Annotated in this window: 36 protein-coding genes and 2 riboswitches; of the genes, 15 read left to right on the top strand and 21 right to left on the bottom strand. The window is 61.4% G+C overall.

Annotated elements, in window-relative coordinates; genetic code table 11:
• The 3 genes from polA to JNL55_RS26430 all read left to right on the top strand — a co-directional run.
• Positions 1-2429, top strand: a 2429-nt coding sequence (polA, locus tag JNL55_RS26440; RefSeq protein WP_293861543.1) for a DNA polymerase I, incomplete at its 5' end; no start/stop codon positions are given.
• 141 nt (positions 2430-2570) lie between these two features.
• Positions 2571-3092 (top strand): outer membrane beta-barrel protein, encoded by a 522-nt coding sequence (locus JNL55_RS26435; protein ID WP_293861540.1) that lies wholly within the window; start codon positions 2571-2573, stop codon positions 3090-3092.
• 23 nt (positions 3093-3115) lie between these two features.
• Complete coding sequence (locus JNL55_RS26430) at positions 3116-3697, top strand: outer membrane beta-barrel protein (protein ID WP_293861537.1); 582 nt, start codon at positions 3116-3118, stop codon at positions 3695-3697.
• On the opposite strand, the gene JNL55_RS26425 is transcribed toward JNL55_RS26430, so the two are convergent.
• Positions 3685-3858: a hypothetical protein gene (locus JNL55_RS26425; protein WP_293861534.1), complete on the bottom strand. Its 174-nt coding sequence runs from the start codon at positions 3856-3858 to the stop codon at positions 3685-3687. The two genes, JNL55_RS26430 and JNL55_RS26425, sit on opposite strands and share 13 nt — an antisense overlap.
• Positions 3859-4176: 318 nt before the next feature.
• Entirely contained in the window at positions 4177-4788 is a 612-nt protein-coding gene (yihA, locus tag JNL55_RS26420) for a ribosome biogenesis GTP-binding protein YihA/YsxC (RefSeq protein ID WP_293861531.1), read from the bottom strand.
• Between the two features lie 83 nt (positions 4789-4871).
• Here yihA and JNL55_RS26415 point away from each other — a divergent pair, with 83 nt between their 5' ends.
• Genes JNL55_RS26415 through JNL55_RS26400 form a run of 4 tightly spaced genes read left to right on the top strand, consistent with a single transcriptional unit; the run spans position 4872 to position 8290 of the window.
• Positions 4872-5498: a c-type cytochrome gene (locus JNL55_RS26415; RefSeq protein ID WP_293861528.1), complete on the top strand. Its 627-nt coding sequence runs from the start codon at positions 4872-4874 to the stop codon at positions 5496-5498.
• Positions 5499-5556: 58 nt separating this feature from the next.
• Positions 5557-6429 (top strand): thiol:disulfide interchange protein DsbA/DsbL, encoded by an 873-nt coding sequence (locus JNL55_RS26410; RefSeq protein WP_293861525.1) that lies wholly within the window; start codon positions 5557-5559, stop codon positions 6427-6429.
• Between the two features lie 20 nt (positions 6430-6449).
• Positions 6450-7433, top strand: a complete 984-nt coding sequence (locus tag JNL55_RS26405; RefSeq protein ID WP_293861522.1) for a magnesium transporter CorA family protein — start codon at positions 6450-6452, stop codon at positions 7431-7433.
• 20 nt (positions 7434-7453) lie between these two features.
• Positions 7454-8290, top strand: coding sequence for an NYN domain-containing protein (locus tag JNL55_RS26400; protein ID WP_415923170.1), 837 nt, complete (start codon positions 7454-7456; stop codon positions 8288-8290).
• Between the two features lies 1 nt (position 8291).
• On the opposite strand, the gene JNL55_RS26395 is transcribed toward JNL55_RS26400, so the two are convergent.
• Both JNL55_RS26395 and JNL55_RS26390 read right to left on the bottom strand, forming a co-directional pair.
• Positions 8292-9248: an endonuclease/exonuclease/phosphatase family protein gene (locus JNL55_RS26395; RefSeq protein WP_293861516.1), complete on the bottom strand. Its 957-nt coding sequence runs from the start codon at positions 9246-9248 to the stop codon at positions 8292-8294.
• A gap of 61 nt (positions 9249-9309) precedes the next feature.
• Positions 9310-9786: a hypothetical protein gene (locus JNL55_RS26390; protein ID WP_293861513.1), complete on the bottom strand. Its 477-nt coding sequence runs from the start codon at positions 9784-9786 to the stop codon at positions 9310-9312.
• Positions 9787-10323: 537 nt separating this feature from the next.
• On the opposite strand from JNL55_RS26390, the gene JNL55_RS26385 reads away from it, so the two are divergent.
• The 4 genes from JNL55_RS26385 to JNL55_RS26370 all read left to right on the top strand — a co-directional run bounded on the left by JNL55_RS26385 (position 10324) and on the right by JNL55_RS26370 (position 15490).
• On the top strand, positions 10324-12639 hold the full coding sequence (locus JNL55_RS26385; protein WP_293861510.1) for an ATP-binding protein: 2316 nt from the start codon (positions 10324-10326) through the stop codon (positions 12637-12639).
• 62 nt (positions 12640-12701) lie between these two features.
• The gene (locus JNL55_RS26380) at positions 12702-13121 is read left to right on the top strand and encodes a response regulator transcription factor (RefSeq protein WP_206606077.1); all 420 of its coding nucleotides are present in this window, start codon (positions 12702-12704) and stop codon (positions 13119-13121) included.
• Positions 13111-13560 (top strand): chemotaxis protein CheX, encoded by a 450-nt coding sequence (locus JNL55_RS26375; RefSeq protein ID WP_129641671.1) that lies wholly within the window; start codon positions 13111-13113, stop codon positions 13558-13560. The genes JNL55_RS26380 and JNL55_RS26375 overlap by 11 nt, the downstream gene beginning before the upstream one ends.
• Positions 13561-13618: 58 nt before the next feature.
• Entirely contained in the window at positions 13619-15490 is a 1872-nt protein-coding gene (locus JNL55_RS26370) for a TonB family protein (protein WP_293861499.1), read from the top strand.
• A gap of 12 nt (positions 15491-15502) precedes the next feature.
• On the opposite strand, the gene JNL55_RS26365 is transcribed toward JNL55_RS26370, so the two are convergent.
• The 9 genes from JNL55_RS26365 to JNL55_RS26325 all read right to left on the bottom strand — a co-directional run bounded on the left by JNL55_RS26365 (position 15503) and on the right by JNL55_RS26325 (position 30280).
• Positions 15503-16654, bottom strand: coding sequence for a hypothetical protein (locus JNL55_RS26365; RefSeq protein ID WP_293861496.1), 1152 nt, complete (start codon positions 16652-16654; stop codon positions 15503-15505).
• A 90-nt stretch (positions 16655-16744) separates the two neighbouring features.
• Positions 16745-18067, bottom strand: coding sequence for an NTP/NDP exchange transporter (locus JNL55_RS26360; RefSeq protein WP_293861493.1), 1323 nt, complete (start codon positions 18065-18067; stop codon positions 16745-16747).
• Between the two features lie 36 nt (positions 18068-18103).
• Positions 18104-19564, bottom strand: coding sequence for a M16 family metallopeptidase (locus tag JNL55_RS26355; RefSeq protein WP_293861490.1), 1461 nt, complete (start codon positions 19562-19564; stop codon positions 18104-18106).
• A gap of 15 nt (positions 19565-19579) precedes the next feature.
• On the bottom strand, positions 19580-20938 hold the full coding sequence (locus JNL55_RS26350) for a M16 family metallopeptidase (protein WP_293861487.1): 1359 nt from the start codon (positions 20936-20938) through the stop codon (positions 19580-19582).
• 117 nt (positions 20939-21055) lie between these two features.
• Positions 21056-22909, bottom strand: coding sequence for a putative Ig domain-containing protein (locus JNL55_RS26345; protein WP_293861484.1), 1854 nt, complete (start codon positions 22907-22909; stop codon positions 21056-21058).
• Between the two features lie 170 nt (positions 22910-23079).
• Positions 23080-23166: riboswitch (cyclic di-GMP riboswitch) on the bottom strand.
• Positions 23167-23418: 252 nt separating this feature from the next.
• Entirely contained in the window at positions 23419-24588 is a 1170-nt protein-coding gene (locus tag JNL55_RS26340) for a fibronectin type III domain-containing protein (RefSeq protein WP_293861481.1), read from the bottom strand.
• 168 nt (positions 24589-24756) lie between these two features.
• A riboswitch (cyclic di-GMP riboswitch) is annotated at positions 24757-24855 on the bottom strand.
• A gap of 180 nt (positions 24856-25035) precedes the next feature.
• The gene (locus tag JNL55_RS26335) at positions 25036-27678 is read right to left on the bottom strand and encodes an HD domain-containing phosphohydrolase (protein WP_293861478.1); all 2643 of its coding nucleotides are present in this window, start codon (positions 27676-27678) and stop codon (positions 25036-25038) included.
• Between the two features lie 113 nt (positions 27679-27791).
• Positions 27792-28226 (bottom strand): response regulator, encoded by a 435-nt coding sequence (locus JNL55_RS26330; protein WP_293861475.1) that lies wholly within the window; start codon positions 28224-28226, stop codon positions 27792-27794.
• Entirely contained in the window at positions 28223-30280 is a 2058-nt protein-coding gene (locus JNL55_RS26325) for a S9 family peptidase (RefSeq protein WP_293861472.1), read from the bottom strand. The genes JNL55_RS26330 and JNL55_RS26325 overlap by 4 nt, the downstream gene beginning before the upstream one ends.
• A gap of 384 nt (positions 30281-30664) precedes the next feature.
• Here JNL55_RS26325 and JNL55_RS26320 point away from each other — a divergent pair, with 384 nt between their 5' ends.
• The 3 genes from JNL55_RS26320 (at position 30665) to JNL55_RS26310 (ending at position 35012) form a co-directional block, all read left to right on the top strand.
• On the top strand, positions 30665-32716 hold the full coding sequence (locus JNL55_RS26320; RefSeq protein ID WP_293861469.1) for a TonB family protein: 2052 nt from the start codon (positions 30665-30667) through the stop codon (positions 32714-32716).
• 117 nt (positions 32717-32833) lie between these two features.
• A complete protein-coding gene (locus tag JNL55_RS26315; RefSeq protein WP_293861466.1) occupies positions 32834-34273 on the top strand; it encodes an MATE family efflux transporter in 1440 nt (479 codons plus the stop codon).
• A gap of 79 nt (positions 34274-34352) precedes the next feature.
• Positions 34353-35012, top strand: coding sequence for a cytochrome b/b6 domain-containing protein (locus tag JNL55_RS26310; RefSeq protein ID WP_293861463.1), 660 nt, complete (start codon positions 34353-34355; stop codon positions 35010-35012).
• 66 nt (positions 35013-35078) lie between these two features.
• On the opposite strand, the gene JNL55_RS26305 is transcribed toward JNL55_RS26310, so the two are convergent.
• The 8 genes from JNL55_RS26305 to JNL55_RS26270 form a co-directional block, all read right to left on the bottom strand.
• Positions 35079-35258 carry a hypothetical protein gene (locus tag JNL55_RS26305; RefSeq protein ID WP_293861460.1) on the bottom strand — a complete coding sequence of 60 codons (180 nt, stop codon included), beginning with the start codon at positions 35256-35258 and terminating at the stop codon, positions 35079-35081.
• Between the two features lie 111 nt (positions 35259-35369).
• Positions 35370-35750: a VOC family protein gene (locus JNL55_RS26300; protein WP_293861457.1), complete on the bottom strand. Its 381-nt coding sequence runs from the start codon at positions 35748-35750 to the stop codon at positions 35370-35372.
• A gap of 46 nt (positions 35751-35796) precedes the next feature.
• Positions 35797-37989, bottom strand: a complete 2193-nt coding sequence (malQ, locus tag JNL55_RS26295; protein WP_293861454.1) for a 4-alpha-glucanotransferase — start codon at positions 37987-37989, stop codon at positions 35797-35799.
• Positions 37990-38001: 12 nt separating this feature from the next.
• On the bottom strand, positions 38002-40164 hold the full coding sequence (gene glgX, locus JNL55_RS26290) for a glycogen debranching protein GlgX (protein WP_293861450.1): 2163 nt from the start codon (positions 40162-40164) through the stop codon (positions 38002-38004).
• Between the two features lie 63 nt (positions 40165-40227).
• Positions 40228-42126 carry a 1,4-alpha-glucan branching protein GlgB gene (gene glgB / locus JNL55_RS26285; RefSeq protein ID WP_293861447.1) on the bottom strand — a complete coding sequence of 633 codons (1899 nt, stop codon included), beginning with the start codon at positions 42124-42126 and terminating at the stop codon, positions 40228-40230.
• Positions 42127-42226: 100 nt separating this feature from the next.
• Positions 42227-44695 carry a glycogen/starch/alpha-glucan phosphorylase gene (locus JNL55_RS26280; RefSeq protein ID WP_293861444.1) on the bottom strand — a complete coding sequence of 823 codons (2469 nt, stop codon included), beginning with the start codon at positions 44693-44695 and terminating at the stop codon, positions 42227-42229.
• A gap of 11 nt (positions 44696-44706) precedes the next feature.
• Positions 44707-45297, bottom strand: coding sequence for a hypothetical protein (locus JNL55_RS26275; protein ID WP_293861441.1), 591 nt, complete (start codon positions 45295-45297; stop codon positions 44707-44709).
• 66 nt (positions 45298-45363) lie between these two features.
• Positions 45364-45825, bottom strand: a complete 462-nt coding sequence (locus JNL55_RS26270) for an OsmC family protein (protein ID WP_293861438.1) — start codon at positions 45823-45825, stop codon at positions 45364-45366.
• A gap of 172 nt (positions 45826-45997) precedes the next feature.
• On the opposite strand from JNL55_RS26270, the gene JNL55_RS26265 reads away from it, so the two are divergent.
• Positions 45998-50424 (top strand): alpha-2-macroglobulin (locus JNL55_RS26265; protein WP_293861435.1); only part of this gene is annotated, 4427 nt, incomplete at its 3' end.

Below are 50424 nucleotides of genomic sequence, written 5' to 3'. Positions count from 1 at the left end.
AAGCCGACGACGTCATCGGCACGCTGGCGCTACAAGCAGCGGCACAAGGTTTCGATGTGCTCATCTCCACCGGCGACAAAGACATGTCGCAGCTGGTGAACGAGCGCATCACGCTGGTCAACACCATGACCGGCTCACGCTACGACCGCGCGGGCGTGAAGACGAAGTTCGATGTGTATCCCGAACAAATCGTCGACTATCTCGCGCTGGTCGGCGACACCTCGGACAACATTCCCGGCATCCCCAAGGTCGGCCCGAAGACGGCCGCGAAATGGCTGGGCGAATACGGCACGCTCGACAAGCTGGTCGAAAACGCCGCGGCCATCACCGGCAAGGTCGGTGAGAATCTGCGCGCCGGCATGAAAGAGCTGGAGCTATCGCGCAAGCTCGCGACGCTAGAAACCAACGTCAAGCTGGATCAGCCGTTCGAATCGCTGCGAGTCGGCGAGCCGGATCGCGAGAAGCTGAAAGAGATCTTCACCCGATTCGAGTTTCGCGCACTGTTGAAACAGTTCGTCGGAGCTGATGCCGCCGACGCGGCTCAAACGGCAGCGACACCGAGCGCTGCTCCGTCCGATTCACCTGCTTCAGAAGCTGTAACGCCGGTTGTCGCACCGGTGCCTCGCACCTACGAAACCGTGCTGACCACTGAGGCACTCGATGCGTGGGTCGCGAAGCTGAAAACAGCGGATGTGATTTCGCTGAACCTCTCGACTACGTCCGGCAGCTATATGCAGGCCGACATCGTCGGCATCGCCGTCAGCGTCGAGCCGGGCAAGGTCGCTTACATCCCGGTGAGTCACGACTTTCCTGGCGCGCCGACTCAACTGTCGCGCGACACGGTACTGCAAGCGCTGCGACCGGTGCTGGAAGCGGAACGGCCGCTCAAGGTCGGCCACGACCTGAAATTCAAAGCTCACGTGCTGAAGCGTGCGGGCATCGAGCTGCGCGGCGAGCAATTCGACATCATGCTCGAGTCGTATGTGTTGAACAGCACGGCGACCAAACACGAGCTGCCGGCGATTGCGCGCAAGTATCTCGGTATCGATCCCATTGCTTACGAGAGTGTCGCCGGCAAAGGCGCGAAGCAAATCGAGTTCAGTCAGGTCTCGCTGGACATCGCAACCAATTTCGCCGCGGAAGAAACCGACCTGGCCTTGCAGCTACACGACTTGCTGTGGCCGCGGCTCGAAAGCCTGCCGCAAGTGCAAGAGCTGTACAACACCATCGAACAACCGTTGGTGCCGGTGCTGACGCGGATGGAACAAACCGGCGTGCTGCTCGATGGCGACTTGCTACGCAAACAAAGTAATGAACTCGCCACGCGCATGCGTGAGATCGAGACGCAGGCATACGCTGCGGCCGGCGGGCCCTTCTCGCTGGAATCGCCCAAACAATTGCAGGAAGTGTTGTTCAACAAGTTGGGCTTGCCGGTGATTCGCAAGACGCCGACTGGGCAACCCTCGACGGCCGAAGACGTGCTCGAAGAACTCGCGGTGAGTTACGAGTTGCCGAAGTTGATCATGGATTACCGCGGCTTCGCCAAGTTGAAGTCCACGTACACCGACAAGCTGCCGCTGCAGATCAATCGGTCGACGCAACGCGTACACACTTGTTATCAGCAAGCCATCGCCGCCACCGGGCGCTTGTCCTCTGCCGATCCCAATTTACAAAACATTCCGATCCGCACCCCGGAAGGCCGACGCATTCGCCAGGCGTTCATAGCGCCGCCGGGCTGGTGCATCGTGGCCGCCGACTATTCGCAGATCGAGTTGCGCATCATGGCGCACCTGTCGGGCGACGAAGGCTTGCTCAAGGCTTTCAGCGAAGACCGCGACATCCATCTGGCCACTGCGGCCGAAGTGTTCGGCATGACGCTCGACACGGTCACCGCCGACCAGCGACGCACCGCTAAGATGATCAACTTCGGTTTGATCTATGGCATGTCGGCATTCGGGTTGGCGTCGCGGCTGGGCATCGAGCGCAGCGTCGCCGCACGTTACGTCGATTTGTATTTTCAACGTTATCCCGGCGTGCGCCGTTACATGGACGAAACACGGCAACTGGCGCACGAGCGCGGTTATGTGGAAACAGTGTTCGGTCGCCGTTTGTATCTAAACGATATCAACTCACGCAACGCCGGCCTGCGCCAGGGCGCGGAGCGAGCGGCCATCAACGCGCCAATGCAAGGCACGGCCGCTGACATCATCAAGCGCGCGATGATCGAGGTCGATCGCTGGTTGTATGAGTCCAAACTGCAGGCCCGTCTGTTGCTGCAGGTGCATGACGAACTTGTCTTCGAAGTGCGACGCGAGCACGCCGAAGACCTGATTGCACACGTTCGTGAGCTGATGAGCGGCGCGGCCAAGCTGCGCGTGCCCCTCAAAGTCGACGCCGGCATCGGCGAAAACTGGGATCAAGCGCACTGAACCACGCGGCGCCGGGCTCCCGGCGCCGACATTTCATTTGCGATTCAGGTTGCGCATGCATCCTGATGCCACCTCATGCAACCAATTGACGGCTCCGACGATTCATCCGTCGTCACTTTCCATTCCTTCCAAGGACTACTCATGCGAAAAGCAATTCTGGCCACGCTGTTGTTAGTGGCGAGCGGCGCCACGATGGCGGCCGACAACGGCATCTATCTGGGCGCGAGCATCGGCGACGCCAACATCGACATCAAGCAAGGGCTGGCGCAAGTAGACAGCGACGACACCGGCTACAAATTCATTGCCGGCATCCGGCCGCTCGACTGGTTCGGCATCGAAGCCAGCTATGTGAATTTCGGCAAGCCCAAAGATGGCTCGCTGGCCGCGGACGCCGACGGCATCAGCGGCTTCGGTGTGTTCTTCCTGCCGGCCGGGCCGGTCGACGTGTTCGTCAAAGGCGGCCTGATCAGCTTCGACAGCAGTATCTCGGTCGACGGCGTCGGCGACATTTATCGCAAGGACGGCACGGACTTCGCGTACGGCGTCGGCGTGCAGTTTCGCTTGCTGAGCCTGGGCATTCGCGCCGAGTACGAGAAGTTCGAGATCGACAACGTCAAAGACGCCAACATGCTGTCCATCGGCGTGACCTACACGTTCCTGTAACTCTCACCCACAGGATGAAACCCATGCGTCGCTTCTTATTGCCTCTGGTACTGCTCGCGGCGAGCCCCGCCGCGATGGCCATGGATCCCTCGCTGCGCGGCTGGTACATCGGTGGCGGCATCGGCCAGGCCACGGTGGAGCTGGAGGACAACGACTCCCTCGCCGACTTCGACGGCGACGACACCGGCTACAAGTTCATCTTCGGCTACCGGATCATCGACTGGGTGGCGGTGGAATTGAACTACGCCCAATACGGCGAGGCCCAGGACGAGATCTTCGGCTTCACGGTGGAGAACGAGTTCACCGCGCTGTCGTTGAGCGCGCTGGGCATGCTGCCGCTGGGCAACTTCGACCTGTTCGGCCGGCTGGGCGTGGCCAACGTCGAAGGCGACTTCCGCATCGTCAACCTGCCGGGCGGCGCGGACAGCGACGACAACATCGAGCCCATGTTCGGCGTCGGGGTGCAGTACCGGCCCACGCCCCACCTCGGCATCCGGGTCGAGTACGAGCTGATCCAGCTCGGTTTCGACGACGACGATGACGACGAACGGGACGGCGATGACTGGGTCGACATGGTCTCTTTGGGCGTCACCTATAAATTTTGAAAATATTTTTTGGGGCGGTCTGGGCAGTAATTGGTCAGGCCACTTTGTTGCGCATGTGCCACAAAAACCACGGAAACGGCGCCGGACAACGCTTCCGGCTGTGGTGGGTGCGTCGCAATTAAGTTGTGGTTAACCGCATGAAAAAATAAAGATTTTTTCACGCCGAACCAATGAAAAACTCCCGGAACTTTCGTGGCCCACGGGCGTCATAATTCCCGAGCGTCGGCCAGGACGCTCCCGTTCGCTGACCTCCCTGAGTGAACGGTAACCCGGTCCATCCCCATGCCGGGTAATACTGCCCCGGAGGCTCTCGAAGCCCCCGGGGTTCTTTTTTTATGGGGCCCGATCGGGCAATCCCTGCCACGACGGGGCCCGTTGCTACGGAAAAAAACGTGGTTTTTTCCGTGCAGCCGCCGCTAAAGCGGCGGGGTACGTCCTGTACCCGCACAGAGTGGGTGTGACTACCCTCAGATTTTTATTTAGCCGTCGCTCTGTGTCGCGGCTCTTCGGCCGGCGAGCATGCCGAGCACCTCTTTGCGCGCTTCGTCGACGCCGGTCTTCTTTACGGCGGAGAACAGCTGGGCGGTAGCGGCTTCTCCGACGGTCTGGAGCACCTTCTTGATGGTGGCCATGGATTCGCCGCGGCCGAGTTTGTCGGCCTTGGTCAGCAATATATGGACAGGCAGGTTCTGCGCGCTGGTCCACTCGAGCATCTGTTGGTCGAAGTCGGTGAGCGGGTGGCGTGAGTCCATGACCAGGACCACTCCGGCCAGCGATTCGCGCGTCTCGACGTAGTTCTCCATCAACTTGCGCCAGTGATCGCGCATTTTCTCGGGCACTTTGGCGTAGCCGTAGCCGGGCAGGTCGGCCAGGCGCTGCTGCGGATTCAAGGTAAAAAAGTTGATCAGCTGGGTGCGCCCGGGCGTCTTACTGGTGCGCGCCAGGTCCTTGCGCCCGGTGATGGCGTTCAAGGCGCTGGACTTGCCGGCATTGGAGCGCCCGGCAAACGCCACTTCCGCGCCCTGATCGGCGGGAAACTGGTGCGGTTGCCAGGAGCTGGTGAGGAACTCGACGGAAGGAAACTGTGGCATTGGATAGGGGCTGCAGGCGGGGTGTATCGCTAGTGTACAATTCCGCGCCTTTTGGCCAGCCGCCGCTACCGGAGTTGCGAATAATGAAGTTTCAGTCGATGGTCCTGCTCACCGTTCTGTGCGGCCTGCAGGCGGGTGTTGGATTCGCAGCCGAACCGTCTGTCGCCGGCTCCGCCGAAAAGGGCCAGGCCAAGGCCGGCACCTGCGTCGCTTGCCATGGTGTCACAGGCACCAGCGTGAACCCGGAATGGCCCAACCTGGCCGGCCAGCACGAAACCTACATCAAGCGCCAGCTGACTGCGTTCAAGAATGACCAGCGCAGCAACGTGCTGATGACCCCGATGGCCAAGCCGCTGTCCGATGAGGACGTGGCCGATCTCGCCGCGTTCTACGCCAGCCAGAAGCCCACCGGCACGCTGGAAGCCGAACCCTCGAAGGTGGCGCTGGGCCAGAAGCTGTTCCGCGGCGGCGATGTGGCCAAGGGTGTCGCAGCCTGTGCCTCTTGCCACGGCCCGAACGGCTCCGGCAATCCGGCCGCCGGCTACGCCAACATCAAGGGTCAGCACGCCGTTTACACCGTCGCGCAGCTGAAAGCGTATCGCTCGGGAACACGGCAGACCGACCCGAATCAAATGATGCGCAATGTCGCCGCTTCGCTCAGCGATGAACAAATCGACGCGGTGGCTGCTTACATCCAGGGCCTGCGCTGATCGCACTCACATTGGGTCGATAGCGCGCGCCATTCGCGAACCTATTGCTCGGAACGCCATGAACAAACTCGCTGCCCTGCTATCGACCCTGGTGCTGCTGACTGCTTGCGGCAAACAAGAGTCCGCTTCGACAACTCCGGCACCAGCTGCCACTCCGGCGGCTGAGCAAGCCGCGGCCCCGGCGACAGAAGGCGCTGCTGCGGCTCCGGCCGAACAGGCGGCGACCGATCAGGCCGCGATCGCGGCTCCGGCCGAAACGGTCAGCGAGCTCGATGACGCGCCGGCTCCAGCCGAACAACAGCAGGCCTCGACCACGCAGCCAGCGCTGAAGCTGGGTGGCGCAGCCAGCGGCCCGGCGACTTCGGCGAAGTACAAGGAAGGCGCCAACTATCAGAAGATCGTGCCGGCCCAGCCGACCAATGCCGGCCCCGGCAAGGTCGAAGTGGCCGAAGTGTTCTGGTACGGCTGCGGCCATTGCTTCGCGCTCGACCCGGCCATCGAATCCTGGCGCGGCAAGAACAAGCCAGCCTACGTCGAGTTCGTGCGCGTGCCGGCGATGTGGAACGAAGGCACCCGGCTGCATGCTCGCGTCTTCTACACCGCCGAACTGCTCGGCAAGCTCGACGAGCTGCACTCGCTGATCTTTCGCGAGATCCACGTCACCGGCAATCAGCTGAACAGCGTCGACAAGATCGCCGCGTTCTTCCAGCAGCACGGCGTCAACAAGGATGAGTTCACCAAAGCATTCTCGTCGTTCGCGGTGGAGTCCAAGCTGCAGCGGGCGGACTTCCTGAACAAGCGCTATCGCATCCAGTCCGTGCCGACGGTGGTCGTCAACGGCAAGTACAGCACCGATGTGAGCACCGCCGGCGGCGAGTCTCAGCTGTTTGGCCTGATCGACGAGCTGGCGGCTCACGAGCACGGCGGCTGACGCCGGGCGGAACTCCCGCCATGCTGAACATCTTCGTCCCAACCGCTCAGGGCCTGGCCAAGGCCCCGCTGGGTGACGGCGACGACGGGCCGCCGATTCCAACACCGGCGGTCTGGATCGACTTGCTCGAGCCCACCGTCGAGGAAGAAAAGCTGGTCGAAGCCTCGTTCGGCATCGAAGTGCCGACGCGCGAGGAAATGAAGGAGATCGAGACCTCGAACCGGCTGTACGAGGACAACGGCGCGCTCTACATGACCACGACGGTCGCCGCGCAACTCGATACCGATCGACCGATCAGCACGGCGGTGACCTTCATCCTCGCCGGCAATCGACTCATCACCAATCGCTACCTCGACACCAAGCCGTTTCAGCAATTCATCAGCTACGCCGGCAAACATCCGGCTTCGTGCCAGAACGCAGTGACCATTCTGGCGGGGTTGATGGAAGCTTTCATCGAACGCATCGCCGATGTGCTCGAACGCGTCGGCTCCGATCTGGACAACGTGTCCGGCAACATCTTCGCGCGTAACGGCAGCGGTCAACCGACCAGCCGCGATCTGCGCGCCATGATCGAGCGCATCGGCTTCAACGGCGAACTCAACTCCAAAGGCCGAGAAAGCTTGGTCAGCTTGGGCCGCTTGTTGATGTTCGTGCAGCAGTCGGTCTCGGGCATCACCGGCGAGCAGCGCGATCGGTTTCATTCCATCAGTCGCGACGTGTTGTCGCTGTCCGATCACGCGTCGTTCCTCGGCTCCAAAGTGTCGTTCCTGTTGGAAGCCACGCTCGGCCTGATCAACGTCGAACAGAACAACATCATCAAGATCTTTTCGGTGGCCGCGGTGTTGTTCCTGCCGCCGACCTTGATCGCCAGCATCTACGGCATGAACTATCACCTGCTGCCGGACCTGCCGGGCAAGTACAGTAATTTCTTCTTTTCCATCGGACTGATGATCGCTTCGATGGTGGTCACTTACGCGCTGTTCAAACGCAAGGGTTGGTTATAGTGGCTCATAGCATCACCAGCATGGCGCTGTTCTGCGATTTCGAGAACATCGCGCTCGGTGTGCGAGATGCTCAATACGCCAAGTTCGATATCGATCGCGTGCTCGAACGCTTGCTGCTCAAAGGCAGCATCGTGGTCAAGAAGGCGTACTGCGACTGGGATCGCTACAAGGATTTCAAGAAGCCGATGCATGAAGCATCGTTCGAGCTGATCGAAATCCCGCATGTGAAGATTTCGGGCAAGAACTCCGCCGACATTCGCTTGGTGGTGGACGCGCTGGATCTTTGTTACACCAAGGCGCACGTCGATACCTTCGTCATCATCAGCGGCGACTCGGACTTCTCGCCGTTGGTCAGCAAGCTGCGCGAAAACAATAAGACCGTGATCGGCGTCGGCGTGAAAAGCTCCACGTCCGATTTGCTGATCGCCAACTGCGACGAGTTCATCTTTTACGATGACTTGGTGCGCCAGGAAGAAAAGAAGAACAAGCAGCGCGCGCGTCGTAAGCAACCGGCGGCTGCTGCTGCGAAACCCGCCGCCGCAGGCGCGCAGGGCACTGAGGCTCCCAAAGCAGCCAAGCCCGAGACCACGGAGGAAGATCGTAAACAACAAGCCTTCGATTTGGTGGTGGACACCATCGATGCGCTCGCCGAAGAACGCGATCAGGACGAGAAAATCTGGGGCTCCATGGTCAAACAGACCTTGAAGCGCCGTAATCCCGGCTTCAACGAAAGTTACTTCGGTTTCCGCACCTTCAGCGATCTGCTCGAAGAGGCGCAGACTCGCAAGCTGCTGACCTTGGAGCCCGATCAGAAATCCGGCGGCTATATCATTCGTCGCGCGCCGCGCCCCGAGTAAGCTACGGCTGCAAAGACAGATCCGCGACCAGCGGCAGATGATCCGAACCTAACGACGGCCCGATCGCGGCGGAGAGGCTGCGCCATTGCGGCGACAGCCAACAATGATCGATGCGCATACCGACTGGCGCGAACTGCGCCGGCCAACTGCGCGCTAAGCCGAAGCCGACCGCGGCATCGTGCAATCCCGAGCGTTCCAGCGCAGCGGCGAAATATTCCGACCAGGGTGTGAGATTGAAATCGCCCGCCACGATCAACGGCCCTTGCTGGGCTTTGCTGAACTCCACCAACTCGCTCAGTTCTTGATTACGAAATTCCGAGTTGCGCGGCCCGAGCGGCCAATTCAGATGCACGCCCAATACATTCACCGGCGTACCTCGCCAATCGACGGTCATTCTCGCGGCAATGGCACCACTGTGGGACAGCGGCACAGACTCGGCTGACAGCATGGGCCATTTGGTGAACACGGCCGCGCCCATCCGGCTCGGCTCGATGTGATAGTGCGGATAACTCGGCAGCAGCGGTAGCAACGTTTCGGCTTGCGGCGGCGTCAATTCCAACAGCACCACGGCATCCGCTTGTGACTGTTCGATGTACTCCGCGACGCGCGCCATGTCGGGATTGCGAAACCAAACATTGAACGACAGCAATCGAAACGTCGCACCGTTTGGCGTGGCCGCTGCTGTAGCGACCGGCTCCGTCGACACATAGGGAAACAATGCGACTGAGCTGATGACGAAACCGAACGCGGCCGCCAGCGCGAGCCCATACCGACGCAACATCGCGGCCACGGCGGCCAGCAAAACAAACGACACCGCGTACTGCACACGGAAGTGAGCAAACAAATCGAACGGCCACGCCAGCCGGCCGAGCAGCCCGGCCAATAACGATAGCCAAACGACCGCCGTGCCCAGCAAGACGAACTTGTTGGTGATGCGAATGAACGCTGCTTGGAACAATTCAGCAAACCTGCCGCCGCGGAGCAGGCATTAGAAGGAAGGAACGCGACGATATCAACCGTTACATCAGCGCCTTGGCAGGTGCTCGCCAACGCGGAGTCGCGGTGCGCGCGGTGCCGGTGGCGTAATACAAATCCATACTGCGCACGCCTTTGACGCGACGAGTGGAACGACGCACTTCACGCAACAGCTTCAGCAACAGCTGCTCGTTGGCGCGATAACCGCCGCTGGCGAACTCCGATGTGATGCCGATGTGCACGACGGTTACATGCTCGATGTCCTGGCGCGCATAAACGGCGACGCCGACCGGCCGACCGGTCGCACTGTCGATGGCGAACAGCGATTGCACCTCCGGCAGGCCCTTCATATGAATACGCAGCCGATCGCGATCGGCAACGATCTCCGGCGCACCAAACTTCTCGATGGCATCGGCAATACAGGCGCTGACGCGCTCCTGGCAAGCATTGAAAAACAACAACGCTTCCAGCGCCGTCTTCTGGGCAACGGGCACATGTGATTTGAATTCTATTTTGCTCATGACCCACGCGTCGGTAAGAGGCGGCCCAAAGGGTGTAAACCTATCGCGAGGAGCGCACTATGAGCGGCGACCGCGGCCTTGTCGAGCATCCCAAGTGACCTCTTACGGTGCGTAAGTGCTTGCAACGGCGTCGAAAACGCCTGCTTGTCGCATAAACGCGCCATTGACTTGCCCCCGGGGTTGCAGGCAAAACTGTCTGCCGCAGCGCCTCCGGCAAAGTATCGGCGGCGCGCTGTTGCAACGATGTCACATACAGCGGCGCGATCGGCTCGATCGCAATTAAGCCTTTCCGGAAGTTAGACGACGGCAATTCACGCAGCCCACTGCGCGAAACTTTGAACTGGTGCAAGTTTTCGTCATTTAAAAACGGGAACTGAGTCGAGCGACAGTCAAAGTGCTTATTGTCAGATTACATACTTGTTCAACAGGGAGCGGAAGGCTGCAGTCTGGGAAGACGCGGGGCCAGCTTTTCGCGCATTCCGGCTTGAGGGTAGGTCCGTTCGCGGCCTTCGTGGCGCGCGGCCAAGGGGAAGGTACATGGGAATTCTCGATCTGGGTCGATACAAGGGAATCGTCTTCGCGATCACCGGATTTCTGGTGTTCATCGCCATCATCCTGGCGTTGAACCACGGCAAGGCCGGACAGTTCTCGGATAACGTCGCCGGCGTCCGCTTCCTGGAAAACCAGGCTCAACAGCCCCGCGCGGTGTACGACGCCAGCGTGCAGCTGGCACAACGCCTGCAAAACGGCGAAAAGATCGAGGACGCGCTGGAAAGCCTGCGCAAAGCCGCCACCGCCTTCGATCGTTCCCTGAACGGTCTAGCCAACGGCGGCATGATCACTGACAGCGCCGGTGAAATCCTGGTGCTGCCATCCATGACCGCGCCCACCGCGGTCGAACAGCTGAAAAACGGCAGCAAGCTGTGGGACGGCTACAAGGCCAAGCTCGATCCCATCCTGCGTTTCTCCGGCTCGCCCTATGTGACTGCCCAGCCGGCGCCCGCCCCGGCTCCTGCACCGGCCGCCAATGGCAAGAATGCAGCGCCTGCGGTGGCCGCGCCGCCGCCTGCCGCTCCGACGATTCAGCTCAGCCCGCGCGGCCGTCGCTTGCAGGCGGCTTTGAGCGATCTCACTGAATACGGCAACGCCGCCCACGGCCAGCTGGCCAAGCTGCTGAACGACTTGTCAGTTCAGGTCGAAGCTCACAGCCGCAAAGAGACCGACACGCTGCGTTACATCCAGATCGGCGGCATGGTCGCGGCCTTGTTGCTGCTCGGCGCGATCTTCCTGTTCTTCGCCCGCAACTTGCGTAAGGAAGAAGCGTCCTCGAACCGGCAGCGCAAGGAAACGCAGGACATTCTGCGCACCGTGAACGAAGGCCTGTTCCTGCTGGACAAGGACTTGAAGCTCGGTAGCGAGCGCTCGATGGCCTTGAACAACATCTTCCGTCGCGAAGACTTTCTGGATCTGACCTTCGACAAATTGTTGAAGGACATCGTGCCGGAAAAGACCCTGCGCACCGCCATGGACTACGTGGCACTGTTGTGGGGCGAACGAGTCAACGAGAAGTTGGTGAAGACCATCAATCCGTTGAACGAAGTGGAAGTGCATTTCGACAATCCGGCCGGCGGCTTCGACACTCACTTCCTGGAATTCGACTTCAACCGCGTCAAATCCGAAGGCACGCTGTCACATTTGCTGGTCACCGTGAACGACGTGACCAAGCGCGTGATGCTGTCGCGCGAACTGCTGGATTCGCAGGAAAAAGCCCAGGCCCAGCTCGACCTGTTGTTACGTATCCTGCACGTGGAGCCGGACAGCCTGACCAGCTTCCTCACCGACGCCGACGTGTCGTTGAAGATGGTCAACTCGATTCTCAAAGAGCCGGCGCGCGAAGAATCCGCGTTCCGCGCCAAGATCGACGGCATCTACCGTCAGGTGCATGCGGTCAAGGGCGAAGCGGCGGCGCTGGGCCTCAAGACCGTCGAACAGCGCGCCCACGCGTTCGAAGAATCGCTCAACGATTTGAAGGGCCGCCAGTCATTGTCGGGCAGCGACTTCCTGCCTCTGGTGGTGAAGCTGGACGACCTGTTCAACCACCTCGCCCAGGTGCGCGAGATGTTGAGCCGACTGGTCGATCTGCATCACGCCATCGCCACCAAACGCAACGCCGGCACCGAAGTCGGCGCCGAGAAGGTGGATCAGTGGTTGGCCGGTCAGGACCAGACGCAAATCACTCGCGCGCTCAACGCCCCGGCCGACCTGGGCGAAACCACCGGCGCGGTAGCCGGCCTGGAACGTACGCTCGAAGATCTGGCCGCCCGTGTGGCGAGCAGCCAGTCCAAGCAAGTGAATCTGCGTTGTAACGGCCTGGAAGCCGTGCCCGAGACCTATCGCCGAGCGGTCAAGGACATCACCATTCAATTGGTTCGTAATGCCGTGGTTCATGGCATCGAAGAACCGAGCGAGCGCGCCAAGGCCAACAAGGCCGAGACCGGTGCGCTGGCGGTCGAGTTCTCGCCACGCGGCACCGACGGTTACGAGCTGATCGTCCAAGACGATGGCCGTGGCCTGCAGCTGGATCGGATCAAGGAAGTGGCGGTGGAACGCGGCCTGATCACCCCGGCGCAAGCCGCGATGCTCGACCCGCGCCAGACCATGGCACTGATTTTCCGCCCCGGATTCTCGACGGCGGATCGGGTCACTACCGACGCGGGCCGCGGCGCCGGCATGGACCTGGTACGCATCCTGGTCGCCGAACTGGGCGGCCGGGTCGGACTGGCCTCGGCCGGCGGGAAATTCTCCAAGTTCAAGATCTGGCTGCCGGCGACGGAACGCGCAGTGGCCGCCTGATGCCTCTTTGAGTGACGGACCAACAGCTTCTACTGGAATACTGAAGACTAAGAGGGACTGCAATGGCGAGCGCCAATGCCAAGGCTGCACCGTTGACGAACGGCAAGCTCAAGCTCATGATTTGTGACGATTCGAACATAATTCGCCGCAAGATCGAGCGAGAACTGCAGATTGAACGTCTGCAAGTGATCGCCACCGCGGCGAATGGCAAACAGGCCGTCGAGGCCTTCCGCAAAGAGCCGGCGGACGTCGTCACCATGGACATTACGATGCCTGAGATGGATGGCATCGAATGCGTCGAGAATCTGGTGAAGATCAAACCGGACGTTCTCATCCTGGTGATTTCGGCGCTCTCCGACAAAGCCACCGCCATCGAAGCTTTGAAGAAAGGCGCCAATGGCTTTCTGTGCAAGCCATTCACAGATCGCCAGCTGACAGAAGCGCTCGAAGAGCTGCTGAGGGGCGCCGGCAATGATGACTAAAGTCGAGTTGGAAACATTCGTCGAAGGCACGACGCACTATTTCGCGACCGCGGCCAATCAACCCGCGTCGGTCGGCTCGCCCTACATCGTGCAGGAAGGCAAGCCCACCATTCAGGAATTCACCGGTCTGATTTCGATCGCCGGTAAGCGTCGTGGCATCGTTTATTTCACTGCTTCGCGGCCCATGCTCACAGTCATGCTGATGCGCATGGGCGAAACGGAATTGACCCAGGAAAACATGTGCGACCTGGTGGGCGAAGTCGCCAACACGATCTCCGGCAACGCGCGCCGGGATTTCGGCAAGGACTTCATGATCTCGGTGCCGACGGTGGTAGCCGGCGAACCCGAGAAAATCGTTACCCCAGACAACATCCGTTCCTTCGTCATTCCGATCAACTGGCGCAGTCATTCGGCGCAACTGGTCGTGTGTCTCGAATGATGCGGACTTGTCTCATGGTCGAAAGCGGCCGAGGCCCTTTCGACAAGATGAGAATGCTGTGCAGAGTACGAAGTCTGAAGATTTCCTATCCACGGTGCGCACCACTGCGGCGCGCCCTGGACAGGTCGTTGATGTCGTCGTACTGACGTCGGATACGAGTTTGCTCGAGGCCCTGCGCTCATCCGCAGGGTCCGAGCACGCCCTTTGGGAAGCCCCCTCCGCAGACGCTGCCGTCGACTATCTGGTCGGCGGTCGTTGTGACGTCCTGATCGCCGATCTCGCTGCTTTGCACGGCGACGTGGCGGCGTTGCTGGAACGCTTGCAGGCGCAGTTTCCCGAGTTGATTTTCATGGCCATCGGCCGGCGCGAAGACGAAGGCGCGGTCGCGTCGTTGCTCAGCACCGGTCGTATCTATCGATTCCTGCACAAGCCCATCTCGCCAGGCCGTGCCTCGCAGTTTCTCAACGCCGCGACTCGTCGTCACAACGAACAGCGTGACGGTCAGCCCATCGCTTTGCAGACGGTGCGAACGATGGCTCGCAAGCGGCCGTATCTCGGCAAGGTCGCTGCAGCTTCGGCCGGTGTTGTGGCCGCGGTCATCGCATTTGCTCTATGGCAATCGCGCGATCAAGGTTTGCCGGCGACGTTGCAGACCACGCACGTCGGCGATGCGCCCGTTGAGGACACTATCAAGTCGAAGCTCGGCAGCGCTCAAATCGCTTATCTCAGCGGCCGGTTGCTCGATCCTCGCGGTGACAACGCGCTCGAATATTACAAAGCTGTCTTGGCCATGCAGCCTGCCAACGCTGACGCTAAGGCCGGCGTGCAGAAGGTGATCGATACGCTGGAGCAGCGTGTCGTCAAAGCGTTGGAAGAACGTAACGCTGCACGCGTTGTAACGGCCTGGACGGCTCTGCAACGTGCCGCCCCGAATCATCCGCAGCTCGATGCTTTGCGAGCGCAGTTGTTGGCGCTGTCTCGGACCAAGCCGGTGCAGACGGTTGCTGATAATGCGAGGCCGCAAGCGGGGACTGCTTCGCCGTCCGCGACTGCGAATATTCCCTCTGCCGCGCCCAGGAACTCAGCGTCCGTTACTAACGCACCGGTAAGTGCCCCCTCTCGGGACACGGCCGGCAACGCGTTGATCGCCGCCGAAGTCGCCGAGCGGGAGCTCGCAGACGCGATTGCTCGTGAACTCGCTGATCAAGAAGCCGCGTCCGCTGCAGCGGCATCCAAGGCGGCTGCGCCCGCCGAACAGGTCGCTCAAGTGTCGGATCAACCAAGTCCTTCACCGACCGAGCAAGCCGAGCAACGACCGGCTCAACCAGGCCCAGCACTGGCTGAGCAAGTCGCTGCGGTCGCCAGCCTTCGCGAGCGCGGCTCGCTGATCTCCCCTGTGGGCAGCAATGCGTTCGAAAGCGTGCTGGCCTTGCGTGCCAGCTATCCGGACGCCGAGGAAGTTCGTAGCGAACAACAACGGCTCGCCTTCGTACTGCTGGATCGCTCACGAACCGCACTGGCCGGCAACAACGTCGACGAAGCCGCGACACTCATCGAGCACGCCGACAAACTGATTCCTGGCATGCAAGCCGTCCGCACGCTGCAAGAACAACTGTCAGCCGCGCAAGCGGAACGTGACTTCACCAAGAACGTCGCTCAAGCAGGCTCGCTGAAACGAGTTCGCGAAGTACCGCCGGTCTACCCCAGAGACGCACAACGCGCCGGTACGGAAGGTTGGGTGCAAGTCGAATTCACGATTCTGCCCGACGGCAGCACTCGCGATCTGCAGGTTCGTAACTCCGAACCCGCTGAGGTATTCGACAAAGCCGCGCTCGACTCAGTCAGCAAGTGGCGTTTCGAGCCGGTTCGCAAAAACGGCACGCCGGTGGCCCAGCGTGCCGTACTGCAAGTCCGCTTCGTACTGAACTAATCGATTCAGCGCTCAGGGCGCGACGTCGGCCTCACGTAGCGCCGGCAAGTTCACCACCGCCGGAATCGTGCCGGTGCGACCCTGCTCCAATTCGGTCGCAGCCACATCAATCATCGCCGTATCCCCTGACAAGAAAATGCTCGGCGTCGCTCGCTGTACGCCGTTCTTGGTCGCGAGCGCGCCGCGCGCTACCCAATCTGGATTAGTCAAACCTCGTTCGAACAAATAAGTGTACGGCCCGGTGGTCGCCATCTGCGGCGCGTCGCCACTGATGATCAGACGCCGGCCCTTCATGGTCATGGCGGTACCGAAGATTTTGTTAGTGCTGGCACCCGCCGGCTCTGTGATCTCCTGACGCACGTGCCAGTTGTCTCCAGCGCCGGCATAAACAAACACTTTGCCGGTGCGGCCCGGTCCCGCGTACGCCACCGGCGCGCTGATGGCGACTTCGAAATCGCCCACAGCAACCGTCCAGCCGAACATCGTGCCGAACAACAACGGCTCGGCCTGGATGGTCTTGGCTAAGGACCACTCATCGTCGCGTCGCTGGAAGATATGAACTTTGCCAAGCTCGGTACCGTCGACCGGCTGACCGACGGCAACCGTCCAGCCATGGAAAGCCACTGACATGGCAGAGAAGTCGAACGGCACCAAAGTGGACGGGGCGAAACGGCTCTCTTCCACATACACGCCGTCGGCCCGACGCACGACGAAGGTCCAATCACCGCCTTCGTTGGCGAACAACAGACGGTTGTAGTCCCTCACCACCTGCGTGCCGCACACCGGGATGGTTTGTTTGATGGTCCATTTGGAATCGACCAACGCCAACACGTCGGTGGAGCAGCCGGCACCGCCGACCAGGATTTCATCGGACAACACAGCTTTCAGCGTGCGATTGCGGATCGTGGCGTGCCGTCCCCAATAACCCGCGGGAATGCGTCGATAAACGTACAACGAATTCGGCACGGTGTAGCCGACGGCAACCAAGGTTCTGTTGTCGTAAGCAGCACGTTCGAAACAAGTCGTTTGAAAGCACGGACTCGGCTGACCCGTATCACGAGGCACGAAGGTCGTGCGAATCGATGGCAACGCCTGCGACCACGCCGCGCCCGCGCCAAACGTGCATGCAGTAAACAACGCCAGCCACAGTGCTATACGTTTCATATCCCCCACCCCAATCCGTGTGTTCAATTCGTTTGCAACGCAAACGGGAGCGCAAGTGAAGCGCTCGTCACCAGCGTTTGCCATCGTGGTTTATCGCTGCGCCGCCGGCGCGCGGGGACTTTGTAATTTCTCGTGATCTTCGAAGCGGCGGCCCAGCCACCAGCCCAACATCGCCCACAGTGCAGCGACCCCAGCGCCGAGCCAGGCGACGGCACCGATGCCAAAGCCGATCCCAGCGACGAAATTATTCAATTGCGCGGACAATGCATCGGCGCCGCGATACACCGGCACGTCCACGGTGGTCTTGGCTTTGTACTTGGTTTCCTTGTCCAGCGGACTCCACAACATCTCGCGTCCCGGTCGCACGAACGCATACTCCATCGCACGGCGAGCGATCACCACCGCCGTCAGCACCGCGAACGTACCCGACAGCGCCAGCGCACCGAACGCGAAGATCATGATGACGGGCACGAAAGTGACCAGCACCTTGACGCCGAACTTGTCGGCGATGCGCCCGGTCAGAAACACCTGCGACAGCACCGTCAACGCCTGCACGATCCAATCGAAGCGTGCAAAAATTTGAGTGCGATCCGCCAAAGCCGGGAAGTGCTCCTCGACCAAACGCAGCTGCTCGAAGTACAGCAATGTGTTCACGCAGGAAATGAACACTACGAACAGCGCGATGCCGAGCACATAAGGTGACTTCAATATCAGTGTCACGCCAGCAAATGGGTTGCCTCCGATGGGGCGGTCGTCTGCCTGGTTGCTCACCTCGGTGCGGCCGGAGCGCACACCCAGCAGCACGCGTTGACAAAAGATCGCAGCGACGAACAAGCCGGCGCCGAAGAACAACACGCCGCTGTTACCGATGAACGGCACCGCCAGATCCGAAATGAACGGCCCCACCAACGCGCCGGCACTGCCGCCCGCAGCGATTACGCCGAACAAACGTTTGGTCTGACCGCGATCAAACAGCTCCAGCAGAAAGCTCCAGAACACCGACAACAAGAACAAGTTGACCACGCTGATGAACACGTAGAAAAACTTGCCGGCACCCAAGGTGATGGCTTCGCCCTGAAACAACACGCCGGTGATGACGAGCACGACGGCCACGATGCCGTAGGCCCATGGCAGAAACACGCTGCGCCGAACGTGCGCCACGACCCAACCGTAGATCGGAATGATCAACACCGACACGATGGAGGTGACGATCCAAATGTCGGCCAGCTTGTCGCGACCGATGAGGGTGCCGATGGTCTCGCGCACCGGGCGGACGGCGAAGTAGCCGCTCCACATGAAGAAAAACAAAAAGAATGCGGCAGTGACCGCCGCCATCTCCGCCGGCTGGATGGGTGCCAGCCGCGACAGGAGCCGAGCGAACGGCGAAGTATGCGCAGACGCGGGGCTGTTCATGCGATCTTGTCTACATGAGCGTCCATGTCAGCGCGCTTACATCGGGCTGACGGGCTCCACTGTGCCGTACTTCTTCAGCACCTCACCGACCTGTTTGGCATCGCCCACCGCGACGATCTGTAAGCGGTCGCGATCGTAGTATTTTTTCGCGACTCGCTGGATGTCGCTGGGCGACACCGACTCGACTCTTTGCGGATAGGTGTCCCAGTAATCCGCCGGCAGCCGATAGATCTTCTGGGTCGCCAGGTTGGCCATCAACGATTGCGGCGAATCGAGCGACAGCGCGAAGCGGCCCACCAGTGCGCGTCGTGCATTGGTCAGCTCCTGCGCCGACACCGGCTCGCTGGCGATACGCTGCAACTCCTGGTTCAGCTCATGCATGGCGCCTTCCGTGACCGCGGTTCGCACATCGGTGCTCGCCACTACGACGCCAGGGAAAGTCGTGCCCGTGAACGAACTATAGACGCCGTAGGTGTAGCCCTTGTCCTCTCGCAGATTCATGAACAAGCGCGAGGCCGGCCCACCGCCGAGAATGTGGTTCATGACCAGCACGGCGAAATAATCGTCGCTGTTGCGCTCGATGCCGAGTGCGCCGATCCACAACGAGGTTTGCACTGAGCCCGGTCGATCGACCAACAGCACGCGAGACTTCGCCGGACCTTTGGGCTGCGCCAAAGACACTTTATTGAGATCGGCTTTGGACCAATCGCCGAAGGCGCGCTCCAGTTTGGCGACCAGCTCTTTCAAGCCGATGTCGCCGTGAGCGATCACGAAACCATTGTTGGGGCGATAGCGGGCGGCGTGAAAAGCGGCCAGATCGGCGCTGGTCAATTGTTTGATGACCTCTTCGCTCGGCACCACCAAGCCACCGGGGTGCTCGCCGTAGATGGCTCGCATGAACTGTTCTTGCGCCTGAAAGCCCGGATTGGCTCGCTGAATCTGTAACTGCGCCAGGAAGCGCGCGCGATATTTATCCAGCTCAGCCGCGGGGAAGGTTGGATTGCGCACTACATCGGCGGCCAGCGCCAGCGTCGCATCGATATTATCGCTCAAGCCCGTCAACGCCACCGAACTCTCGCCCGAGGACGGCGCGGAGCTGGAGGACAAACTGGCTCCGAGGGTCGCGAGCTGTTCGGCGATTTCACGACTGGAACGCTGCTTCGTTCCTTCGCGTAGCAAGCTCGCCGTCACCATTGCCACGCCGCGTTTCTCCGGTGGATCGGCCAGGCCGCCGCCGTTGAACCACAACTGCATGGAGAACGTCGGCAGCTTGTGATCTTCCAACAACGCCACACGCAAGCCATTGGACAGTACCGCTTCCTGCGGCTTAGGCAATTGCACCCGTAACGTCTGCGGATTGACCGGCGCTTTGCCTTTCAACTCCACGCCTTTGGTGGACGCCCCTGCCGGCGATTGCGACGGCGGCGTCTGCGCCGAGGCTGGCACGAACGCCAGTGCCGACACCAATGCGAACACAGTTTTATTCAGTGTGAACATGTTTACGGTGCTCGCTTACGGTGCCGGTGTAGTCGGAGCGGCCGGCGCAGGTAGCGTCGTCAGCACGGTGCGACGGGCGGGCAACAAATATTTTTTCGCGACTCGCTGCACGTCGGCGCGAGTCACCGCGTCGATCCGTTGCAAGCGGGTGTTGATCAAGTTCGGATCGCGGAACATCACCGTGTAGCTGCCGAGAATGTTGGCTCGATTCTGAGCGCTGCGAATGCCTTGCAAATAACCCAAGCGCGTGGCGTTGCGCGCCTTCTGTAGTTCCCAATCGGCGATGGGCTCTTCGCTGATGCGTGCGATCTCTTCATAGATCGCGGCCTCCACCACTTCGGGCTTGCGATCCGGACGCACGGTGGCGGTGATATAGAAACCGCCGGTGCCGATACGTTCTTCGGCATAACCGCCGATGCCGGTGACCAGTTCTTTTTCCTTGCTCAAGCTTTGATACAAGCGCGAGCTGTCGCCGCCTTGCAGGACCGACGACAACACTTGCAACGCCGCCTGGTCGGGGCCGTTGCCCACATCGGTCTTGTAGCCGATCAGAATTTGCGGAGCGCGCGCCAACGCGTCGGTCAGATTCTCCCGGCGCTCGGCGGTTTGCGGCGGCTCGATCAGATCGACCGCCGGCGGCGCCGGCTGCCGCGGAATGTCTTCGAAGTACTTGGTGATCAGCTTGAGCGTGTCGTCGCGTTTGAAGTCACCGACCACCGTGAGCACCGCGTTGTTGGGCGCGTAGTAGATGCGGAAGAACTCGGCAACGTCCTGCACGCTGGCGGCGTTCAAATCTTCCATCGAGCCGATGGTGGAATGTTTGTAGCCGAACTTGTCGTAGAACACTTCGTCGAAGCGCTCGTACGAGGCTCCATACGGTTGGTTGTCGACCCGCATGCGCCGCTCTTCCTGCACGGCCTGGCGCTGGTTGTCGAGCTTGGCCTGAGTGATTTCGAGCGACCGCATGCGATCGGCTTCGAGAAACAACGCCAGCTCCAGCTGATTGGCCGGCAGCGCTTCGTAATACACCGTGATGTCGGAGTTGGTGGTGCCGTTCATGGCGCCGCCGTTGGTGAACACTTGATAGAAGTGCTCGCCGTCGCCGACGTTTTTCGAGCCCTTGAACATCATGTGCTCGAACAGGTGCGCGAACCCGGTGAGCCCGACACGCTCGTTGCGCGAGCCGACGTCATAGGTGACGTTTACGGCGATGACCGGTGTGGTGTGATCTTCGACCAGCTGTATCCGCAGGCCGTTCTTCAACGTGTGTTCAGAAAAATCTACACGGACAGCCGCGGGAGTCGCAGCGGTTGCTGCAGCGACCGGTAGCCCGGCGAATGCAAGAGAAAGGCAGACGCCGAAGGCGCGATGCATGGCGATCACTCCGATTGCGCGTATCCGGTCGAGAATACACTGGCACGCCGGAGCGGCGGTAGAAAGAAAAAGGCCCGCGCATGGCGGGCCTTGGAAGACTTTCGAGAGGCGCCTCGGTTACGGGATGGTCTTCGATCCCGTGTTCGACACGTTGCTCTCGGCGCCGGCGCTGGTGTACGCCTTGACCGCGAAGTACCACGTGCCCGAGGCCAGGCCTGTCACTGTGTAAGTGGACAAACCCGCGTTGGCGATCTGAATGGTCTGATCGAGGCTCGAGCTGCTACGGCCGTACACCACGCGATAACCAGCTAGGTTGGTCAGCGAACTGCCATCGGTGTTCTGGGTCGGCGGCGTCCACGACAGCGTCGCGCTGCCGTTGCTCGACTGCGTGACCGTGATGGCGAACGATGCCAGCGAAGCACTCGCCGAACCGTCGCTCACCGAGATCACGATGTTCGAATACGTGCCCGCATTCGCAGTCGTCGGCGTGCCCGACAGACGACCGGTGGTGGTGCTGAAGCTGGCCCACGACGGCGCGTTCTGAATGCTGAAGGTGAGCGAGTTGCCGTCAGCATCGGCCGCGGTCGGCGTGAACGAATAAGCCGAGCCCGCGACCACCGAGGTGGACGGCGCACCGCTGATGGTCGGAGCAGAATTGCTCGCGGCCGCCGCGTTGACCCGAATCGAGAACGCCGTCAGTGCGGCCGACAGACGACCGTCGCTGACCGTGATGATGATGTTCGAGAACGTGCCAGCTGCGGTCGGCGTGCCGCTCAAGCGACCGGTCGCAGTGTCGAACGCCGCCCAGGCCGGACGGTTTTGGATGGTGAAGCCCAACGTGTCGCGATCCGCATCGGCGGCCGTCGGCGTGAACGAATACGCCGTGCCCACCGTCGCCGTCGTGCTCGCCGCACCGGTGATGGTCGGCGCGCGATTGGTTGGCGCACTCACCGTGACAGTGAACGCTGCCAGCGCGGTCGAGACGCGACCGTCGCTGACGCTGATGATCAAATTCGAATAGGTGCCGACATCGGTGGTGGCTGGCGTGCCGCTCAAGCGGCCGCTCGCGGTGCTGAAGGTCGCCCAGCGCGGCAGATTGTTGATGCGATAGACCAGCGTGTCGCCGTCCGGATCGCTGGCGGTCGGCACGAACGTATAGGTCTGCGTCGCCACCACGCTGGTGGCCGGCGTGCCGCTGATCACTGGCGCGCGGTTATCCGGGCCGCGCACTTGGATGGCGAATGCCGGCAACGCGGTGGTCACCGTGCCGTCGTTGACGCTGATGACGATGTTGGAGAACGTCGCGATGTTGGCCGTGCCCGGCGTGCCGCTCAAACGGCCAGTGGTGGTGCTGAAAGTGGCCCACGACGGTCGATTGGAAATCGAGAAGCGCAGCCGGTCGCCTTCCGGATCGGTGGCCACCGGCAAGAAGCTATAGGCCGAGCCCACCAGCACCGAGGTGGCCGGCGTGCCGGAAATGGTCGGCGCCAGGTTGCCCGGCAGCGGCGCTGCCTGAGCGCGGCTGTTCACAGTGATCTTGAAGGGACCGATGGAGCGCGTGTCGCGACCGTCAGTCACCGTGATGGTGATGTCTTCGGACTCACCGACGTTCGTATCCTGCGGCGTGCCGCTCAGCAGACCGGTCTCGGTGTCGAAGCTCGACCACGACGGTTGATTGGTGACGCTGTACTCGAGGAAGTCGCCGTCGGCGTCGGTAGCTTCGGGCTTGAACGAATACACCTGGCCCGCGGTCACCGTCGCAGCCGGTGTGCCACTCACTTCGGGCGGCTGATTGGCCGGCGTCGGCAGCGCTTCGTCGCCGCTGGAGTCGTCGCCCGCCGGCGCGACTACCGAGGTTTCCATGGGATTGGTTTCGGTGCCCGAGCCGTCGAAGCAACCGCTCAACGATGCGGCCACCAGCGCGAGCAAGGCTCGCTGCAGCAACGTAGTGCCGAAATTTTTTGCATTCATTGTTAGTACCGGCGAACACGCACGCAAGGGGCCTTGCTGATGTGCATGTCGCTATCGACCCATCCAATCGAATTAGCGAATCGACCAGGGGACCGCTGGGCCGCGGTTATGACAAAACAAAGAAACGAGGAAAGCGAAGTGGATGACGGCCGCTCGTACCAGAAGCTGTGGCCGGCAACCCCGCTATCCTGAGCTTTGCTGTGTCAGGACCGGAGGCTTTGCGTCGCCGTCTTTCGACGGTTATGCCCTTGGTGAGATCGAGTTAAACGCAGCTAATTATGTTTTTGCAAATGTCGGTAGTGACCGACAAAAGCCTGCGAAAACAGCACCCGAATGTCACTGCGAATTCACATAAGCAGGCCAGAATCCGGGCGCGAGCGATGCGGCAAGAAAATATCTGCGCAAACACTAGCTCGACAATGCGAGCTCACAAACGCAAACGGCGATCGGAGTTCCGATCGCCGTTGCGCCGCCACTTGCCGTGGCGCTACCGAGTCCGAGCCAGCGAGTTACTGCACCGACTTCGAAGAGACGTTCGAGTTCGAGCTCTCAGTGCCGTTGGCAGTGTAGGCACGCACTGAGAAGTAGTAGGTGCCCGGCGACAAGTTGCTGAGCGAGTAGCGAGTCACGCTCGGGTTGGCGACCTGCACCGTCTGGGTCAACGCGTTGGCGTTGGTGCCGTAGGAGATGCGATAGCCGGCCAGATTGGCGAGCGAGCTGCCGTCGGTGTTCTCAGTCGGCGCCGTCCAGCTCAGCGTTGCACCGCCGCTGGAAACATCGACCACCGCGATCGCGAAGGCCGCCAGCGAAGTGCTCGCCGTGCCGTCGCTGACGCTGATCGTGATGTTGCCGTACGAACCCACCTGCGAGGCGCTCGGCGTGCCGGACAACAAACCGCTGCTGGTGTTGAACGTGGCCCAGCTCGGACGATTCGCGATCGAGTAGGTCAGCGTGTTGCCATCGGCATCGCTGGCAGTCGGGCGGAAGCTGTACGCGCTGCCCGCGTTGATGCTGGTAGCAGGCGTGCCGCTGATGACCGGCGCGCGGTTCGCGGAGCCAGTGACGCTGATCGAGAACGCCGGCAGCGCAGTCGTGACAGTGCCGTCGCTGACGCCGATCACGATGTTGCTGAAGGTACCGCTGGCCGTCGGCGTGCCGCTCAAGCGGCCGGTCGACGTGCTGAAAGTGGCCCAGCTCGGACGATTCGCGATGGTGTAACCGAGCGTGTTGCCGTCGGCGTCGGCGCCGGCAGGCTGGAAGCTATAAGCAGTGCCGACCGTTGCAGTGGTGGCAGGCGCGCCGCTGATCGTCGGCGCGCGATTCGCGACCGTGCCGGTAGCAGTGGCAGTGATGCTGAAGGCCGGCAAGGTGACGACGTTCACGCCGTCAGTCACGCGCAGCTGGATGTTGCTCCAGGTACCAGCCGACTTCGGATAACCCATGAGGCGGCCGCTGTTCGGGCCCACCGCCATCCAACCTGGCTTGTTGACCACGCTGAACCGCAACGAACGACCTTCCGGATCACGGGCGGTCGGCAGGAAGTTATAGGTGGTGTTGGTCTTGACCAGGGTCGGCGGCGAACCGCTGATGGTCGGCGGCTGATTGACAGTTTGAGCGGCAACGACACCAGCGAACGATGCGAGCGCCGCGACGGCGGCGAAAGAGGCAGACAAGCGCATGAGCAACTCCAGCAACACAGATTTCCGATGCCAGCTCGGGTCCCATCACGCGGCATTGCGTACGGGTCGAGCACCTGTGTCTGGCAAGGGAAGCTGGCGTTGCGGAGCCGGCGCTGGCGCGCGGGTCGCTGGCCTAAGGACTTCACGGTACGACCCGCGACAGGTCGTATCGGCAACCCCGCTATCCGTGGCGCGGCTTGTTAAAGCGGCGCCCGAGGACCGGAGGCTTTGCGTCATCGTCTCTCGACGACTTTGCCCTTACAGACGATGCATATTGTGTCTGAAACGAGGCTGCACACATATCGGGCGAGCCCCCAACAGCGTTCAGGAAAACCTGCAAAGAGACACCGGGAAGTTACAGCGACGCTTAATGGCGACGCTTAGCGAGGCGCCATCCAGCGCCTCAGACTCATGACGGAAATAATGGCTTTTTCCCGAGAAAAACGCTTATTCGGGCAGCGTGAAGCCGTGCTGACGGACCAGTCGGGTGCAGGCCGCCACTAAGTGTTCATCGTAGCGTTTACCGGCCCCGCGGCTGAGCTCTTCGAGGGCCGCGTCCATGCCGGCAGCCGGTCGATAGGGCCGCGGCGAGCACATGGCTTCCACGGTATCGGCAATGGCCAGAATGCGCGCTTCCAACATTATGTCTTCACCCTTCAAACCGCGCGGATAGCCGCTGCCGTCGAAGCGCTCGTGGGACTGGTACACGATGTCGGCGATAGGCGCGCCGAAGTCGATATCGGCGAGCAACTGGCAACCTTCTTCGACGTGAGTGCGCATCAACGCCAACTCCGTTTCGGTCAGCGGTGCAGGCTTGCTCAGAATGGATGCGGGCACAGCGATGTTGCCCACGTCATGTAACAGCGCGGCGACTCGCAGACCATGCTGACGCTCGCCGTCGAGCCCGGCTTCACGGCCGATCGCCACTGCGAGTGCAGCCAGTCGGCGCGACGAACCAGCGGTGTATGGATCGTGTCGCTCGCTCATGCGCACGAACGAATCAATCATTCCCTGCAATGCCACGTCGGTACGTTGGAGCGCGCTCAACGTCACCGCATGCGCACGCTTTGAATGCAGCACTCGCCACACGCCATCGGCCAACGCAGCCAGCACGCGCAGATCGTCATCGTTGTAGCTGACGTCACGATTGCCAACGCCGAGCACGGCGACGACTTCGTCACCCGACAGCACCGGCACCGCTAAATAGCGCGTGAGATCAGGCAAGCCATCGGTGTTCGGCTTGGGCGTCAAATCGTTGTTCAACACGGCGTGCTTACCGCGCACGCAGTCGGTCAATGTCACGCGCCCGATGGGCTGCGCCTCGGAGTTGGCCATCACGACTTGCGGACGGCTGCCGTCGCGCCAGGCGGCGAGCGTAATGGTCTTGTGCGTCGGATCGACGAAATACAAATAACCGAGCGGGCTGCGCGTGACTTCCAACGCCTGCTCGATCACTCGGCGCACGATGGCCGACTCATCGAACGTATCGGCATGCTTGAACAGCTCGACCAGGAAGTCGGCCTGACGGTGCAGGACTCGCTGTGCAATCAGGTCGCGACGCCGTTGGCCGTTGTCGCGAATCAGCACGATGCTGTCGCCGCGCGTGTTTTCCAGCAGACCGACGCTGACTTCGACGTCGAACAGCGTGCCGTCCTTGCGACGATGTTTGGTTTCGTAGCGACCGCCACCGCGCACGCGAGCGAGCTGCAAGCGCTGAGTGGTCTCGCCCGAGGAGGGATCCTCGATATCGGCGGCATTCAAGCGCAACAGCTCTTCCTTGCTGTAGCCGGACATGCGGCAGTAAGTCGTGTTCACATCCAGGAGCTGACCGTCGCCGCCCAACAACCAGGAACCATCGGCCGCCGCGTCCAGAATGGCGCGACCGGCGTTCGCCTGCTCGTGCAGCTGGCGTTCGTTCTCCAGGCGTTGGGTCAGATCGTAGGCACTCACCAGGTCGGCGTCGCGACCGTCGAACTCGATTCGCTGAGTGAAGATCGACAGGCCCAACACGTTGCCGTCTTTGCGTTGATGCACGCTGACCGGCGAGTTGCTCGAATCGGTGCCGGGCAGTTGTAGCGACGACGCTTTCAAGCCCAGGAATTCGGCGCGCGAATAGCCGTACAGCGCCAACGCTGCATCGTTGACCGCGATGAAGCCGCCGGTGGCGTGATCGGCCATCCACATCGGCAGCGGATTGCTTTCGAACACGCGACGGAAGCGCGCTTCGCCGTCAGCCAAGCGTTGATTGGTGGCTTCGAGCTCGCTGACCTGCGAACGCAACCGCGAATGTGCCTGCGCCGCGCGTTCCATCGCCTCGGCTTGAGCTTGTGCCTGCTGAGCTTTCTCGTGAGCTTCGACTTGCAGTCGCTCGGCCCGCTCGATGGCCTCCGCCTGTGCTCGCTGCGCTTTATCTAGAGCTTCGGCTTGAGAGGTTTGCGCCCGTTGTGCGCGCTCCAGAGCGTCGGCCTGGGCGGCTTGCGCGCGTTGTGCCTTTTCCAGCGCTTCGGCGTGAGCGGCTTGCTGGCGTTGCGCGAACTGCGCCTTTTCATGCGCCTCGGCTTGGGACTTTTCGAGCACGGCGACGCGCTGCATGGCTGCCGTGTCGAGCATGTTCATCGGCCGCGTGGCGCCGCTCTGGCCATTGCCGTGCGCGGCGGCTGGCCCATTGGCCTGGCCGTTAGCCTGACCATTGGCTTGTCCATTGGCGGGCGTGCTGGCGCTGCCCGGCGGCAGCAGCTCATCGAGGGCACTCAGCAGCTTTTCCGGCGGCGTGGAGCGCGCCAGGAAACGTTCGGCGCCCAACTCCAGCGCGAAGCGTTCGTACTTCGGGTCGTCGTGACGACGGGTGTAGAACAGGAAAGGAATGTTTTGCAGGCGCTCGTCCTGCTTCCATTTGCGGCACAGGGCGAAGCCGTCCATGCGCGGCAGGACGATATCGGACACGATCGCCTGCGGCGCCTCGCGGCGCGCGACGTCCAGGGCCGCGAGTCCGTTGGCGGACTTCAAAACCCGATGCCCGCGACCCGATAGCAATGTCTCGAGCGCGCTTTGCTCGGATTCGCGCTCGAATGCGATCAGGATGACACCCATGCCTCGTCTCCAGCGGATCTCTCAGAGCCCGCGAAGTATGCCGGGGGCCCGGAGGATTGGCACGGTTAGGGAGATCTGTTAGCCATAAAGGGAGACGCAGTGCACAGTTGCCCCTAGGGCCCGGGCCGATTGATCCGGGTCCAGTACTGTCCCAGCATCGACACCTGGTCGGTGAATTGCTTGAAATCCACCGGTTTCACGATGTAGCTGTTGGCATGCGCCTCGTAGCTGCGCGCCATGTCCGACTCTTGGTCCGAAGAAGACATGATCACCACCGGGGTCGAGCGCGTCTTCGGATCGGCTTTGATTTGTGCCAGCACATCCAGTCCGTCGATCTTGGGCATGTGTAGGTCGAGCAGCATCAGCTTGGGATTGCCCGACATGCGCTGCGCATACACGCCCTGACGAAACACGTAATGTAGAGCGGCCTCGCCGTCCTGCACCCACACCACCTGCTGCGACACGCCGCCGATCTCCAGCGCGCGAATGGTCAGCTCCGCATCCGTGGGATTGTCATCAGCCAGCAGAATGTATCCGGTGTGGCTCACGGCGCACCCCCGGGGGCTGCCGATGCAGCGATGTCGGTCCCGGCCGCCAGCGCGATCACGAATCCGTACTCCCGCGCCACTTCGCGCATGTGCTCGTATCTCCCCGATTTGCCGCCGTGGCCCGCTTCCAGATTGACATGCAGTAACAACGGCCGGCTGCCGGTATTGTGCCGGCGTAATTTCGCGACCCACTTGGCCGGTTCGTAGTACTGCACCTGACTATCCCATAGTCCGGTGGTGACCAGCATGGCCGGATAAGACTGGCGGCGAATATTGTCGTAAGGCGAATAAGAAAGCATATAGGCGTAGGCAGCGGCTTCGTTCGGATTGCCCCACTCGTCATACTCGAGGGTGGTCAGGGGAATGCTGGTATCGAGCATGGTGGTGACGATGTCGACGAACGGCACGTGCGCCACCAGCGCGGCATAACGATCGGGGGCGACGTTGGCGATCACCCCCATCAATAAACCGCCGGCACTTCCGCCGGCGGCGAAAACTTTATCGCGAGCCCCATAACGGCGCGCCACCAAATGATCGGTGACGTCGACGAAATCGTTGAAGGTGTTCCATTTGAATTCGAGCCGGCCGGCGTCGTACCAGCGCCGGCCCAACTCCTGGCCGCCGCGCACGTGCGCCATCGCATAGACGAAGCCGCGATCGAGCAGCGACAGTCGCGATGAGCTGAAGCCCGGCTCCATGCTCAGCCCGTACGAGCCGTAGCCGTACTGATACAGCGGCGCGGTGCCGTCCAGCGGCGTGCCTTTGCGATACACGATGGACACTGGAATACGTTCGCCGTCGCGCGCCGATGCCCAGACGAACTCACTGACGTAATCGGCTGGATCGAACGGGCCGAGCACCGGCTCGCGTTTCAACAACACGCGCGAACCATCGGCGAGATCGTAATCGTACGTCGTGCCCGGCGTGGTCAGCGACGTATATATGTAGCGCAGTTTGGTGGTATCCAGCTCGGGATTGGAGCCGAGCGCCATGGTGTACGTGGGATCGTCCGCGGTCAGATGAAACGGCGCTTCGCCCCAGCGTTGCACTCGAATGTTCATCAAGCCACGCGAGCGTTCGCTGACTGCGATGAAGCTGCGAAAGATCTCGAAGTCCTGCACGAACACTTCCAGATCGTGTGCCACTACGTCGCGCCAACGCGCACGCTCGGCGACATGCTCTACCGGCACTTCGACGATGCGGAAATTCAGCGCCTGCCAGTTACTACGAATCAAGAAGCGGTCGTCGAGATGATCGACCTGGTACTCGTGATCTTCCTCGCGCGGCACGACCACTTGGAAAGCGAACGACAGATCGTCGGTGCGTGTGTAACGCCACTCGGATGACGTGGTGCTTTCCGAGGCGATCAATAAATAGCGCTCGCTCTTACTGCGCTCGACGGTCAGATCGAAACTCTCGTCCGGCTCTTCGTAAACCAGCGGATCTGCGCCGGTGGCGCCGAGCGTATGACTGCGGATGCGCCGGCCCAGCAAGGTCACCGGATCCTTTTCCACATACAACAGCGTGCGATTGTCGTCGGCCCAGGCGATGCCGCCGTCGACGTTGTCGATCGTGTCCGGCAGCAGTGTGCCAGTCACGAGGTCCTTGATTCTGAGCCGGTACTGACGCCGTCCGACAGTGTCTTCGGTGTAGGCGAGCAGCCGGTTGTCGGGACTGACCTCGTAACCGCCGAGCTGAAAGAACGGTTGGCCGGAGGCCAGCGCATTGCCATCGAGCAGTATGTCTTCGGCGGCGTCGGGCGCGTCCGCGCGCCTGACCACAATGGGATATTCCTGGCCGGTCGCATATCGAACCGCGTACCAGTACCCGCGATAGCGCACCGGGACGGTGGCGTCGTCCTGCTTCAGCCGCGCGACGATTTCAGTGTAGAGCCCGTCGATCTGCGGCTGCACCGGGGCCAGCATGGCCTGGGTATAGGCATTCTCGGCCTTCAGGTAATCCAGCACTTCGGGGTCGCTGCGCGTGTCGTCGCGCAGCCAGTAATAGGCGTCGTCTCGTGCCCCATTGGGCGAGGCGACGCGATGTGATCGCATCGATGCTAGCGGTGGTTTGGACACAGTGACGAATGACGGCGACGAATAGGAAATGTCTGAACGAAACATGCGGTAACTGAACGAATCCTGCAGCGCTGCGGATGGGCTTGCAACTGTGGTCCTCATCCAAACCCTCAATTGCGCGCTTAAATGCCTTGCGTAGCCGGTTGCCAACAACTTTGGCGCTGGCGCACGCCGAACAAAGGGGTAGGATCTGGCCCGCTGGCCGACAGGGATCTTACTGGGACATTCTCTGCACGGCGCGTGGCAATTTTGCGCGGCAGTTCACGCGAATCGCCCAGAAAAGACAGATACAGTTCTCAGCTGATCCATCTTGCATAAGTAGTATTACGCGACAAGCATGAAAACCCCCAGGAGGGGTCTATGGCCAACGCGCAACACAGCCGTTCTTCAGGACAGGGAAATACTCAGGACGAGGTCAACTTGGAGATCGACGACTCACAAAGCCTGCGGCAGCTCGACGAAGGCGCGGCGCCGCCCATCCTGGTCCTGAGCCGTGACGCCAACTTGGTGGAAACGGTCAAAAAGGCCGCTCCCCGAGGCGTGCCGGTGGCGTTCGCACCCGATCTGGATCATGTCGCCGAGAAGCTTTCCAACTTGAAGCCGGGCGTGCTGGTCGCGGATACCGCGAGCACCGCCGACGTCGGCTCCATGGTGGCGCAGCTCACTCAGCATTTCCCTGAATTGGTGGTGGTGGTCGCCGGCAAGCGCGAAGAAAACGCGCAGCTGATGCAGTTGACCGCCACTGGCCGAATCTTCCGTTTCCTGCTCACGCCGTTGTCGCACGGACAGACGCGGCTGTCGCTGGAAGCAGCCGTCAAACAACATTTGGATCTATCGGCTGCCGGCCAGCGCCTCAGCACCGGTGGCGCCAGCAGCGAAGGCGGCAGCAAGAACTATGTGATGACGTACGGCGCGCTGACTGCCGGCCTGCTGATCGTCATCGGCGGCATCTGGTTCGGCGTCAGCCGCTTCACCGGTGAGCCCGAAGTCCCGCCGGCCGTGAATGCACCGGCCGCACCCGGAGCTGCGCAGCCCGGTGGTGTGCCGGAACGTCCGGACCCGGTCAAAGCCGAATTGGCGTTGGCCAAGGACGCTTTCAACCAAGGCAAATTCATCGAGCCCCAAGGCGAAAGCGCGCTGGATCTGTATCGAAGCGCGTTGGCGTTGGATCCGAACAGTCAGGATGCGAAAGACGGTATTCGCTCCGTGGTCGACAAGATCCTGGAGCGCGCCGAAGCGGCGCTGCTCGCGGAACGTTTGGAAGAAGCCATTCGCACCATCGAAACCGCGCGCGACATCGATTCGGCTCATCCGCGTCTGGCGTTCCTGGACACGCAGGTCGGCCGCGAGCGTGAACGTTTGAAACTGTCGCAGGCTCAGGAAGTCGGCAATCGCGTGCGCTCGCTGATCAACTCCGCGAACGATCGCATGGCCAACGGCCGCCTGGTCACGCCGAACAACGCCAGCGCCAAGGACGCGCTGTTGGAAGCTCGCCGTCTGGATCCGACCGATCCAACGGTGCTCGCCACGATTCGTGAACTCAGCGCGCAGCTGACTGAAGAGGCGCGCAAGTCGCTGGCCGCCGGCAACGTCGAAGCAGCCACTGCGTTCGTTCAAGGCGCACGTCAGATGGGTTCCGCGGGTAGCACTCTCGCAGCGGTCGAGCGTTCGCTCGCTGAAGCGACGCGCACCGCTGGTCCGGGCGCTGGCCCTGCAGCCGCGCCGGGCACTGTGCAATCAGCTGGTGCACGTCGTCCGGGCACCAATGCGCCGGCCGGTTCGCAAGCCGGTGCCGGTCCGAACGTCGATACGATGATCGCCGACGTGCGTACGCGCCTGACCGAAGGCAAGCTGATCGATCCGCCGGGCGACAGCGCTCGCGACTTGCTCACCAGCCTGCGCACGACTGCGCCGAATCGTCCTGAAGTGGACGAACTGTCGCGCACCTTGTCGACGCGCTTGCTCGACTCGGGCCGTCAGGCGATGAATGCCAAAGCGTTCGAACGTTCCTCGCAGCTGATCGCTGCTGCCAAGGATGTGGGCCAGCGCTTCAATGGCGCGGCTATCTCGCAGGCAGAAGCCGATCTGACCGCGGCTCGCGACGCTAGCTCACAACAGAACAACATCGTTTCCGCCGCTTCGTTGAAGCGCGTGCGCATGGTGTCGCCGGTGTATCCGGACGCCGCCCGCAAACGCGGTGTCGAAGGTTGGGTGGAATTGGCCTTCACGGTGCAGACCAACGGCTCGGTGGACAAGGTGGAAGTGCGTAACGCCAGCCCCGCTGATGTATTCGACGACGCGGCCATGCGCGCCGTGCGCCAGTGGCGCTTCGAGCCAGTCGAACGCAACGGTGAGCGAATCGAACAGCGCGCCATGGTGCGCCTGAAGTTCTCGCAGCAGGCTGCGCAGTAAGCTTCGCTCAGGAGTAAGACCTGACCAAGGCGGCCCTGACGGGCCGCCTTTTTCTTTGTTGTGTGGCAGCCCGTTCGGGCCGCTTTTTTATTGGGCCTGACCCATAATGGCCGGCCCATGGACACCGTCCTGCCCACCGCCAGCTCCCCTGCTTCGTCCTTGCCGGCGCATCGGCTGGACGCGTCGGGGCGTGCTCGGGTGGACGTGCGGGCCATCGTCGCGCTGGCGGTGCCGTTCGCGGCCAACAGCGCCATTCAAGCGATCCTGAATCTCACTGACACCTGGTTCATCGGTCGCATCTCCACCAGCGCGCTGGCGGCCATCGCGTCGATTCACTGGCCGGTGATCGCCTGTATCGCGCTATTCGGTGGCGTCGGCCTCGCGGGCCAAACATTGGTGGCACAGGCGTTCGGCGGCCGCCGACTCAAACGTGCCTCTCAGGCCGGCTGGATTTCGATCTGGGCCGCGCTACTAGTCACACCACTGTTCTGGTTCATCGCTTTCAACGGCAACGCCGTGCTCAATCCTTTCGGCCTCGCGCCGGACGTGCAAGCACTGGCAGTGCAGTTCTGGGAACCTCGCATGCTGGGCGCGCCATTGGGCGTGGCCCTGTGGGGCATGCTGGGATTTTTCAACGGCATCGGCAAACCCAAAATCTCTTTCATGGTCGACGCGCTGGTCTGTATCAGCAACGCCATCTTCGCGCAGTGGTTTATTTTCGATTTGGGCTGGGGCATCGCCGGCGGCGCGTGGGCCACCAACTGCGCACAAGCACTCGGCTTGATCGTCGGCCTGATCATCTTCATGAGCCCGCGCATGGATCGACTGTTTGGTTCGCGGCTGATGTGGCGACCTCGCGCCAGCAAGATCGCCGCTCAATGGAAACTCGGCTTGCCCATGGGCATGTTGATCGCCGCCGACGTGCTTGGCTTCGCGATGTTTCAACTCATGCAAGTACATATGAGCACGGTGGACGGCGCCGCCACGCAGATCGTCATGATGCTGACCTCGATCTCTTTCATGCCGGCCATCGGCATCGCCATGGCCGGCACCACGCTGGTGGGTCAATCCATCGGCATGGGCGATCGCGACTGGGCGCGACGCATCGGTAACAGCATCATCGTGATGTGCATGACCTATATGGGCGCGGTCGGCCTGTTGCTCGGCCTGATCGCACCGTGGCTGATCCCGACGTTCGTCGCCGACAACGATCCACAAGCGCTCGCAGTGATCCAGCTGGGCACAACGCTCATGTGGGTGGCTGCTGCATATCAATTGTTCGACGGTTTGAACTTCGCCTGTTCTTTCAGCCTGCGCGGTGCCGGTGACGCGACCGTGCCGGCGATCTGCGTGTTGTTGCTGTCGTGGCTCGTATTCGTCCCGCTCGCTCACATGCTGTCGTTCGAGCCCGGCGGCGGTTGGGTGGACAGCCTGCCGCAGTTCGGCCTGGGCGCGCTCGGCGGCTGGCTCGCGGCGCTGAGCTACATCATCTTGATCTCGATGGTGCTGCTGTTGCGTTGGCGCTCCGGCGCCTGGCAGAAGATCCGGCTGCGCTGACTGTCTCGTAACCCTCGGCGAGCAGGCGCGATGCTATCGTTGCCGTTCGCCAAAGACGCAATTGCAGAGGGGTAATCGGGTGAACGAGGCGTCCAATTCTGCGCAGGCCATCCGCATTTGGGACTGGCCGGTGCGGCTGACTCACTGGCTGTTCGTAGCCTGCATCGTGGCGTCCTGGTGGACCGCCGAACAGAACGTCATGGATTGGCATCGTTACAGCGGCTATGCGTTGCTCGGCCTGCTGATCTTCCGCGTCTACTGGGGCTTCTTCGGCAGCTCGAGCGCGCGCTTCTCACAGTTCCTGCGTGGCCCAAGCGGCTTGATGGCTTATCTGCGTGAGTCGCGCGATGCGCATCGCGAGGCGGGACACAATCCACTCGGCGGCTGGAGCGTGGCAGTGATGCTCACGTTGATGCTGGCGCAAGTGGTGATTGGTTTGTTCGTGAGCGACGTGGACGGCATCGAGTCCGGGCCGTTGTCACATCTGGTGAGCTTCGACACCAGCCGCACGCTGGCCGACATTCACGAAGTGGTGTTCAACGCCATCCTCACCTTTATCGGCCTGCACATCGCGGCCATTTTGTTTTATGTGCTGGTGAAGCGAGATAACGTGCTGGTCGCCATGTTCACCGGCCACCGTCGCAACGTGCGCTTGCATGCCATGCGGCCGGTGCCGGCGTGGCGCATCGTGCCGGGCATCGTGCTCGCGAGCGGTGTGGTTTGGTGGGTGGCGACTTGAATAACAGACTTAAATAAAAAGGGGCGATCGTCAGATCGCCCCTTCCCCTGAGCCATCGATGGTCGGCTACTTGACCAATCGCAGTACCGGTCGCTCGGCCTTGTCCTGTAGTCGATCGCGGTGAAAACCTGTTTCGGGTTTGTATTGAAGCGCGTCGATGCGACGTTGCAACTCGGCTGCACGCTCCGGATCCGGAGTCACGCGCGGACGCACGGGCAAAGATTCGGACTGTCTCATTCTAAACATCACAACCTCCCAGGCGGCGTTCCCATCGCACTTGCTCGCGGCACAACGCACCACGACACGCGATGGATCCACCGACACACTAGAATTCTGCTATCCCCTGACTGCGCCTGACTATTTCCACTCATTGGCGGTGGCGGCGAAGTTTTTGTTTTGTGGCCGGACTATACAGAAGCGTTGACCTGTAGGTGCTTCCATCACAATCCAGGTATGCACCTTTTCGATGCGCCGAGCTCCGAGGGCTTCCAGACGCTGCGCTTCCGCGTCGATGTCATCGCTTTCGATGTCGAGATGCACGCGACTGTCGTGCTTGACGTCTTGAACTTCGATGTGCAGGCCGAGCTGTTCGCTCTGCAGGCAGCGATACAGCGGGCTCGCCTCTTCGTGCTTGGCGCGCAGCTCATAACCCAACGCTGCGGACCAGAACTGTGCGGCACGTTCGAGATCGTCGGTTTTACAGTCGATGATGAAACCAGCAAGACGGCTGCGATGCATGTCTTCCTCTCTCGGCGGCGCGCACGATAACAGAAGCCGGCGCGGGTCACCCGTTCGGGTTCACACCTTTGCGAGCCGACTCCATGGCCGCGAGAATATCTTTGGTCTCGGCACTGGAGAATATGTCAGTTAGTGACGCGGTTACCTTGCGTTGCCAGTTGGCGTGCTCGGTATCGGTCCCTGGGACGTTGACAGGATCGCTCATGCCGATTAGATCCTCGATTTGCACCAACGCGATGTTGGAGCTGGACAAGCCGATGAAGGCATGCACTGCTCGCGACAACGCAGCGGAATACGTCGGCAATGGCTCGCCTTCGCGCCAATGCCACAAACCTGCCGCAACCAATGCTCGAAGCAAACCGACTCGATCTCGCACGCGGGCATCGTGGGCCTGTTGACGCAGCTCGTCGGTCGGATACAAATCCAGCTTCGCGCGCAACGTCACATCGCTACCGTCCCACCAACCGCGCAGCGTCGGCAAATCGTGTGTCGTCACGACTGCCATCGCATGCTTCACGTATTCGTCGGGCCGTTTGAAAGCCCCGTCGGGATGCTGTTCGAACATCAACACCTTGTAATGATAGGTGTGATATTGCTCCATCGCCTCGGTCATCGCTTCCGGCACCGTGCCCAGGTCTTCGCCGATTACGATGCAATGATTGCGCTGGCTTTCCAACGCCAGAATGGCGATCAAATCGGCTAACGGATAGTGGACATACGTACCGTCTTTGGACAGTAGCCCGCGCGGCACCCACCACAAACGATACAAAGTCATCACATGGTCGAAACGCAGCGCTGCTACGTAACGCATCATGTTACGGACCAGACCGACGAACGGCTGGTATTGCTGAGAGCGCAGCTCGTTCGGATCCTGCGGCGGAATGCCCCAATCCTGACCTTTCAACGCCAGCGCATCGGGCGGCGCGCCGACCGAAGCACCTTGTAGATATAAGTGGCGGTTGGACCAAGTCTCCGAACCTGCCGGATTGGCGCCGACTGCCACGTCGCCATAGATGCCGATGGCCATGCCTTTGTCACGTGCCACGCTTTGCGCCGCCGATAGTTGTTCGGCGGCCAGCCACTGCAGGTATTGAAAGTACTCGACGTCCTCGGCGCGTTCGCGGGCAAACCGCTCGACCGCCGATGAAGTCGGATCGCGATATTCCTCAGGCCAGCTCGGCCAGCCCCAGTATTGCGGACCCTGCAAACGCAGATGGCCGTCGAGCGCGTCGTAGATCGCATGCAAGCGCAGCGGCTCGCCCAAGATTTCCTGGAACTGCCGAAACGCCGCGCCGCGCGGCGTCTTTTGAGCGAGATGACGTGTACGAAAATTCGCGTACAACAACGACAGGATTTCAAACTTCGCCGCCGCCACCGGCACGTAGTCGACGTTCCTAGTCGCACGCAGCGTTTTGAGATTCGCTTGAAACTTCGGCTCGGCAACACGTTTGCGCGCCGGCTCGCACTCGGCGAAATCGGGCACGTCCTCGACACTGATATACAGCACGTTCAAGAACTGGCGATTCGATGGGCTGTACGGACTGATGTGCGCGGGATTGGCCGGCATCAGCGCATGCAGTGGATTCAACCCGATGATGCCGCAGCCCAGCGGCGCGGACAGACGAATCAAATTACTCAAGTCGCGAAAGTCGCCGACGCCCCAGTTGTCATCGGCCCGCAGCGAATACAGCTGCACGGCGATGCCCCAGAGTCGCTTGCCTGCCGCGATGGCCGGCGCGTCGAAAAATTGCGTGGGTGTTATGACGACACGCAATGTTCCTTGCAGCCCGGTGTCGAGCGCGAACGTCGCAGTGTGATAGCCCAACGGTAAGTTGGGCAACGACACCGCGAGACGGCGATAGGAGCGTTGATCGACTTCGCCTTGTTCGATGGGCTTGAGCTTGCTCAGCGGCGCCGAGCCGGAACGGGGCTCGCCGTTCTCCAAAGTCACATTCCAATCGACCTTTTTCGCGGCCAGCTCCACCGGCACCGCGATCGGCACACTGATGGGCTGGCCCTCACCGACCACGACCACGGGCGGCACGAAGCCGGTCCAGCGACGCGTTTCGTACTCATGGATGGCGTCGCCGGCGGCCGTGTCATCGGCCGCTGCGACACCCAACGCCGCCAGAATGGCGACTTGAGACTCTAGCGACACCTCTTTGGGGCGAGCGCGATAGTCGAGATAGGAATCTGCGATGCCGTACAACTGAGCGAGTTGGCGGATCGGACTATCCATTTATTGGGCCATTTACGGTTTTAAAGAGAAGCCACTGCGCACGGTACTAGGCGCGTTGCCGTCGGCCAGCAATACGCACGAATGCGGCGCGACCACGCAATTTTCACCGGCGGCCAAACGGTCGCCGAGATCGTTGGCGCGCCAGCGCGCCGTGTCGAACACGATCTGCCACACCACACCGGTGGTCGGCGCGGGCAAGCGGAAATCGCAGGGTTGGTCGCCGGCATTGCAAAGAAACAGCAGATGCCCGTTCGGTGTTCCATACGGATCGGTGAAAGCGTGGCCGATCAGCACCCCGATGGCCCGCGCATTCGCATCATGCCAATCGCTAGCCGTGAGTTCGTGGCCCAGCGGATGACGCCAACTGATGTCCTTGTGCTCCCGATCCAGCTGACGCGCACCTTTCAGGAAGGTGTCGCGTCGCAGGCCGGCAGCATAGCGACGCAATGTGAGCAGTTGCCGTACGAACGTGGTCAACCAAATGCGCCGCTCAGCCAGCTCCCAGTCCACCCAGCTGATCTCGTTGTCCTGGCAGTAGGCGTTGTTGTTACCGCGCTGGGTGCGACCGAACTCGTCGCCGGCCAACAGCATCGGCACGCCTTGCGACAGCAGCAAGGTGGCGAGCAAGTTGCGGATTTGCCGTTCGCGTAACTCGATGATGGCCGGATCGTCGCTCGGCCCTTCAACACCACAATTCCAACTCAGGTTGTGATTGTGACCGTCGCGGTTGTCTTCCAGATTAGCTTCGTTGTGTTTCTGTTCGTACGCGGTGGCGTCGTAAGTGGTCAAGCCATCGTGGCAGGAAACGAAATTGATGCTGGCGGTCGGGCGCCGGCCGCTGGCGCGAAACAAATCGCTGGAGCCGGCGAAGCGCTCGGCGAAATTGCCCAGGATGCCGGGATTGCCGCGCCAGAAACCGCGAATCGAATCGCGATACAAATCGTTCCATTCCGACCAGCCGGCCGGGAAATGGCCGAGCTGATAGCCCTCGGGACCCACATCCCAGGGCTCGGCGATCAACTTCACGTAGCGCAGCGACGGTTCGGCCGCGACCGCTTTGAAAAATGCCGCGTCGGTGCGGAACGGCGTGTGATCTCGACCCAGCACCGCGGCCAGATCGAAACGGAAACCGTCGACGTGCATTTCCTCCACCCAATAGAGCATGCAGTCGATGACCAGCTTGCGCGCGGCGGCGTTGCCGATGCCGACCGTGTTGCCCGTGCCGGTGCGATCGATGTGACGACTCAGATTCGAGCTGTCGAGCCGGTAGTACGCCGCGTTGTCCAAACCGCGCAGGCTGAGCGTCGGTCCTTTCTCGTTGCCTTCGACGGTGTGATTGAACACCACGTCCAGAATGACTTCGATGCCGGCCGCATGCAGCGCCTTCACCATGGTCCGGAACTCGGCGACAGGATCGTCGATGCCGTAGTCCGGATGCGGCGCGAACCAGGCCAGCGAGCTGTAGCCCCAATAATTCTCCAAGCCGCGCTTGGCCAGAAATTCTTCGGGCGCGAACGCTTGCACCGGCAGCAGCTCGACCGCCGTGACACCCAGCTGCTTCAGATAATTGACGACTGCCGGCTGCGCCAAGCCGAGAAACTTACCGCGCTCGCGCTCAGGCACGGCGGGATGTCGCTTGGTGAATCCTTTGACGTGCAATTCATAAATGACGGTGTCACGCCAGGGCACTGCCGGCGGACAGTCTTCGCTCCACGCGAATGTAGATTGCGTGACACGCGCCTTGTACACGTATGGCGCACTGTCCGCGGTGTTTATCTGCTCCGGATGTTCCGGGTCATAGCCGAACAGCGCCGGATTCCATTCGAACTTACCCACCAATGCGCGCGCGTACGGATCGAGCAGCAGCTTGTTGGGATTGTGTCGCAACCCGTACGACGGATCGTAGGGACCGTACACACGGAAGCCATAGACGACACCGGGAACGCCATGAGGCGCGGGCAGAAAGCCGTGCCAAATATTGTCCGTGTGCTCGGGCAGCGTCAGACGGATCAGCTCGCGCTCGCCGCTGTCATCGAACAAGCACAGCTCGACGCGCGCGGCGCCGCCGGCAACGACAGCGAAGTTCACACCATCGCCGGTCCAGGTGGCGCCCAATGGCGCGGAGGAACCAGGTTGCAGACTGGCGGCGGCGAAGTCGACGGGTACAGCGTTCATCGCCCGCATGGTGACCGATCCGGGGCCCGCATGAAAAGTAGCGAATCGCGAAAGTGACTGATTTTAGTCGCGCGCCCAGATGGTCACGGCCAACGGCGGCAGATTCAGCGTGACGCGCGCCGGGAAATCCCGCCAGGGCTCGTCATATGCTTGCGTTTCAGTCTGTGACGCATAGCCCGAACCGCCAAAGTCGACAGCGTCGCTGTCGAGCAGTTTGCGATAGCGGCCAGCCACCGGTGCACCAAAAGTGTAATTGTCGCGTGGTACTGGCGTGGCATTGAAGACGATCAGCAATTGGGTGCCGCCCTCGCCCGGCAGGCGTTGGCGCAGGAAGCCGAAGACGCTTTCGCGGGCGTTGTCGACTTCCAGCCAGCGAAAGCCTTCCCCGTGATTGTCGCTGCCGTGCAGCTCGGGATAGTCGCGATACAAGTGGTTCAGCGCGCGACACCAGGCCTGCAGCTGCTGATGATGCGGGTGTTGAAGTGCGCCCCACGCCAGATCTTCATAGTCACGCCACTCGTGCCATTGCCCGAACTCGCCCCCCATGAACATCAGCTTCTTGCCGGGATGAGCGGTCATGTAGCCCATCAGCAAGCGATGGTTGGCCAGCTTCTGCCACTCGTCGCCGGGCATCTTGTCCAGCAGCGAGCGCTTGCCGTGCACCACCTCGTCGTGCGACAGCGGCAAAATGAAATGTTCCGAGAACGCGTACACGAACGAAAACGTAATCAAGTTGTGATTGTGCTGGCGATACAGCGCGTCCAACGACATGTAGCGCAGCGTGTCGTTCATCCAGCCCATGTTCCATTTGAAATGGAAGCCCAACCCGCCCAAATGCACCGGCCGGGTCACGCCGGCAAATGACGTCGACTCCTCCGCCATGGTGACCACGCCGGGGAAATAGTGGCCGACGGTCCAGTTCAGCTGCTTCAGGAAATCGATGGCCTCGAGATTCTCGCGACCGCCGAATTGATTGGGCGTCCACTCACCCGCTTTGCGCGCGTAGTCCAGATAGATCATGGATGCCACCGCATCCACGCGCAGACCGTCGATGTGGTACTGCTCGATCCAGAACAGCGCATTGGCGATCAGAAAGTTGCGCACCTCGTGGCGACCATAATTGAAAATCTTGGTGCCCCACTCCTGGTGCTCGCCCCGCTGCGGGTCGGAGTGCTCGTATAAAGCAGTGCCGTCGAATTCGGCGAGGCCGTGACCGTCGCGAGGAAAGTGCGCCGGCACCCAATCCATGAACACGCCGATGCCGGCTTGATGCAACCGATCGACGAAGCGCATGAAGTCCTGAGGTGTGCCGTGTCGCGCTGTCGGCGCGAAATGACCGAGCACTTGATAGCCCCACGAGCCGTCGAATGGATGTTCCGCCACGCCCACCAGTTCGACGTGGGTGTAGCCCATGTCCTGGACATAGGGAATCAATTGGTCGGCCAGTTCATCCCAAGTCAGAAATGCCGGCTTGCGATGCCACGAGCGGCGCCACGATCCTGGATGCAGCTCATAAATGGAGATGGGCGCGCGGAGTGGATCCCACTTGTGCCGTTGCTCGAGCCAGGCGCCGTCGCCCCACTCATAGCCGTCGATGTCCGCGACCACTGACGCACTGTCGGGCCGCAGCTGCATCTCAAAGGCATAGGGATCGGATTTCATCAGCAGCTGGCCATGCACGCCGACAATCTCGAATTTGTACAGCGCGCCTACCCCTGCGCCCGGGACGAATGTTTCCCAAACGCCGGACTGATGACGCCGCTGCAGGGCATTGCGAGTGCCGTCCCACTGATTGAATTCGCCGACCACGCTGACGCGTTGCGCGTTCGGCGCCCACACGGCAAAACGAGTGCCGGCGACGCCGTCGTGCACTTCCAGATGCGCACCCAGCTTCTGCTGGATGTGGTGATGATTGCCCTCACCGAACAAGTGCAAGTCGAGGTCGGATAGGGCCGAGTTCATAGGGAATCGTGTGCGTCTTTGGTAATGAGCTGTCCCTTCACAACACCACCGGGCTGCGAGGGTTCCTCACAGCCGGCTTTTCTCACAGCCGCTGGTCTTCTTACAGAACCGGCTTGATGCCCCAAATATTATCCGCGTACTCGCGAATGCTGCGGTCACTGGAAAACGGCCCCATGCTCAGCGCATTGATCACGGACTTGCGGGTCCATTCTTCGCTGTTCAGGAACAATTCGTCGACGCGCGCCTGAGCGGCCATGTATTCGTCGAAGTCCGCCAGCACCAGGAAATGTTCGCCATGGCTGAGCAGCCGATCGCTGACCACCTTGGAGTCGAAGATATTGTCGGGCGTGAAATAGCCCGAGTCGATCAGTTCGATGGCGCGCTTCAGCACCGGATTCTTGGCCACTTCGTCCGCCGGCGAGTAACCCCGTGCCCGCAAGGCATTCACTTCTTCGGTGGTCATGCCGAAGATAAAAATATTCTCCTCGCCGACCGCGTCCTTGATTTCGATGTTGGCGCCGTCCAGCGTGCCGATGGTGAGCGCGCCGTTCAACGACAACTTCATGTTGCCGGTGCCGGACGCTTCCATGCCGGCCGTGGAAATCTGTTCGGACAGATCCGCCGCCGGCATGATCTCCTGCGCCAGTGACACGTCGTAGTCGGGCAGGAAACAAAGCTTGAGCTTGTCGCCGATGCGCGCGTCGTTGTTGATGACGTGCGCGATGTTGTTGATGAGTTTGATGATGGCTTTCGCCATGTGATAGCCGGGCGCCGCCTTACCGGCGAACATCACCACACGCGCCGGGATCGGGGCGTTCGGGTTATCGAGCAGTCGCTGATAACGCGCCACGACATGCAACAGGTTCAACAACTGCCGCTTGTACTCGTGAATACGTTTGACCTGGACGTCGAACATGGCATCGACGCTGACCGTCACGCCCAACAGCTGATTGATGGTCTTGGCCAAGCGCTCTTTATTGATGCGCTTGATGGCCCGGAACCGCTGCCGAAAGTCGGCATCGTCCGCGGCCCACTTCAAACGCTCCAGATCTTCCAGATCGTTTTCCCAGGCCGAGCCCAGCTTCTCGGTCAACAGCGCCGACAGCAAGGGATTGGCCTGCTTCAACCAGCGACGCACGGCAATGCCGTTGGTGACGTTAGTGAAGCGCTCCGGCCACAGCTGCGCGAAATCGGCAAAGATGGTCTCGCGCATCAGCCGCGAGTGCAGTTTCGCCACGCCATTCACGCGATGGCTGCCGACCACCGACAGGTACGCCATGCGCACGCGACGATCGCCTTCTTCGTTGATGAGCGACATGCGACGCCGGCGATCCAAGTCCTGCGGGAACTTGCTGCTGACTTCTTCCAGGAAGTCGCGATTGATCTGATACACGATCTGCAAATGCCGCGGCAGCAAGCGCTCGAACAGCGACACCGGCCAGGTCTCCAACGCTTCGGGCAGCAAGGTGTGATTGGTGTAGCCGCACACTTCGCGCGTCAGCTTCCACGCCGGGCCCCACTCCATGTCGTAAGTGTCGACCAGCAATCGCATCAGCTCGAGAATGGTCAGCGCCGGATGCGTGTCGTTGAGCTGGACTGCGATGGCGCTGGACAAATCCTTCAGTGGCCGACGCTCGGCGAGATGCTGGCCGAGCAGATCCTGCAACGATGCGCTGACGAAGAAGTACTGCTGCTTGAAACGCAGCTCTTTGCCTTGCGGCGTCGAGTCGTCGGGATACAGCACGCGAGTCAGATTCTTCGCGTCGACTTGCTCCGCGACGGCCGCGGCATAGTTGCCGTGATTGAAAGCTTCGATGCGGAACGGCGTGATCGCGCGTCCGGACCACAAGCGCAAATGATTGACCGTGGGGCTGCGATTGCCAGGGATCAGCAAGTCATAGCCGACCGCCCACACATCCTGAGTGTCCACCCACTCGTAACGCACGCGACCCTGCTCATTGCGAGTGGCACGGCATTGACCGCCGAAACGCACGCGATGACGAATGGCGCCTTGGCCGCTTTCCCAGAAATTATGGAAGCCCAGCCATGAGCTGGCGATCTCACGCTGCGCGCCATCCTTTTCGATGACTTGCGTAAAAATGCCGTAGTCGTAGCGAATGCCATAACCGGTGGCCGCATAACCCAGCGTGGCGAGCGAATCCAGAAAGCACGCCGCGAGCCGGCCGAGACCGCCATTGCCCAAGCCAGGATCTTCTTCCTCGGCGGCGATGTGCTCCAGGTCTTGCCCGAGCTGTTCCATGGTCTCGCGCACTTCGGTGAGCAACTCGTCCTCGAACGAGGACAGCGCATTGATCAGGCTGCGGCCGAGCAGAAACTCCATGGACAGATAGCAGATGCGCTTCACCCGAGCGCGCGCCACACGCTTACCGGTGGCGATCCAACGCTCAGTCAGCTCTTCACGCACCGCTATCGACAGCGCGTCGTAGATGTCTCGGCGAGTCGCATTCTCCGTCGACTTGCCGAGCACGCGCTCCAGGCGGTCGACGATTGCTTCACGCACGGCGCCTAAACGCAACGGCACCGCCGAATGAATCGCAGAACTCGCCATGCAAAGCCTCGCTATTTAACTTCGGCCACCTTCTCGGCGACGATTCGCCAGGAAGCACCCTCGCGCACCAAGGTCAACTCTTTGCGCAACGAGTTGGTGCCGAACTTCTGCACGAACTGCACGATGCGCCGATCGTCGCCAGCCGGTTCGACGCGCAACCCTTCGACGACTGAATCAGGCACGGGGCCGGTGGCCACCTGTTCCCGACGCTGTTCCAGCCACGCGGCGCTGCCGGCCGAATCGGTCGGCGCGGTGAAGGTAGAAGAATAAAGCGCGACGACCGCATCTGCTTCGCGGTTTGCCCAAGCCTGCGCCCAGCTCGCCACCACTTCCTCCGGCGACCGAGCAGTCGTGCCCGCGGAACGGAAGTACGACGGCGGTTCGTCCAGGCAGGCGGTGCCCTTGCGCGTCACCGGCTTGGATTCGGGAATCGCCAGCGCTTCGGAGCGGTTCGGCTGGGTCATGCCGTCCGGCACTTTTAGCTGGACATTGTTACGCGAAGTCAGGTACGGCTCGTTCTTTTCCGAGCACACCACTTCCTTGCCGCCACCGCAGGCCGTCAACAAGGGCAGCAACAGGGCGCAGTAAAGAATCTTGTTCATGCGGCAGGTCGAGGTCATCGCAGTCGTGAAAGATACCGAACGGGGCATGCTACGCGGGCCGGCATATTACGCAACCGGCTCGCAACGCACGTCGGTTTTGACCGACGCGGCGATAAAACATTCATCGTGGGAGCGGTGATGGAGCTGCTCCAATTGCTCGGCGCCAGGCGCGCGCCCGGAAAACACGACCTTGGGCCGCAGAGTCACGACCGTCATGGCGATGCGCCCGGCCTCGTTTTTACCCATGACACCCACCGCCGCGTCCTCGTAACTGTCCACCACGAAGCCCGCTTCGGCCGCGAAAGACAGGAAGAACAGCATGTGGCAGCTGGATAACGACGCCACGAAGGCTTCTTCGGGATCGACCGCGGCCGGATCGGACAACGGCACCCGCACCACGTGCGGCGAACTCGAGCCAGGCACCACCACCCCGCCGTCGAAGCGCCACTCGTGCGCCCGGGAATACTTATTGTCCGTGAACACGGCGCCGAGGCGCTGCCAGGACACGGTGGCGGTGTATTCGGCCATGGATCCCATCCGGAGTAGCCAGCTCTAGCCGGCTTCGGTGCCATTGTCCCGCGCGCGCCACGGGTTTGCCACATTCCTGACCGGCTTCCGGCACAATCGCCGCCCAACATGCGGGCTCATGACGCTAAATAGCGATTCTGAGCTCCAATCTGTCTGGCCATGGGGTTGCTGAATGGAACGCTTACGGGGCCTTTTACGGACGCTTTTCGGTGAACTGAACTGGCAACCGCCGCAGTGGTTTGCCGCCTCCAGCGGCGCCGTGCGCCGAGGCGCCACCGGTATCGGCGGCAGCATGCGAGCCAATCCGCGCGGCTCGGCACTGGCAGTCGCTGGAATTGCGGTTTTGATCGCCGCCGCCGTGTTCGGCTGGCAGTGGTACAAGAATCGGCCGCAACCGGTGCTGACCGAATTCGCGGTCACTGCGCCCGGCCCGACCTGCTATGCCTGCGAGCCGCCCGGCCCGCCCAACCCGCTGGTCGTGAACTTCTCGGCCTCGACCGCGACCTTGGAGCGCGCCGGTCATCCTGTCGATCCCAAGCAAGCCGGCATCGACATCAGCCCCGCCGTCGCCGGCCAATGGTTCTGGGACGACGATCGCACGCTGCGCTTTCAACCGACCGCCGACTGGCCCATCGGTCAGCAATACAAAGTCGCGCTGTCGCGCAAAGACTTCGCGGCCGACCACGTCACGCTCAAGGACTATCAGTTTCAATTCCAGACGCCGGCGTTCGTCGCCAAGCTGAGCAACACCGAGTTTCATCAGGATCCGGTGGTCGCCGGCAACAAGAAAGTGGTGGCCAGCATCAACTTCTCGCATCCGGTGGATCTGGCCAGCTTCGAGAAGCGTGTCAAACTGAAAATGTTCAACAAGGTGACCGACACGGTCGAGAAGGAACTCGCCGCGCCGACCTATACCGTCATCTACGACAAACTGAAGCTCAATGCCTTCGTGCATTCGGCGCAGTTGGAAGTGCCGCCGAAAGCCGGCCGACTCCAGGTCACCATCGAGCCCGGCACACGCGCCGCACGCGGTGGCAACGAGTCCAAGGACACGTTGAGCGCCAGCGTCGAAGTGCCCGGACTCAACAGTCTCAAGATCGCCAACCTGTCGCTCGACATCGTGCGCGACGAACGCAACGAACCCGATCAAGTCATTCTGATCAACACGTCGTTCACCGTGCCCGAGCGCGATCTGCCTCCGAAAGTGCACGCATGGTTATTGCCCGAGAAACATCCGGATCCGAAGCTGCAAGAGCAGTTCAACCGGGGTCGCGCCGGTCAGCCTTATCCCTGGAACGAAACGACGTTCCGGCCTGAAGTGCTGACCAATCAGAACGCGCTGAAGCTGGAACAAATCCCGGGCGAACAAGAGCACTACGATCTGCACAGCCTGCGCTATCAGGCCGCGCCGGGTCGCTATCTGTATATCAAGATCGACGCGGGCCTGAAGTCCTTCGGCGGCTATGTGCTCGGCGATACCGTCGAGCGCATCGTGCAAGTGCCGGAGTTCCCGCGCGAACTGAGCATCCTGCATCAAGGCTCACTATTGTCGATGTCCGGCGAGAAGACGGTGAGCTTGTTCGCTCGCAACTTGCCCGCCATTCGGGTCGAGATCGGTCGACTGTTGCCGCGCCAGTTGCAACATCTCGTGACTCAAACCAGCGGCAGCTTCGGCACGCCGCAGTTCAATAACTGGGCGTTCGAGTCCGCCAACATCACCGAGCGCTTTTACGAAGTGATTCGTCTGGGCGCAACCGATCCTGGCAAGGCGCAGTACGAATCGGTCGACCTCGGCAAGTATCTCGACAACAACTCGGGCGACCGTCGCGGCATCTTCCTATTGCGCGTGATTGCGTGGGATCCGGTTGGAGATCGGCCGTTGAACTACGCGCCTGAGGCGTGGAATCAAACCATTGGCGCGCAGCTGGCTGATGCGCGATTGCTGGTCGTCACCGACCTCGGCTTGGTGGTGAAACGCTCGGTCGATGGCTCGCAAGACGTGTTCGTGCAGTCCATCGCCAGTGGCGCGCCGATTGCTGGCGCGTCGGTGGAAATCATCGGTCGCAACGGTTTGCCAGTGCTCACCGAAACCAGCGATGCCGAAGGTCATGTTCGCTTCCCCGAGCTGAGAAGCTTCCAGCGCGAGAAGGCGCCGGTGCTGTATCTCGCTCGTCGCGGTGGTGACAGCTCGTTCCTGCCGCTGGATCAACGCGGTCGCTCGCTCGATCTGTCGCGCTTCGATATCGGTGGCGTGGAGAGCAACGCAGATCGCGCGGCATTGTCGGCGTACATCTTTTCGGATCGCGGTATCTATCGGCCCGGCGAGGAGATTCGCGCCGGCGCGTTGATCCGCAGTCAGGATTGGAGTCGCGGTCTTTCCGGTTTGCCGTTGCGTCTCGAAGTGGTCGATCCGCAAGGCACTGTCATTCGCCGCGAAACGTTCAAGCCCGGCCCCGCCGGCTTCGGCGAAATCGCGCAGCCGACTAAAGAAACGTCGCCGACCGGGACGTACACGCTGTCACTGTCCATCGTGCGCGATCAGTACAGCGCCGATCTGATCGGTTCGACAACCGTGCAAGTGCGCGACTTCCAGCCGGATCGGTTGCGCATGAAAGCCTCGTTCTCCGCGACTTCCGCCGATGGCTGGGTGCCGCCGGACGATCTGACTGCGCAAATTCAATTGGAGAACTTGTTCGGCACGCCGGCGGAGAACCGGCGCATCGTTTCCAATCTGACGCTCAGCCCGAGCATTCCTTCGTTCCGTGCGTATCCGGACTATCAGTTCCATGATCCGCAGTACGCGCGTGAAGGCTTCAGCGAACAGTTGGAAGACACGACGACTGATGCGCAAGGCAAGGCCACGCTCGCATTGAACCTGCAGCGCTTCGCCAAAGCGACCTATCGCGTGCACTTGGTGTCGCAGGGCTTCGAAGCCGACGGCGGTCGTGGCGTTACGTCGGAAGCTGCGCAGCTCGTGTCCAACATGCCGTATTTAGTCGGCTACAAAGCGGATGGCGACCTGAGCTATCTGCCTCGCAACGGTGAGCGCACGGTTAGCCTCATCGCCATCGATCCCAAAGCCCAACGCACTGAGATCAGCGGATTGATGTTGTCGCGCTTGGAGACTCGATTCGTTTCCGTACTGATGCGCCAAGGCAACGGCACGTTCAAATATGAGTCGCGTCGCAAAGAGACTTCGCTCGGCGATACACCGCTGACCATTGCGGCTGCGGGTCACTCGCTCAAACTTGCGACCGATGCGCCGGGCAACTTCGCCTATGTGGTCAAAGATGCGGCCGGTCAGCAGCTGGCGCGCTTCGACTATCAAGTGGCCGGTGAAGGCAACGTCACCCGCACGCTGGAAAAGAACGCGGAGCTGGAGCTGACCTTGTCCAAGCGCGACTACGCGCCAGGCGAGGAAGTGGAAGTTTCGATTCGCGCGCCGTACGAAGGCGCGGGCTTGATCACCATCGAGCGCGAACGCGTGTACGCGTGGAAGTGGTTCAAGACCTCGACCACCAGCACCGTGCAAAAGATCACGTTGCCCGAGGGCTTGGAAGGTAACGCGTACGTCTCTGTGACCTTCGTGCGCGATACGGGCTCGTCGGAGATTTACACCAGCCCGATGTCGTATGGCGTGCAGCCGTTCTCCATCGCGGTGGATGCGCGACGCAATCCGGTGACGGTGGAAGCGCCGACACTGGTGAAGCCGGGACAGGATCTGACTTTCCGTTATCGCACTGAGCAACCGTCGCGCTTGGTGTTGTTCGCCGTCGATGAAGGCATTCTGCAAGTCGCTGCGTACAAGACGCCTGATCCGCTCGGCTACTTCTTCCAGAAGCGCGCCTTGGAGGTGTCGACCACGCAGATTCTGGATTTGATTCTGCCGGAGTTCCGACAGCTCGGCCTGGCGGCAGCGCCCGGTGGCGATGCTGAGGGCCTGCTCGGCAAACATCTCAATCCGTTCCGACGCAAAGGCGAGAAGCCGGTGGCGTACTGGTCGGGCATCGTCGATGCCGACTCGACCACTCGTGAGCTCAAGTACAACGTGCCCGACTATTTCAACGGCACGCTGCGGGTGATGGCCATCGCCGTGACTGACGACCGCGTCGGCGTGCATGAGAGTCGCACGTTGGTACGCGGCGACTTCGTGTTGTCGCCGAATGCGCCGACCACGGTGTCACCGGGCGATGAGTTCGATGTGAGCGTCGGCGTGTCGAATAACGTCGAAGGCTCAGGCGCGAGCGCAACCGTCGCCGTAACGCTGGAAACGGACAGCGGCCTCGAAGTCGTCGGCGACGCACGCCAGGAAGCTGGCATCGCTGAGGGACGCGAAGGGTCGGTGCGTTTCCGCTTGCGAGCGAAGGATGTGCCGGGTGCGGCGAACATGACCTTCGTCGCACGGACGGGCAATGCCAGCGGCAAGCGTCGTATTGATCTCAGCGTGAGACCGGCGACGCCGTTCATGACTCAGCTGAGTGCGGGCGTGCTCGGTAAGGGTGATCGCGAGCTGCGTATCGAACGTCAGATGTATCCACATCACCGCACGCTCGAAACCGGCGCGTCGATGCTGCCGCTGCAGTTCGCGCATGGCTTCGT

This window comes from Steroidobacter sp. (assembly GCF_016790065.1).
Classification (GTDB): Bacteria; Pseudomonadota; Gammaproteobacteria; order Steroidobacterales; family Steroidobacteraceae; genus Steroidobacter.
The sequence above is the reverse complement of the archived record's forward strand: the minus strand, read 5'-3'. Positions and strand labels throughout refer to the sequence as shown.

What these genes read in the sequence shown, in the direction of transcription:
- JNL55_RS26280 (WP_293861444.1), bottom strand. Translation starts at nt 44,695, where the DNA reads ATGGCGAGTTCTGCGATTCATTCGGCGGTGCCGTTGCGTTTAGGCGCC.
- JNL55_RS26345 (WP_293861484.1), bottom strand. Translation starts at nt 22,909, where the DNA reads ATGAATGCAAAAAATTTCGGCACTACGTTGCTGCAGCGAGCCTTGCTC.
- JNL55_RS26365 (WP_293861496.1), bottom strand. Translation starts at nt 16,654, where the DNA reads ATGAAACGTATAGCACTGTGGCTGGCGTTGTTTACTGCATGCACGTTT.
- glgB (WP_293861447.1), bottom strand. Translation starts at nt 42,126, where the DNA reads ATGAACTCGGCCCTATCCGACCTCGACTTGCACTTGTTCGGTGAGGGC.
- JNL55_RS26405 (WP_293861522.1), top strand. Translation starts at nt 6,450, where the DNA reads ATGCTGAACATCTTCGTCCCAACCGCTCAGGGCCTGGCCAAGGCCCCG.
- JNL55_RS26385 (WP_293861510.1), top strand. Translation starts at nt 10,324, where the DNA reads ATGGGAATTCTCGATCTGGGTCGATACAAGGGAATCGTCTTCGCGATC.
- JNL55_RS26305 (WP_293861460.1), bottom strand. Translation starts at nt 35,258, where the DNA reads ATGTTTAGAATGAGACAGTCCGAATCTTTGCCCGTGCGTCCGCGCGTG.
- JNL55_RS26275 (WP_293861441.1), bottom strand. Translation starts at nt 45,297, where the DNA reads ATGAACAAGATTCTTTACTGCGCCCTGTTGCTGCCCTTGTTGACGGCC.
- JNL55_RS26325 (WP_293861472.1), bottom strand. Translation starts at nt 30,280, where the DNA reads ATGCGATCACATCGCGTCGCCTCGCCCAATGGGGCACGAGACGACGCC.
- JNL55_RS26315 (WP_293861466.1), top strand. Translation starts at nt 32,834, where the DNA reads ATGGACACCGTCCTGCCCACCGCCAGCTCCCCTGCTTCGTCCTTGCCG.
- yihA (WP_293861531.1), bottom strand. Translation starts at nt 4,788, where the DNA reads ATGCCACAGTTTCCTTCCGTCGAGTTCCTCACCAGCTCCTGGCAACCG.
- JNL55_RS26380 (WP_206606077.1), top strand. Translation starts at nt 12,702, where the DNA reads ATGGCGAGCGCCAATGCCAAGGCTGCACCGTTGACGAACGGCAAGCTC.
- JNL55_RS26320 (WP_293861469.1), top strand. Translation starts at nt 30,665, where the DNA reads ATGGCCAACGCGCAACACAGCCGTTCTTCAGGACAGGGAAATACTCAG.
- JNL55_RS26415 (WP_293861528.1), top strand. Translation starts at nt 4,872, where the DNA reads ATGAAGTTTCAGTCGATGGTCCTGCTCACCGTTCTGTGCGGCCTGCAG.
- JNL55_RS26355 (WP_293861490.1), bottom strand. Translation starts at nt 19,564, where the DNA reads ATGTTCACACTGAATAAAACTGTGTTCGCATTGGTGTCGGCACTGGCG.
- JNL55_RS26375 (WP_129641671.1), top strand. Translation starts at nt 13,111, where the DNA reads ATGATGACTAAAGTCGAGTTGGAAACATTCGTCGAAGGCACGACGCAC.
- JNL55_RS26435 (WP_293861540.1), top strand. Translation starts at nt 2,571, where the DNA reads ATGCGAAAAGCAATTCTGGCCACGCTGTTGTTAGTGGCGAGCGGCGCC.
- JNL55_RS26300 (WP_293861457.1), bottom strand. Translation starts at nt 35,750, where the DNA reads ATGCATCGCAGCCGTCTTGCTGGTTTCATCATCGACTGTAAAACCGAC.
- JNL55_RS26410 (WP_293861525.1), top strand. Translation starts at nt 5,557, where the DNA reads ATGAACAAACTCGCTGCCCTGCTATCGACCCTGGTGCTGCTGACTGCT.
- malQ (WP_293861454.1), bottom strand. Translation starts at nt 37,989, where the DNA reads ATGGATAGTCCGATCCGCCAACTCGCTCAGTTGTACGGCATCGCAGAT.
- JNL55_RS26335 (WP_293861478.1), bottom strand. Translation starts at nt 27,678, where the DNA reads ATGGGTGTCATCCTGATCGCATTCGAGCGCGAATCCGAGCAAAGCGCG.
- glgX (WP_293861450.1), bottom strand. Translation starts at nt 40,164, where the DNA reads ATGAACGCTGTACCCGTCGACTTCGCCGCCGCCAGTCTGCAACCTGGT.
- JNL55_RS26400 (WP_415923170.1), top strand. Translation starts at nt 7,454, where the DNA reads ATGGCGCTGTTCTGCGATTTCGAGAACATCGCGCTCGGTGTGCGAGAT.
- JNL55_RS26350 (WP_293861487.1), bottom strand. Translation starts at nt 20,938, where the DNA reads ATGCATCGCGCCTTCGGCGTCTGCCTTTCTCTTGCATTCGCCGGGCTA.
- JNL55_RS26430 (WP_293861537.1), top strand. Translation starts at nt 3,116, where the DNA reads ATGCGTCGCTTCTTATTGCCTCTGGTACTGCTCGCGGCGAGCCCCGCC.
- JNL55_RS26340 (WP_293861481.1), bottom strand. Translation starts at nt 24,588, where the DNA reads ATGCGCTTGTCTGCCTCTTTCGCCGCCGTCGCGGCGCTCGCATCGTTC.
- JNL55_RS26360 (WP_293861493.1), bottom strand. Translation starts at nt 18,067, where the DNA reads ATGAACAGCCCCGCGTCTGCGCATACTTCGCCGTTCGCTCGGCTCCTG.
- JNL55_RS26270 (WP_293861438.1), bottom strand. Translation starts at nt 45,825, where the DNA reads ATGGCCGAATACACCGCCACCGTGTCCTGGCAGCGCCTCGGCGCCGTG.
- JNL55_RS26390 (WP_293861513.1), bottom strand. Translation starts at nt 9,786, where the DNA reads ATGAGCAAAATAGAATTCAAATCACATGTGCCCGTTGCCCAGAAGACG.